The following is a 56,875-nucleotide window of genomic DNA, read 5'->3' as shown; positions in this document are numbered from 1 at the left end:
CTGCCGCGATGTGATATCGGCGAGGCGATCCTTGTCAGCCTGGGTGCATTGCTTGCCGTCTGACGGCCCGGCCTTGATACTGGATGGCGTTGATACTGGATGGCGGCGTTGCGCAGCCTGCGAAGGCCGCAAGCGCGACCAGTAGCAGCTTGTTCATGAAATCCCCCCGGATGTTCTTGTGTCTTGGTGCATGTAACATCCTCATTGCCAATCGAGCTTTGCGTCGCAGTGCACTGGTGCTGCGGCATCGGGAGAGGTGAGGGCCAGGCGGGTGCGGCGCAAGGCGCGGCGGGGATCAAACGTCTGCGCCGGTGCGGGCGCGTCGCAGCACTTGCCGGCGGCGAGTTCGTCACCGAGCGCCATCGCCGCGTTGGTGAGGTCCCTCGTCGCAGCTCATGGCCTTTCGGCCGGGCCAATGACGACGGCCGCATGGCCGAGGCGGACGCGGTCGCGTGCGTTGGGGATCAAGCCGGAACGCATCAGGCGGCCTTGCGCGCCAGAATCTCCGTGGCGAAGCGGCGGAAGAAGCGCAGGTGGAGGCGCCTGGCCTTGGCCCTGGCGATCGCCGCGGCATGGTTGTGGCGGCGCCAGGTCGGCATGTTGCGGGTGCGGATGATGAAGGCGGCGATGTCTTCGAGCGCTTCGGCGATCGACTGCGCCGGGTGGATCATCGCCTGAAACAGCTCCGGATCTGAGGTGATCGCGTCGGTGAGCTTCTTGCGGGCGAAATGCGCCTTGCGCGCCTCGGCGATGCCGCGGCGGCGGATGGTTTCCAACGTGTCGAGCATAACGGGGCTCTGGCCAGCATAACCGCAGTCTGTGGCAAAGGCCTTGCTGGCATTCATCGATCGCTCCATCCGAGGTGATGGGGAAAGTTTCCATTATGGAAACAACCTTGTCAATCCCAGTTTTTCCAAAATGGAAATCAACGCGGTGACCCTTACTTGCGGATGCTGCGAATCGGCTGGGGGCAGGGGCGAGCCTGGCTACTCGGCGGCTATGCCACAGGCAATCTCGGCGCGCCGCCGCCGCACCGACGGCCCTTCAACCGCCGGCAAGGCGCGGCAGAACCGTCTCGATGCCCGGCACAGTTTTCGTCCGTGGGGTCAAGCGCGGTAAGCGACCCGATCCATCGTTGCGCCCGCAGCGTTCATGGCCTTGAAAACGTCCTGCCAATCGGCGCCCGGAAGGGCGGGCGCCCAGTTATTTCAGGAGCTATTTGCCGCCGACAGCGCCAAAACCGCGCGACAGCATCCTGACCACAAGAAAGCGGCCGAGACCTGCGGCAACAATGATTGCGGTCTTCCACCTGAACATGAACAGCTTTGTCCCAAATCAGCCGGGTCGCTCCAATCACCTTTCCACGGCACTCTCAATTGGTGACAGGAGGAATATTTTCCTTCGATGTTCTTGACTCCACTTCAAGGAAAATGTTCCTATCGCCTGCAGTGAGAGGAGCCGGGATGGCGATCAGACATCAGATCAAGGCGCGGTACCGATCCCGCAATGACGAGATCGTGGCCGGGCTGCGCGATGCAGCGCACGCCGCAGCGCCGCTTGATCCGATGATGGTGGTGAAACGCAAGGCAGCCGAGATCTCTACCGCGATGGCTCTTTTGCACGGCGGCGACTGGCGGGTGCAGATCGATCACCAGGAAGGGCTGGTTCTGATCGTTCGCCGTCGTCATCGAGGAAACCCTTGACCACGGCGACCGCCTTGCCGAGGTCGTCCTTGTCGATGCCAAAGGCCAAAAGGGCGGCGCGCAGCTTGTTTTCAGGCGAGGTGACGGCAGCAGCCGTCGGATCGCGGTAAAGCTCGACCGGGTCGCTGAGGTCAAGCGCTGCCGCAAACTGCGCCAGCCAGACGCCGTCGATGTTGCCGGGCCTGGCGAGCTTCTTGGAGATCGTGCCGCCGGCGACCTTCATGCGCTGGGCGAGCCGCTTCCTGTCCAGGCCAGGAATGGTCGCCATCCATTCTTCGATATAGAGCCGCGGCGCTTCGATATCTGTCATGGCTAACTCTTTCACGGCGAAAATCTGGCATGGCAGAAAATCTGCATGGCGAAAATCTAGCTTTCCAGAACGGAAAGCGCAAAATTTCCAAATTGGAAATAACTGCTTGACGAATGATTTCCGTTATGGAAATCATTGCCGATGTTCAGATCCCTCAAAGACCAGTGCCGTGCGGTGCTGAAATCGACCGAAGACGGCCCGGGTGAATGGGCTGAAGACCGCCCGCGCTGCGTCGTGCTGATCCAGCCAGACGGGCAGGTGGCGGCATGAGCGAGATGCCCTGGGTCCGCTTCTTTGCCTCCGACTGGCTGGCCGGCACGCGCGGCATGAGTGCTGTCGAGACCGGCATCTACATCACGCTGGTCGCCTCGATGTATGAGCGTGGCGCACCGGTGCCGGAAGATCATGCCCGCCTTGCCAGGCTGTGCGGCGCCTCGAATGCGACCTTCAAGGCGACGCTTCAAACCCTGGTGGCAGAGGGCAAGATCAGCCGCGTGACAAGCGGGCTGTGGAACCGGCGTGTCGAAAAGGAAGGCGCCTGGCGCCAGGAAAAGTCGGCGGCAGGAAAACAGGCAGCCAGCGCCAGATGGCAGAAAAGCCAGCACGATCAAACATCCGTTGCTGCCGCTGCAATGCCGCCGGCATGCGCTGGCCCTGCCAGCCAGAAGCCAGAGGCCAGAGCGGAAAAACAACAAGCTGAAGCTTGTTTAAAAAAGCGCGGGCGCCGGCTTCCTCCCGACTTTTGTCCCGATGTCGCCGACGCCTGCAAGGCCGGGCTTTCGCCGGATCAAGCGGCGCGCGAGGCGGAAAAATTCCGCGACTACTGGATTTCGCAACCAGGCCACCGGGGCCTCAAGCTCGACTGGCCGGCGACCTGGCGCAACTGGTGCCGCCATGCCGCCGAGCGCCGGCCGCGCGCGCCACCCCAGCGCAAACGCAATTTCGTCGACGTCGCAATGGACCGACTAGGAGCTTCCCATGGACCAGAAAGCCTATTTGGCAATCACCGCAATGTTGAATTCCTTCCCCCAGACATCGGGCAATCCCGACCTGACGATGCAGACCTATGAGGCGGTGCTGGCCGGTATGACGCCGCAGGCGGTGGTCGAGGCAGCGCAGCGTTTCACCACAGGTGCGGTGGCGGGCCAAAACCAGAGCTTTGCGCCTTCGGTGGCGGCGTTCGTGCAGGAGGTGCGCCGCATCGCCGAGATCATGCCGCACCGCGGCCGCAAGGCTTTGGCTGTGCCGGTCCGGGGGCCGGCCCGCGCCCCGCGTCGCGAGCCAAGGCCGGATGAGCACGCCCGCATGTGCCTCAAGCTGCCCTTGCTGCAGGCCGCGATCCGCAACGGCCGCGCCGACCTGCTGGCCGCGGCCGATCGCAACGGCCTCGATGAACTGGTGGCGCTGGCCCAGAGCTGGCGCGTGCCGGTGTCCGAACAGATCCTGTCACAGTTGAAGAGGGCGTGATGAAACAGCAGCAAACCGACGCCATGGCCTGGGACCTGGCGCTTGCCGCCCGCATGCGCACAACCGGCATGAAGTTCAACCAGATCGCCGTGGTCTTTGGTCTTTCGCCCGACACGGTGCATTGCCGGCTCGACCCGGATTACCGGCGCAAGCGCGCCGAGGCCAAGCTTGCGCGCTGTCAACCGGTGGCTCACGGCTTTCGCCGCTATGACGACAGGGTGACACGAGCCGAGTTTGCCGCGCGCCTGGCCGAGCTGCCACATGACGACCGCGACCTGACCGCGCGTGTGCTGGGCGATCCGGTCTTTGCCCGTTCCGCCGCGGCCAAGGCAGCAGTGCCGACGGCGGCACGCAACATCACGCTGCCGCGTCTTTTGATCCTCGGAGACAGATGATGAACCACTTCCACGCCAAGGCGGAATGGATCGACGGGGCCTGGCGCGGCCTCGTCCGCTACAGCCACAAGGCCGACTACTGGCCGGTCATGTCAGGCGAGCGGCCGGCGGGTTATGCCTCGCGCGAAAAGGCGCTGATCGCCGCCTACCAGGCCCAGGAAAAACACGTCAACGGCACCATCCGCGGCTTTGGCGACAAGGTTTGCGCCGCCCGGGCCGAGGCAGAGCGGCTGTTTCGGCCCGGCCGCAAGCCTGTCGTCGTCGAGCGCGCCCGGGCAAGACCACTATGAGCAGGGCCAAGCTGAACAAGACCAGTATGAGCAAGACGGGCACGGCAGACATGGGCACGGCAGACATGGGCACGGTTGGCATGGGCACGGTTGGCGAGGCAGGCATGGGGAAGCTGGGCAAGGCAGGCCTGGGCAAGTCGGGCATCGGCACGTCGGGCCCGGGCAAGTCGGCCAAGAGCGAGGCGGGCCCGGGCAAGTCGGGTATGCGCAAGACGAGCAAGCGGCCGGCGAGCCCGCTGGTGACAGTCGAGGTCGAAAACCCCGACTGGCGGCCGGCGCGTGACGGCGAAAAGGCGTTTCCGCGCATCATCGCAGCCCAGAAAAACACCAGGGAAAGTGCCGTCGAGACCTTGTTTGCCCGCGGCTTCCTGGCGCGCGCGCAAAAGCAGGCAGCCGACCGCTTCCGCGCTTGTTGGGAAAAGGCCGGCGGCACGGTGCGCAGCCTCGACCATGCGCTCGACCGCGTCGACGGCGGCCGCGGCGACCCGCTCGCCGCCCGCATCGTCGCCGCCAACGAACTTACCCGCTGCCGCCAGCTCGTCGGCCACCGCGGCTACCAGGTGCTGCAGCTGGTCTGCGCCGAAGGCCGGGCACTGGCCGAGATCACCCCGCACAAACGCGAAAGGCTGACCATGGCGGATAATTTGCGCGCTGATCTGGATGATCTGGCGGTGATGTGGGGGATTCAGACGGCGCGGAGGCGGGTGGGTGGGTGAGGGGGCGGAAGGAGCTGGGGCGGCAGGTCTGCTTGCAGACTAGCTGCCCTAAACCTATGCCCGTCATCGGGCAGATCTTAGGAAGAAGGCTCAGGAAGGATAGAAGCGCCTTGCGCTGGCGGGGCGGCGAGTGGATAGGCATCAATCGGTTCAGGCTGCGCCTGAACCAGGTTCGTCACCGACGCGCTCACCTCGGCCAAGCCTTCATTGCAAGCGATGCGCCCAGCTTCAATCACTGCTTGTTCGGCAGTTCGCTTCGCCGCGCCCCGCGCGAGTGTGGCAAGCGTTCTCCCGAGTGCTCTTAGACGCGCATCTACCTGGAGTTCTTGAAGATTGTCAGTGAGGCGCGCAACGCGCTCCAGCACCTCTGCATCCAGAGGTGGCGGGTCGATCGCATTGTCGACCAACTCGAAAAACTCGGTTTTGACCGCGGCGGCAACCGTGTCGTAGTTCAGTCCACCTTCTTCCACCGCGATCTTATTGAGCTTGCACAGCTTGATGAGCGCAAGGCCTTTCTCGCTATCTGAACGATAGACTTGATAATTCACGTGTGAAAGAAACGCGTCCCAATCATCGATCCAAGGATGCGGGATCGAGTAGCGGTGAGATTCGATGGGTAGTTCCTCCAGGCGGGGATCCGGTCGCGGCTGAGGGAGTAGTACGTCTGCTTGGTTCTTGGCGATATTGCACTGCTTGCACGCGACCGCGAGATTGCCGGGGGTGGCGAAAAACTGCGGATACCATTGCTCGCATAGGACGTGCTCTAGATCCCATTCGTTGTTGTTGGTCGTGTCCTTGAACTTGCGACAATAGCAGCACCGCAATCGCTGCTGCTGCATGCACGCCTTCTTGAAACGGGCTTTGATGCCCGACTTGTCGAACCAGCTGTTAAAATTGGACTCGCTGACCGCTATGCGTACCGCGGCAATCTCGGCCAGCTCTGATTGCAAGAGCTCGATCATCGCGGCAACAGGAGCGCCTGGATCACATTGGCGGTGAGCTCGCGAAGCGGGTCCTCGTGGGGGATTTGCTCGACCTTGCTCGCCAAGAAATTAGCAATATCTAGCGCACGGGAGCTATGATGCTCCCCGGTTTCAACGAGCGTTAGCGCCTCCAAGACCAGCTGCTTCAGGAAATTGTTACCCTTAGTAACGGTATGAAAAGCGTTGAGTAGTGTCGCGTCGGGCGACGCATTTGCGAGAACTTCGCTGGGAACTTCTATCGGGTGCTGGTCGAGCCGAAGCACCTTCGCGTTGCGGTCGGCGACGCCGCTGACTATCAGCGGTGAATGTGTAGCGATGACATAATGGCAGCCCTGATGCTGGCGCAATACTGTTTCCAGCATCTCGACATAGCGGATTTGCCATTCGGGATGCAGGCTGTTCTCAGGCTCGTCGATGAGAATGAGGCAACCGTCTTCGAGAAAAGCGGCAAGCCCCAAGAAGCCCGACAAGAGGTTAAGCTCGCCAGAGGAGAGTTCGAGCAACTCTACCGGCTCGCCCTCGACGCGATCAAGGGTTACCGAGACAAGCCTGAATAGACCGGAGCGGGTAAGGTCGCGGATCTCCTCGAAGCTGATCGGCAAAGTCACGTCGCGCCGACCGTACCGGAAATCGAATCGATAGGATAGCTGCTTGCGCTTGATGCCGGAGGCGCGTGCGAACTCCTCAATTCTCTTCTCGAGAGCTACCATCTGCGCCTCGTCCATATAGCCGGAGCGGCGCACTCGGGCCGTGTCGAGCTCGTATGTGATCTTGATGACGGGATCGTAGCCAATCGCGGCGAACGCCTCGACTACGCGTTTATCTGCCTGCGGAGTAGATTCGGCAAAGGCAAGCTGGTCGATCGAGCGCAGCAGTCGCCCACGCGGCGAAAGGCTACGATAGTCATTCTTGAAACCGAGATAGACGTAGAACGGATCTTCGACCAATGGGCGGTCGCGACGATACGTATCGTCAGCAGGTGGAAATTTGTCGAACGGGGTGAAAGACAAAGCGATCAACCGCCGTGGCTTGAGGCCGCGGCCGGTAATCACTTCACGCTCCTCACGGAACTCCTTCGAACTGCTCCTTAGGCTCAGCACTGCATGTTGCTCGTTGACGCTGATAGCGATCAAATCGACACGATCGCGGCCCTGCCGGCTGCTCGGCTTCATGGTCGCAAAATACGCCCGAAACGCCATCGCCAACTCACGCAATATTGTCGATTTGCCGGTGCCGTTGCGCCCGACCAAAATCGTCGAGCGCGACATGGCGTCAGCATGATCAGTGAAGCGCAATCTTTGAGGGCCGAGCTTCGGCAAGTCAACATCGACTGCCGTGATAGCGAACTGGGTAGTCATGAATGTTTTCCACCTAAGGAGACGGGGCCAAGTCGCATGAATTTTCGATCAAAGGAACCGTTGTCAGTTTGCACGCTCTCAAAGAGCTGTGTTGCAGCGTAGGTGCACTGTCTAGGGCGGCTTGCGAGGGGGTGGGAGCGGACCGGCGGCGTTTGGCATTGCCAAACAAGATAGTCGCCACACCAACGGATACCGGGAACATCACCGCTTTCATACTTGTCGAACCGGGTTGCCACCCGGCGACCAGAGGCTCCGGCAAGTTTAGTCGCTATCCGCGGATGCGGTAGCCAGCGACGCAAGAAACTGCGTATAAATATCCGACGACATCACAGTGTACCGGCTCGATGTGTATGTGCTGAAAGGGAATTCACCCAAGCCAGAAAAAGCAATCCGAAGAGCCTCAAAACTCATCGGGACACCAGCCTCAACTGCCTGTCGCATGGCGCCGATTAACCCGTTGATGACTGTTGGCGTCAGGAGTCTATCCTTAACCTTCCGGTCAGTTGTCCACAGCGAAGAAGGCAATTGAGATTTCGCCGCCGCTATAAAAACGCCGATCTGAGTTGCGCAATGATCGATATACCGCTTACGAGCCACATCGTTCTCGGTGGCAACAAACGTATCTTTGTCGGGGTCTGTCCAACGACTAAAAATCGGCCCGGGTAGAGAGGGTCGAACAAGAGGTCGCAGACCATAACTGACCACCGAAGTAGTCTTGATGAACTGCGTCTCAAAGTAATGCCGGGCAAATTTGTCAGCAAGCGCGCCGGTCCCATCATTGAGTTTGTCAAGGACATCACGGGCAATAGAGTCGACTGTGAACGGGCGAATGATTTGATTTATTGCTTGCTTCAACTCCGATTTGGCATTTGCCTGATTTGAGTTGATTTCCAAGAAAAGAGCCGCCTCGAAGCGAGTCTTCTCGTCTGGACCTACGCCCGAGGGATAAATAATTCCGGTCACAAGCAAATTCTGCTGCGTTCGCAGAGGGGCGATTACCTTTTCGTTTGTTCCACCCTCGTAATACGAAAAAACGCGATGTTGGCCGTCTATCAAGCCAATGGAATTAAAGTCATAGGGGATCGATATCGTCCCAGCTTGCGTTTTGTTTATTTTGGCAGGATCGATCGTATCGTCGTTCTGATCGAGGACCTTGGTGCCATCAGGCAGGGTCACAATGATATTGTTCACGAAGACACGCTTGTGCTCGACGAGATACTTTCTCACCGATTCGATCTTCCCTCGTATGATCATACGCTGGTAGAGCCCGCTTCGTTCACGCCATCCGTCACGCCTCAGCACGTACGAGCGCGACAGCAGAGCTGCCGGATCGATGTAAAATGAGACGACCTTGAATCCTTGCGGAAAATTTGAATGGCTTTCGGGTAATACTGATCCAGGAAAGGGCTCACGCGATGGTGGGTTGCTCATAACAGCGCGATCACCGAATTCGCTGTAACCCACTCCCAGAAAGGCCAACATCTCGTTTCTGGCCGAGAGCTTAACGGTTCGCGTCAGCAATTTGAAATATCGAACTACGCTATAGTCCAGGAATGTTGCGTAGGGTATCTGCTCCTTTAGCTCCGCTTTCACCGTATTCAGCGAGCAATAGAGGATGACGACTCGGAAATGTTCATTTTTATACTTGCTATCGAGCGACCCTTCGAGATTTAGTGGTGCTCCTCTTGCGAAGGCGACGAAACTTGCCTGACCTTTGGCGATCTTCTCATAGAGAATATATTTCGGCTTTATGTGCGCCGATATCTCGGACTCTTTGGTGATTGTATACTCGGCGAAGACGATCACGTTCTCCATAATGAAAGCGTCGTCAAAATCGCTTGTCACACCATCGAATGTAAATTGCTTGTCCGCAGCGCCATCGACTCTAGAGAAACCTGCAGCCACAAAGGTGGCCCGGATCTCGTTCCTATGTCGACGCTGCAATGAGCGGGTGGCTTTCTCCTCTGGGCTAAGAATCTTCTTCTTTGCCTTCTTCTTTTTTTTCGAACTCGCCATCCTGTCCCCCCCCCCAAGGCCTCTCTTATTCCGCCGCCGCCGCCATTCTCCACTCGTCTGGAACCTTCGCCACCTTCTCGGTTGCCTTTGGTCTCCGGACGGGCTTTCCTAAGGGGCGCAATGGCAGAATACCCTCGGCGAGCTCGGCAAGCCTCTTGCGGGCAATCTCAAGATAGGAAAACTCCCGATCGACCCCGATCGCATTTCGTTGATGCTTCAACGCTGCGATGGCAGTCGCCCCCGTGCCTACAAATGGATCAAGGATGGTATCACCTGGTCGAGTCAGGGCGAGCACGCAACGCTCAACCAGTTCGACCGGAAACTGGCATGGATGATCAGTCCTCTCCGGATGCCGAGACTTCACGTTAGGAATGTCCCAAACCGGATTTTCCTTAAAGTCGTTCTCTGCAAGGAATTCCCAGTAATCCGAAGGATTTTTGCCGAGCGGGTTCCCGCTCGGAAGACCCGCCTTCGCGCCTTTACTGGCGCCGTGGCGCTTTCCTGGATACAACTGTGGAATTCTTACCGGATCCAGATTGAAATAGTAATCGTCAGACTTGGTGAACCATAGCAAAGTTTCATAGCGACCGGAAAATCGGCGGTCCGCGTTTAGTCCAAAATTGTACCGCCAGATGATCCGGTTACGAAGCTTCAGCCCTAAGCTCCGGAATATTTCCACGAATGGAATATCCAAGGGGAAAATCTCACCATCGGACACGTAGGTGCCAACCTGCCAACAAAGGCTGCCATCAGGGGTCAGTTTTGCGACCGTTTCCTTTGCCACCTCTCGTTGCCAAGAGATGTATTCGTCATACGTGCGTCGGTCGTTTCGCTCGTACAATTTCCTGATGTTGTATGGGGGCGAGGACACTACCAGTGAGCAGCTTCCAGACGGAACAACGTAGAGCTGTTCAATCGCGTCGCCATGAAGAAATTCGGCGGTAGCCTCGTTCTTCAATCTGCCGTCCATAAATCCCTCGCGAAGAATCAAAGCACCAGAATCTAAATTTAGCCAAAGCAATGGATCAGCACCAAGCCCTTATTGCTCAGCCCTCTAATCGTTGCCCCGAATTCGCACGGATACGCACTTGCGAAACCCTTGACGGACCTGCAAAGCAAAGGGGCGCGCCATGATTTCTTCTAACGCCTGGCGGCGCGTATCCGCGAGCAGGGCGTCGATGTCTTCGGCTTCGGGGAGCAGAAGACACCGGAGAGTTTCCGCCAGGCCTGTCGACGCTTTACCTACACCGAGAACCTGCTGCCCGATGCGCCGGCCAATGCGGAGGCGGCAGGAAGCAAATCCAAGCCGCTGCAGCCGCCGAGTGCGGCCGCGCCGATCATCCGCCGCGTTCTCGATCAGGTCGAGACGGAAGATGGCTGGGCATCGCTGTCAGCGGTCGGCAAGCAATTGTCGAACCTGTCCTCCGACTTCGATCCCCGCAATTTCGGCTTCCGCAAGCTCAGCGATGTCGTCCGCGGAACCAATGCCTTTGAGATCGAAAATCCGGAAGGGCGGGGCATGCGCATCCGCAAAAAGCCGGCATCAGCGAAGCCCAAGCAGAAGTCGTGACCAGCTTGCGCTTGAACCTAAGCGCCGCTTGCCGGCTTTCGGCGCACAGGATCTGCATGTCGCCGCCGTTTGGACCGGCAATGCCAGTGACACACGAGCCGTTCGGGAAACCTGCAGCGCATCCGCATCCGTTTCAGCGGGCAATCATTTGCCGGGAAGCGGCAGCGGGGTCTCGCTCAGGGTCCTGAGATAGGCGATGAGGTCGGCACGCTGGTTTTCGTCCGCCAGCCCGGGGAACGACATGTCCGTTCCAGGCAAGGTGAGGGCGGGATTGGCGATGAAAAAATTGAGCTCCTCGAAGCCCCAGACGCCTCCGGCCTGCTTCAGGCTTGACGAATACTGGACGTCGCTCTCAGAACCCTTCTGCCGTCCGACGATGCCCCACAGATTGGCGCGTTTCGGAACCTTGAGCCCAGGTGCCGCAAGATGGCAGGCCGCGCAGGTCGTGCCGAAAATGTCCTTGCCCGATTGCGCATCTGCCGAGGCAAGTCGTGGCGAAATCGGCTGGATTGTCGGTCCGTTGGCGCCGTGGCTGTTGAGATAGGCGACGACGTCGTCGTGACCGGCGAGCTTGGCCAGATGGATAGGCGGGCTGCCATTCGACGTCAGGGCGTTGACCTCGGCCCCGGCCTCGACAAGGGAGGTCACGCAGGCAAGGCAGCCGGTCTCGGCAGCCACATGCAGCGGGGTCTGCCCTTTCGCCAGCTGGTTTGGATCGGCGCCATGGCCGAGCAGCAGCTTGACGATGTCGGCGAAGCCGGCCTTGGTGGCGGCATAGAGTGGCGTTCGCTGCCAGCTGACGGGCAGGTTGACGTCCGCGCCACGGTTGACCAGAAGTTCCGCCAGCGCGGCATTTCCGGTTTCGCAGGCGATATAGAGCGCCGTAACACCGTCGATTTCGTCGATGGCCGCACCCTTGTCCAGGGCCGAGGTCACCGCCGCGACGTCGCCGTTCCTGACAAGATCACCCAGCTCATTCGCCTGGGCCGGCAGCGCAACAAGCCAAAGCAGCGAGCAAGCCCCGATCACCGACAAGGCCTTTGTTACCGGCCAGGCCCCGATTGCCAAAAAGCGTGTCTGCTTGATCATTGCATCCTCGCAGCTGAGGAGTGACGGGCTCATCTTAGGCCAAGGGCCTGACGGCGACAACGCCCGTGCCGGCTGACGAGGTTGCGGAGGGCTGGAATTCGGATGCCTGGAAAATGACCGTTCCGGGGCCGCAAGCAGAGCGGCCATGTGCCCGATGCCGTCAGCTACCAGTGTCGATACCAGACACGCCGCCGGTAGCAGCGGGTGATGCGCCGGCCGCGGTACCAGTGGCGGCGGCAGACGCGGCGGCGCCGGCTTGGGGCACCATGGCAGCAGCGGCGCGACCGGCTCATTGCAGGCCGTTGGGCGGTTCCGCCCAGACGAGTGGATCAGCACGACAGGCTGCGCTTGGCAGATTTCAATGGCGCCGCCGTCCGCGCCTGCTATCAATACGGCATAGTCGTTTGACGGAGCGATCTTGCAGCGATGACGAGCGCGCATGGCGACAGGTTCGGTTTTGCGTCTGCCGATGATGCGCCGATCCCTTACATGCAACGCATCCGCGATTATTATCTGGCGCTTGGTTATGGCGAGCCATACAGCTGGGCACACTATGCCACTGTGCCGTTTCAACCGCTGCAAAAGCCGCTGAAGCACTGTCGCGTGACCATCGTCACAACGGCAGCGCCCTATCAGCCCGGCAAGGGCGATCAGGGACCTGGCGCAGCCTACAACGCGGCGGCGAAGTTCTACACCGTCTATTCCGGCGACACCTCCCAGGACCACGATCTGCGCATTTCACACGTCGCCATTGACCGCAAGCACACGACGGCTGAGGATTCCGGCACTTACTTTCCGCTGCCGGAAATGCGCCGCGCGGCGGAGCGTGGCCGTAGCGGGCCAGTGGCGCGGCGTTTTCACGGGCTTCCAACCAATCGCAGCCAGCGCACGACACTTGAAGTCGACTGTGCCGAAATCGTAACCCGCTGCCGCAGCGATGCCGTCGACGCGGCCATCCTGGTTGCCAATTGCCCTGTTTGCCACCAGAGCGTCAGCCTTGCCGCCCGCGCGCTGGAAACCAACGGCATCGCCACCGTGGTGATGGGCTGCGCCAAGGACATTGTCGAGTTCGTCGGCGTGCCGCGGTTTTTGTTTTCGGATTTTCCCCTTGGCAATGCCGCGGGGCGGCCCAATGATTTGGCTTCCCAAGCCGCAACGCTGCAGCTTGCCCTTGACGTGCTCGAGCGAGCGCCAGCTGCCCGCACCACCGTGCAATCGCCGCTGGTGTGGGGCGCAAGCCCCGACTGGAAGCTCGACTATCAGAATGTGGACCGTATCTCCGCCGAAGACATTGCGCGCCGTCGCGCCGAGTTCGACAAAGCCAAGGCCCTGGCCAGGACGCTGCGCGAAAATGCCAAGCCGGACCAAGCTGCCGTGCCCAGGCATGATCCGCTTTGACCAAGCTGTCTGGAATGGCTGGCCCGCTACGCAGTTTTGCTGGACTTGCCCTGGTCCTGGAATGCTCGGGTCGTGGAATTGCCCGGGTCGTGGAATGCTCGGGTCGTGGAATGCTCGGGTCGTGGAATTGCTCGGGGCAACTACCGCTGGGCGAGCATTTTTTCACTGCTGAGCGACCGGCTTATTTCTCTCACCATCTTGCGCCTGAGCGCCAGTGCATAGTCGCGCGGGGTGGACAGGGGCATGACGAAGGCGTTCGGACCGCCAATCACATTGTCGGCGAAATACCGGGTGAGATCGCGCGGAATGCCGCGCAGCACTTCCGGCAAGGCGATCGCGTTGATCGTGCAGCCATTGGCGATCGCCCGCAGCCGGCTTTCTTCAACCGGCACGCCATCATTGTTGGTGCCATTGGCCGAGATGTCGATGATCTTGCGGGCGGCATGCCCAGGAAAGCTCTCGAGCAGCAGAACGCCCAGATCGATTGCGAACGAAATGGATGTCGCACAGTATGTATGACATCCATAACCCCTGTCGCCCTTATTGCGGATGCCGGATGCGACAGCTTGCGCGTCCGCGCCGCCGCAGACGCTTGTCCACGGCACCACCAGGCGCATTTGTCCCTGGCTTGACCATTCGACATAGGTGACGGCGATGCAGCCGCTGCGGCTGCGGGCAATGGTCGCGACAACCTCGGGTGAGGAGATCGCCGCGGCATGGCCGTCGCGTTGCAGGGCGGCCGTGCTCGGATCGATGGATGCCGAGACATCGACTGCGAACACGATCGCGGTGTCGACATCGGTGGCATGTGCCGGCGGAGCCCAAGGCAGCATCATGCCTGCGAGCATTGCCAGGGTCAGGGCCATTGGCAGGGCCAGTGGCAGGGCCAGGGCGTTCGCGGCCGCAACTGCAACCGCAACGACGCCCGCCGGTCGAAACCCGTCAACGCCCATCTTGCCCCCCAATCCCTCGGGCGACCAGGTCGGATGCTACGCCACATTGTCGACGTCTGACAGGCAACCGAAGGAGCTAGCTGCAAGCGGATAGCGGGCTGGCGGATAGTGGGCGGCGGATAGCGGGCGGCGCGTAACGAACACATGGGCGACGCAGGCAAGCAGAGTGTTCGTCCCTTGGCCGCAGCCTTGTTTTCGCTTTTCCAGGCCGGCGTCATGATTTGCCGATACGCGATGTGGGCCGCCGTTCGGAACGTGCCGCTTGGCTCAAGCCGGCAAGGCCCATTTCTCCAATCGGCTTGAGCCAAGCGCGGCCATCCTCGCGCTGGCACAGGCGTTGCAACCGCTGCGCCACCATGCAGGATCGAACCGAAGCGGTTATGGTCGTGGCGGGGAGCAGGGCGGTCGCAGCTTCGTGTGCCGAAAGGCCGTCATGACCAGCAGCGGGAGAAGTTCGAATTGACCCTGACCAATCACGACCTTGTCGAACTGACGGCCTGGCGCAGGCATTTGCATCAGCATCCCGAGATCTCCAACGAGGAACAAAACACCGCCGCAGCGGTGGTGGCGTTCCTCAGCGACAGCGCTCCCGACACGGTGTTGACGGGCATGGGCGGACATGGCGTCGCTTTGGTCTATGACGGTGCAGCACCAGGGCCGACAGTGCTGTTTCGCTGCGAGCTCGATGCGCTGCCGATCGAGGAGCTGTCGGGTGCCGCGCACGCGTCGCTGGTGCCTGGCAAGTCGCATATGTGCGGCCATGACGGGCATATGGCGATCCTTGCCGGGCTTGGCCGGCGGTTGGGGCGGAAGCGCCCGGCACGCGGCCGCGCCGTGTTGATGTTCCAGCCGGCCGAAGAAACCGGCGACGGGGCGGCCGGCGTCGTCGCCGACCCGCGTTATCAACAGATCGCGCCGGACTTTGCCTTTTCGCTGCACAATCTGCCCGGCGTGCCGCTCGGCGACGTCAGGCTCAAGGCCGGCACGGTCAACTGCGCCTCGCGCGGCATGCGGGTGCGGCTGAAGGGCAAGACCGCGCACTCCTCCATGCCCGAGACCGGCACCTCGCCGCGCCTGGCCCTGGCGGAGCTTGTGACAGCATTTCCCGGCCTCGGCGCAGCGACATTCGCCGACGACGGCTTTCGCATGGTCACCGTCACGCATGCGACGATGGGCGAGGCGGTGTTCGGCATTGCGCCGGGATATGCCGAGGTGTGGGCGTGCCTGAGAACCCGGCAGGACGACAACATGGCAAGCCTGTGCGCGGCTGCCGAACAGCTGGTGGCGACGACGGCAGCGGTACATGGCCTCGACCACGACATCAGCTACCACGAGATTTTCATTGCCAGCGTCAATGCAACCGAGGCGGTCGAACATCTCAGGCAGGCGCTGGACGATGAAGGCATCCGGCACTCAGAAGACGCCCTGCCGATGCGGGCATCGGAAGATTTCGGGCTGTTCGGCCGCGCGGCCAGATCAGCCATGTTCTTCCTCGGCGCCGGCACCACCCACCCGTCGCTGCACAATCCCGACTACGACTTTCCCGACGACCTGATCCCGATCGGCGCGCGTGTCTTTGCCCGCGTCGCCGACAATCTGCTCGGCTAGCCGCCACTTGCCGCACGGCAAATGTCGGTCCGCTGCAGGTGTTGTCTGCGCCGATGGCGGCGTCGGGAGCACAAACGCCGCGACCGCAAGGAGCAGGCAACCAGCGCCGATGCCTGGATAGGGCAGGGTGCCCGGCGCGGCGGCAGGGTCGGGCCGGGCGTGGGATCGGCGAGGCGGGCCGACATTTCTGGAGCCGCTTTTGGGACCGATTGCGGACTGTCCGATCTTGGGACGTCCAACAGAGATAGCGGACAGTCGGTCCGGCGTTTGCAGTAGCCCTCTGAGAGGGCCATATTAGCGTGGCTTACTCGGCAAGATTAACGCGATCGCGACCGTTGCCCTTTGCCCTATAGAGGGCATGATCGGCACGCTCGATCAAAGACGGGAGGCCTTCATCCTCCCGCGCAATCGCGACGCCAAAACTGGCCGTCGGGTGTGCCTCACCCGCTACGGTGTCAGATGCGATTTGTTTAAACGCTGTTCTTAACTCTTCCGCCAATTGGTAGGCAGAGGCGCTCGCATTTGAAGGCAACATGACTGCGAATTCTTCACCACCAAGACGCGCCATGATCGCATCGCCGGGCGCCTTCTGCTTGAGAACCTCGGAAAACCTCCGAATGATCAAGTCGCCACCGCTATGGCCGAATAGATCGTTGATCGATTTGAAGTGGTCGAGATCAGCGAGGATCACGGCAGGCGGGTTGCCGGCCGTCCGCTTCGCTAATGCTCTTAGTGCGCGCGGTTCGAAGCCGCGGCGATTGAACAATCCCGATAGGGTGTCGATCAGCGCATCAGTCTTGATTTCATCCATCACGTCGCTTGCAATAACCGCAAGCACACCAACAGCAGTCATCGCGCAGATAAGAGCATCAGAAATCGAAACGACAAGCCAGTAGGAACCTTCGAACCGCTCGCCGGAGGCCCCTGACGCGATCAGGAAGAGCGGGCGAAGAAGATAGCCTGCACAAGATACGAGTAACAACCCGAGCAGAACCTGCTCGACCGGCGAGCGGCGTGGCGCCTTCGCGACATCCCACAACATCAGGAGGCTGAGCAGGGCCAGCCCAGAATTGAGAATGATGACGCGGGCGAGCAGGTTCGGTTCGATGAACTGATAATAGTGGAGCGGTCCGAGCGTCATCGCAGCGATAGCAAGGAGAGCGCCGTAGCGAGGCTGTCGTAAGCGCCGATTGGACAAGCCGACAGAGAGCAGCATTATCGCGAACAGGAGGAAGATGTTCGCCGAATATCGCAAAACCGGATTTTCAAGGGAGAAGGCAAAGTAGAAAATGCCGAAGCACAGCGACCGAATCCCATAGGACAGGCCGAGAATCCCTATATATTTCAGGGCGCGATTGTTTCGCCATATCGTTAGCAGCGCGATACAGAATATCGCAGCCATGCTCGTGTTCAGCAAACCTATGACATTGTAATAGTTCATACATCCAATCAGTAGTGAAAATCCGGACCGGCCCGCATGATTGGAGAGGTTGCCATAATCCCGGTAAAGGCGAAGTGAACGTCATTCCATAGCGAACGACCGCTTGGGAGATGATCGAAGTGCAGCACCGAACGGCCGATATGAGGGCGCATTGCCGCCGAAGCTCGTCGGGCCGGGCCGCTTTGCGATGTGGTTGCAGGTTTCGCCGGCGCCCGGCAGCCCTTGGCCCAAATGGCAGAGTGGCTGGACAAGCCTAGCCTGGCTGTCCTTGTGCGCCGGCCTCGCAGCAGCGCCGGCGGGCGCGGGCTCAGGTGGTGCAGCGTGCCTGCACTGCCGATATCATCGGTTCAACGCCGATACGCTTAGGCGGCCCCATCGATCGCGTCCTATCGCATCAAAGTTTGAAAACCGATTGGAACCAAACCTGGAGCAATTCCAGGAAAACTGCGCCGCGGTTTTCCGTCCGGAGTTGCGCAAAAACAAGAAGATAGCGCGATTCCGCGATTCGAAGAAAAGCGGAAATGCTCTGGAGCGGCTACCGCCCCGCACTGCCAGTACTACGGACAACCGACGCCAACGAGGCGTTGACAGTTTTGTACCGATCGGTCTATCGTGTACCTATCGGTACAATGAGCGAGATAGCCGTTCGCCCTGTACCGTTCAACCCACGATGGATTAACCGGTACAGGACAAACGCGAATGAGCATGATCGCCCCACCTTTCACCCTCGATAGCGCAACGCAGAAGGTCCGCCTTGCGGAAGATGGATGGAACAGCCGCGACCCTGAAAAGGTGTCTAAGGCCTACACCCTAGACAGCCGCTGGCGGAACCGGGCCGAATTCACCGGCGGTCGCGCCGAGATCGTGGCCTTCCTCACCCGGAAATGGGCAAAGGAACTCGATTACCGCCTGATCAAGGAACTCTGGGCCTTTAATGACAATCGGATCGCCGTCCGCTACGCCTATGAATGGCACGACGACAGCGGCAACTGGTTCCGCTCTTACGGCAACGAAAACTGGGAATATGATGCCGCAGGCTTGATGCAGCGACGGTTCGCCTGCATCAATGACCTTCCGATCAAGGAAGCGGATCGCAAGTTCCACTGGCCTCTCGGCCGGCGGCCGGACGATCACCCCGGGCTCTCCGACCTGGGCCTCTAATGTAGCGAGGCTAATCGCATGCGGACGCTCAACGAGCGCCCAGACGTCATCCCCCTCGTGGCCGAAGTCTTCCGGGAGTTTGGCTACGAGGGGACTTCGTTGAGCCGGATCACCGAGAGGACCGGCATGGGCAAAGGCAGCCTCTATCACTTCTTCCCGGGCGGCAAGGAGGAGATGGCGAACGCGGTACTGGAGGATGTTGGCGCCTGGTTTGAGCGCCATGTCTTCGAGCCACTGCGAAGCGAGCCACCGGGCGCTGCCATTGCGCGGATGTGGGATGCCGTTGATTCCTACTTCCGCTCGGGTGGACGCATTTGCCTCGTGGGCGCCTTTGCCCTCGACGGTACGCGCGATCGGTTTGCCGATCGGATTTCAGGATATTTCATCCAGTGGATCGCGGCTTTGCGCGACGCTCTAATCCGGCAAGGATGGAGTCCCGCCGCCGCCGGGGAGAGCGCCGAGGATGTCGTTCTGGGAATTCAGGGCGCTCTCGTGCTCGCGCGCGCGACAGCGGACGACGGCCTATTTGCCCGAACAATCGTGCGGCTCAAATCCCGCTTGCGGCCCGACGAAGGTCATTGAACCTATCGGTGCGACGCTTATCGCCGTCTTTCTCAGTCATGCCGAGACTTGGCCGCCAAAGCGGGCATCCGTGCCGAGGCCACTTCGGTGTTTGATTGCCGTTTCAAGTGCGTCAACAAAATCTCTGAACGCAAGGTCGAGAAACGTCATCAACACACTCCGTGATCTCGAGCATCTGAAAGCTCAAACTCTTGCGGCAGTGTGTTGCAAGGTCGACATGTTGACGTCGTGATTGGGGCCGGAAGCCGTCTGTCCGCTCATTGTTTGCCAGGTGCCTTAACCGGCCGCGCCGCGCAAGTCCTCGACCGGTGCAGGCGGATCGCCGGGAAACTTGGCGTCGACGGCAACGTCCTGCATGCCGAGAATAAAGACCAGCCTAAGCTATGCTGTAATTGTCTCGGGCCGAAGCCTGCGATCTCGTCGTCATGGCTTTGCTGCGGCACCGGTGCCTCAGAAAGCTGCGGCTTGGGAGCCGGTCGAAGGAGGTTTTGTCCTCCAGCACGGTCTGAGCTGATCGTCGATAGGGACGGTGACCCGCGCAGCTGGCATTTCAGGAAACCCGTCGGATTTCTGACCTGGATCAACGCCGGGTTCCGGGACGGAGGCTAGAAACGCCAAAATGGCGCCTGCAAGGTGGGCGGCGAGGCAGGTGACACCATGTTCGAATATAGCGTTGAAGCCCGACGGACCGATGCACGAGGCAGCGTCGCCACGACCAAGAACGCCGCGCTTATTCTCGACACCTGTCTCGAGGGCCGGGCCGATGCATTCAATCCAGCCGAACTGCTTCTGGCGGCCATCGCCGCCTGCATGATCAAGGGCATCGAGCGCGTCACCCCGATGCTCGGTTTCAAGCTGCGCGGCGTCAAGGTCGCATTGCATGCCGTTCGGCGCGACAGCCCGCCGGGGATTGCCTCCATCGACTACGAGCTTGTCGTCGACACCGATGAAACCGACCAGCGGCTGGAGCTGCTGCACAAGAATGTCCGCAAGTACGGCACGGTTTCCAACACAGTCGCGGCCGCCACGAAACTCGAAGGCACGATCCGGAGAAAAGCATGAGCCGCCTGCATGTCGAAAACCACCTGGTGTCGCGCATCGGCTGGCTGCGCGCCGCCGTGCTGGGAGCCAATGACGGCATCGTCTCGACCGCCAGCCTGATCGTCGGCGTTGCGTCGGCCGCCGCGCCGACCTCGCAGGTTCTGGTCGCCGGCATAGCCGGGTTGGTGGCGGGCGCCATGTCGATGGCTGCCGGCGAGTATGTCTCGGTCAGCTCCCAGTCGGACACCGAGAATGCCGACCTCGACCGTGAACGCGAGGAGCTCAGGACCCAGCCCGAATTCGAGCGCGAGGAACTGGCGCAGATTTACGTCAAGCGCGGGCTGGAAGCGGGCCTGGCGCGCCAGCTCGCCGATCAGCTCATGGCCAAGGATGCACTGGCCGCGCACGCCCATGATGAACTCGGCATCTCCGAAATGACCACGGCGCGCCCGATCCAGGCGGCGCTGACCTCGGCGGCGACCTTCAGCGTGGGCGCGGCGATGCCGCTGCTCATGGTGCTGATTTCGCCGGCCTCCATGCTGGTGATGGGGGTCTCGGTGGCGTCTCTGCTTTTCCTCGCTCTGCTGGGCGCCATCGGCGCCAAGGCCGGTGGCGCCAACATCATTCGTGCAACGCTGCGCGTCACCTTCTGGGGTGCCTTTGCCATGGCGCTCACTGCCGGCATCGGCGTGCTGGTCGGTACCGCGGTGTAAGCGGCGGGCCGCCCGCCGGTCCGGATGCGACTGGTAGCTATCCGTGCGTTTGCCCCGCGCTGTCGAGCGCAGGACACGTCCGCACTGGTCATTCCTGTTGCTTGCGATTGTTGAGTTTGTCACGCGCAGCCCATAGCTCGACCAGGAGCATCGTCACTGTAACAGCCAGGGGTCCGAGTATGAATCCGGGAGCCCCGAACAGGGCGAGCCCACCTATCATCGATATGAAAGCGGGAATCGTATGGAGCCTCAGTTGGGTTCCCACAAACATCGGACGAAGGACATTGTCGATTCCGCCTACAACGATGCCACCCCAGGCCGCGAGGATCAGGGCCTTGCCCCAGTCACCATCAAGCAGCAGCAGGATTGCCGCTGGTATCCACACGATGAACGCACCCAGCACTGGCACGACGGAAAGGAGGCTCATCACCACGCCCCAAAGAAGGGGCGTCGGCAACCCGAGCATCCAGAACATCAGCCCGCCCAAAGAACCCTGAACCGCAGCGACCGCCAACGTCCCGTATACCGTCGCATGCACGGTATCGAACACCCGCTGGAACAGTCGCTCGGTATCGGCGCTCACCAACGGCATCCAATCGTGAAGCAGGCGCGCGACTGCGTTGCGATCACGCAGGAAATAGAAAAGCATGTAAAACGTCAGCAGAACTTCCGCCACCTGCAACACAGAGCCCCTCACGAACGTTGCACCGGCATTGCTCAGCCAAGTCGCAAGGCTCGCCAAAATCGACGGCAGATCGATCTGTTGATTTATCCACGTCCCAATAGGTGCGATGCCGGGATGGGCCTCCAGGAGGCGTTGGAGTTCTCCATCCGCTACCCGGGTTCGGATGGAGGCTGCCCCAGAAGCAGCCTCCTCGACCAGGCGTTCTACAAGAAAAGCTGTCGGGACAACGACAAGGAGTACTATCGTCAGAACCGAAGCCAATGCCGCGAGGTTGGGATGTTTCAGTTTTGTCTCGATCCTGGCATGGAGAGGGACAAAGAGGATTGCCAGTGCCATTGCCCATGTGATCGCGCCCAAAAATGGCTCAGCCAACAGCGCGCAGACGACAATCCCCACGATCGAAGCGGCTGCCAACACAAGCGTGCTGAAATGGCTTCCACGAGATCGCGGATTTTCGGCGTTCATTCTGTCGCCGCCGGGAGCTTCCTTCACGTTCCAACCTTTGCTGACGACCATCTCATCTCCAACCGACGACCGGTATCTGCTGATAGAATCTGCTTCTAGCCTTTCAGGTGCCTGCGCCAGAGTGGCTTCAGCAACTCCAGGCATGCCAACACGGCAAATCCCGCCGCAAACGTCACCGCCAGATCGTTGAGATGCAGCGGCCCGAAGCGAAAGAGACTGGTGGCGAACGGCCACAGAAGTGTGCCGCCCAGCGTTGAAGCGACGACCACGACAACAAAAATGAGCGATCGATTGGGCCTGATGATCGCGGTCAGAAGCGATGCGCTGAAGGAGCGGTTGACAAAAATCAGCCCGACGATTGTCAGCACCAGCGAGAAAAAAATCAGCGCCCGGATTTCGTTCTCGGCCATGCCCTGCTTCAGGGCGACAAGGTATATGCCCGCGAGAAATGCGAAGGCCAGCGTCCCCTGAACAAGTCCCCATCCGATCAAGGCGCCGGAGAACAATGGCGCGTCCGGGTTGCGAGGCGGACGGCGCATCACATCGTCTTCCTCGGTTTCGGCCTCGAAGACCAGCGCGCACACCGGATCGATCACCATCTCCAGAAAGGCGATATGTATCGGCCCGAACAGGATTGGCAGGCCAAACAGCAACGGCAGCAGCGAGAGACCGGCAATCGGCACGTGGACGGCGATGATGAACCCCATGGCCTTGCGCAGATTGTCGAATATACGGCGGCCAAGCCGAACGGCTTTGACGATCGAACCGAAATCGTCGTCGAGCAGGACGATCGCCGACGCTTCGCGGGCAACGTCGGTACCACGGCCACCCATGGCAATGCCGATATTGGCTGCCTTCAGCGACGGCGCGTCGTTGACCCCATCGCCAGTCATGGCGACGATATCACCATTCGACTTCAGCGCGGTGACGATACGAAGCTTCTGTTCGGGCATGATGCGCGCGAACACGGTTGCGGTTTTGACACGCAGCGCCAGCTCTTCGTCGTTGAGCGACTGCATCTCGCTGCCGGTCACCACGCTTTCGGCGTCGAGGCCGGCCTGGCGCGCGATCACCTTGGCGGTTGCCGGGTAGTCGCCGGTGATCATCATCACCCTGATGCCGGCCGAACGGCAGTCGTTTACGGCATCGGGGACACTCGCGCGCAGTGGATCAGTCAGGCCGACCAGCCCGAGAAACTCAAATTTGAAATCGTGTTGCGTCTCTGGCAAGGCGTCGCCGCGATGAAACACACGGGCCACGCCCAGCACACGTAACCCCTCGGCCGCCATGGCTTCGACCGAACCCTGCAAGGCCTTCAGTTCCTTTGCGTTCAGATGGCATAGCGCCCCGATCGTCTCCGGCGCTCCTTTTGCCGCAATCAGCGACTTGTCCTTGCCGCCTGTCGATTGCCAGACATTGGACATCGCCAGTAGACCGGGTCGAAGCGGATAGGCGCGGACCAGTTGCCAATCCAGATTGTCCAGAATCTTGCGTTTGGACAGTCGTTCCTTGCCGAGTTTGTGAAATGCGATCTCCATGGGGTCGAAAGGAATCTCGGTACTGGCAAGCACACCAGTTTCTGCCAGATCGGCGAATGCCGCCGGCAGATCGGCGGCCGGCTTGTCCGCAATCCGAATTGACTTTCCATCCGCCGTCCGAAGCTCGGCAATCGTCATCCGGTTCTCGGTGAGCGTGCCTGTCTTGTCGGTGCAAAGGATCGTCGCCGAACCAAGGGTTTCGATCGCGGCGGCCCTGCGGGTCAGGACGCGCGCCTGCGATATGCGCCACGCACCCATGGCCATGAAGATCGTCAGCACGACGGGAAACTCTTCCGGCAGCATCGACATGCCGAGCGCGATGCCTGCCAGCACGGCGTCAAGCCATCCGCCCCGCAGAAGCCCGTAAAGCAGGACCGCGACGACGCTGACCGCGCCGCCGACAATTGCGAAAATACGGACAACGCGCCGCATTTGTACCTGCAATCGCGGTGGTTCTGTCTCCATTGAACTCAGCGAGTGGCCGATCTTGCCGATTTCGCTTCGTGGCCCCGTCGCCGAGACTTCTCCTATACCCGAACCGCGAACGATCAGCGAACCCGAGAATATGAAAGGCAGGTCGTCGCCGCCTGGCCGACGTTCGGTCAATGGCGAGGCGCTGTCGGCGGCAATCTTTCGAACCGGCACGGACTCACCAGTCAAAAGCGATTCGTCGCTCTGAAGGTCCTGGCTCTGCAGGAGCGTGGCATCGGCAGGCACCCGGTCGCCCTCGCCAAGCACGACGACATCGCCCCGGACGACTTCTCGACCCGCGATGCGCTTGCGTTCACCAGCGCGTATGACCAGGGCGCGAGGACTGGTGAGATCACGCAGCGCCTCCAGGACACGCTCGGTGCGTGTCTCTTGTATGATGGTTATGCCGATCGACATCGTGGCGAAGGCCAGCAGGATCAGCGCTTCCTCCAGATTGCCCAGAAGCAGATAGACAACGCCGCCGCCAAACAGGAGCGCAAGCATCGGCTCGCGAATGACCTCGAATGCAATCCGCAACGGTGTGCGCTGGGTGGACCTCGGCAGTTCGTTGAACCCTTCGGCAACCAGCCGGGCTTGTGCCTCGGCCTCTGAAAGGCCGGGAAACGGATCGGCCGTCGCGATAGGCTGGGGCATGTCAACTCTTTCTGGCGGACTGTCAGCCAATGTCATGGCCAGCTCTCACAGGACGCTATTTCAGTGCGACAGGAGGAGCCGCAGATCGGTGAGAACACCCTCGGCTGCGTAGTCAGCGAGAGACGTGTCATGAGTTTCATCGGATTTCGCTTCGGTCCAAACAGCGGCCAGATGGCCGCACGCGTTTTTAACCCAACCGACAGGCCGGGCTTTGATTTACCGCAATCCGTCAGATACAGGCTCCGATCATTGCCTTTTGCCCATCGCGCGAGCGTCAGACCAACGAAGCCGTCAAAGTCAGCTTGGGCCGCCGCAACGCCATGGATCCGCGTTACCGATGGTCATAACCCGCAAAGCAGGTGAATTTCAGATATCGTGGCGTAGTCGGCTTCTGCTTCGCAACGTTAACGAATGACTGCTTGCGGGAAGCCTTAAACCTCTTCGGAACCTCTGGCGTGGGGCGCATTGCCGCCCAAGTTCGTCGGGCCAGGCCGCTTTGCGATGTGGTTGCAGGTTTCGCCGGCGCCCGGCAGCCGTTGGCCTGAATGGCAGAGTGGCTGGACAAGCCTAGCGTGGCTGCCCTTGTGCGCCGGCCTTGCCGCTGAGGTCGAACATCCACAAGCCGCCGTCGTCGATGTGAGGCGGATGATAAAGGCGGTCGGCCGGGATGGGCTCGAGCTGCACGCCGGTTTCATCGGCCAGGTAATCATAACCGATGGCCTGGTCGCGGCGGTCGGGATCGAGAAAGCTGTAGAGATCGCGCCGCGCGCCGCGCCGTGCCGGGTCGATCATCTTCAGATGATAGAGATTGAGCCCGCTGCGCAACTCCCTGAAGCCGGCGTTTTTTGGATACCACTGGTCATGCAGGCCGGTGTCGGTTCGTTCTGCCGGGTCGAAGGCGCGAAACAGGCAATGGCGGATCTTGGACCCCCAGATCCCGTCGCTGCGGTAGCTCAGCGGTGCATAAAGCTCGCGGAAATGAAAACCCCAGGCGATGCGCCCCCGTTTCCTGGTCAGGCCGGATATCTCGGTTGCAACGGCGGTTTCAAAACGTTCGTCGGGATCGACGGCCAGGATCCAGTCGGCGCCGGCCTGCCGCGCCGCCGCAAGCAGGCAGCGCCTGCGCCCGACTTCGCTGCTGAACACGCCGGTCGAGGCACGGTCGTCGAAGGCCACCCAGCCGTCGATGAAGGGATCGATATTGGCGAGAAGATCAGGCACCAGATGTGCGTCGAAGCGGTAGCTGAAGACGGCGATCACCTTCTGCCTGCGTCGCAACAGCGTCTTCCACCGCGGCCATTTCGGCTTGATTTCGCATGAGATCATCAGGGGCAGCCTATCGCGCAGGGATGCCTGAGGTGGCTGGATGTGGCCTGTCGGCGGACCATTGCGACACCAGCACGCCACAGGCCTTGGCGGCCAAGGTGAGCCAGAAGATCGGCATAGACGCCATGACATAGGTCAGGTCGCTGCCACTCAGCCCGGCGCGCGCAAGAGCTCGTGCCGGACGCCACTGGCGCAACACGTCGCGGGCAATCCGTGCATGGGACTTGCCCAGGATCCGGTGCATGTCGCGGCCATGGCCGATGCCGCGCCGGAACTGGTCGATCATCAGCCGCGCAAGCCGCGTTTCGTTGAGGTGGATGGTCTGAACATCAGGCTCCCAGACGGGCTGCAACTCAGGCGGCAGCCGTTTCAGGAACTCGGTGTCCTCGCTTGCCGGAACGGCTTCATCGAAGCGGCCGTAACAGTCGAACAGCGCGCGGTCGAACGAAGCGCCGAAGCGGATCGCCATGGTTTCAGGCAAGCCGGGCAGGCGCCGCATGAACATGCCGATATAGGCGGCACAGGCGACCAGGTTGCGCGGGTGGCTGTTGGCGATGGCGCTCGCCACCGCGCGCGCGCCGGAGCGGTGGCGGAGCAGGCGGTGTTCCACCCAGCCGGGACAGGCGCGACAATCACTGGCAAGGAAGGCAACGAACGGCGCCTTGGTATTGTCTATGCCGCGATTGCGCGCCGCCCCGACATAGAGCCGTTCGCAAAACTCGATGCACGGCACGGTGATGCCTGCGTTGCCGAGCACGGCGCCGACATTGCCGCCGCCGGAATTGACCACGACGATCTCCGTCGGCAGGTCCTGGTCAAGCAACGAGCGCACGGCACCGACGACGTCTTGCGACGCCTTGTAGCAAAGCACAATTGTTGCAAGTTCAATCCGTTCCGCACGCACGCGCCTTAAGCTCCAGGAAAAAGCCTTGATGGGTCGGCCGCCCTTTTAGCTAAAACAGCACAATCTGCAATAGGTATTGTCTGCAACCTGAAATCAATCATTGGTTGTAGTTCGGGTGACGCGTCCTGTCGCGCAGGGCGCCGCGCAACAGCAGCTGGCCCAGGACGAAACCATCCGGGCGCCTGATGTGTCGGGGGCGACCGTCGGCTTGTGGAGGCCAGCTCACCACGAGGCCGATCCGGCGGCTTTGGGGCGGGAAAGTCAGGTTATGGGATGATTGCCGGCGACAAGCGGCCGTTGCGCTCGACCTCGAGCAGGCCATGACCGAGCTTGTTGACCCAACGGACGAGGCCGTCGTCGCGTTCGTTGGTGATGTCGTTGTTAGGGGCGCTGGGGGCTGTATTTGGCAATGTCACCGAAGGTTTGGCGATGCCCGGCGCAGTATCATAACCGCCTCGCGGATGGCCCCGATCGGCAGCACATACGCCGCCTCGGGTGGCCTCAAGGTGTACATGTTCGCGCGGCTCATGATATCGGCTTGTTGATTGATCCTGGATTCCGACAGAATGGTGGCGCCCAAGCGCATCTCTGCAGGTGAAGCTGATGCACGCATGGCGCAGGTCAGGCGCGTCCGGACGCTGCGGCTGCTCGATGATGCCGGCGACCGACGGCTGACGCTGGTTATAGCGCCTGCCGGGTTTGGCAAGTCCTCGTTGATGAACCAGCGTTACGAGGATTTGCGCAAGCAAGGCCACCAGGCGGCCTGGGCCGCGCTCGATGGCGACGATCGCGACGGCACCCACTTCCTCCTCGGACTGCTCGGAGTTCTCACCGCAGCACACGTCTTCCCCGCTGGGGCGCAGGACTATTCCAGTCTGTCGCAGCAGCATGCTCTGGGCGTCATCCTGACCCAGTTACAACGGCTGCGCCGCCCGCTCTACCTGTTCCTCGACGATTATCATTTCGCCCAGAGCGACGAAAACGACGCGACGCTGGCGCGGCTCCTGTTTTCGCCGCAGGCACGAAACCTCCGGCTGCTGATCATCTCCAGATCGGAGCCGAGGTTGGCGATCTCGGCGATGCAGCTGAACGGCCAGCTCACCTATCTGAAGGCCAGCGATCTGCGTTTTTCGGCCGGAGAGGCTCAGAACCTGCTCGCCATGGCCGGGGTCAAGCTCGACAAATCGCAGATAGAGGCGCTGGTCAAAAAGACCCAGGGCTGGGCCGTGGCACTGCAACTGGCTCGTGTGCTGCTGCGCGACGGGGCCGTGACCGACAGGGACCTGCTGGAATTCAGCGGCACCCAGCTCGATATGGCGCGCTACCTGTCCGAACAGGTGTTTTCGTCGCTTTCGGTCCCCATGCAATCGGCGCTGGTCGGCGTTGCGGCCCTGCCTTATTTCAGCGCCGAGCTGGCGAGCGCGGTCGTCAGTCCTTCTGCGGCCGCCGAACTGACTTCCGACATCGCCGCCGGCGGCCTGCCCATCGAAGCGTTCGACGACGGGCACAGGCAGTTCAAGCTGCATCAGGTATTCCAGGAATACCTGATGCAGGAAGCCCTCGCGCGCGGGCTGGACATCAATCAGATCAGGCGCAATGCGGCGCACTGGTATGCGGCGCGCCGTGACTGGGCGGGCGCCATCCGCCACGCCTTGCATGCCGAGGACTTCCGCCTTGCCGGGGAATTTTCCGAAAGTGCGGGCGGATGGCGGCAGGTCTATGCCGGCGCCCGCGGGCTGCTGCAGCAGTTTCATGCACTGGCGGCGGTGCTGCCCGAGCCGGAAGCCGCAAGGTTTCCACGCAGCTTTCTCGGGCTGGCCGTCGCCGCCGCCAAAGGTGGCAACCTGACGTTGGCGACTCATTATTTCGAACTGGTCAATCGGACCATGGACCGCTGCGACACCATTCTGGTCAGCGAGGTCCGCCTGATCGGCGCCCTCATGGCACTGTATCGGGACGACCGCATCGAAGCTCTCGACCTGTCGCTGCTCGAGCGCGATCTGACGCTGCTTGAACTGGTGGAACCCGTGCAGCGCGCGCTGACCTACAACCTGCTGTGCTTCCAGTATCTGGAGCGCAGCGAGTTCGAGCGCGCCGAGCGCCACGGCAACCTGGCAATCCAGTCCTTTACCCAGGCAGGAGCCCTTTTCGGGGCAATGCACCTCCATGTCCATGTCGGACAGGCACAGTTCTTTCGCGGCGACATGGAAGGCGCAAGTGCGGCCTACGAGCGTCTGGCCAGCGACGCACAGAACGCCATCGGCAAGGGTTGCGACCTCGACGCTATCGCCCAGGTCCTGCTGGCCGAGACACTGTCGGAGCGTGGCCTTCACGATGGCGCCGAGCGCATCCTCGAATGGTCGCTGCCGCATCTGGAGAAGAACGACTGTTGGTTCGACCTGTTGGCCGCAGCCTATCTGTCCCGCATCCGCGCAAGAATGGTCAGGAACGATTTCGACGGTGTGGACGCGGTGCTCGAACAGGCAAGGCGCACCGCCCAGCGCCGTGGCTTTCCCCGCCTGCAAAGGCTGGTGGCACGCGAACAGATGCGCTCGATCATCCATTTCGGCGACATCCAGGGCGCCAAGCGTTTCGCCGACCGTTTCGATCTGGGGCCGGAAACGGCATTCGACATCGAGCGCAACCGGCTTTCATTCCGGCTGCGCGGCGAGGTCCCCGCGACGCTGTGGGTACGGGTCTGGATACAGGAAGGTCAAACGGAGCGCGCACTCGACATGCTGCAGCGCCTGGAGGTGGCCCAGGAGCGCCCCTTCAGCGTGCCGCGAATGCTCCGCATGCGCCTGCTGGCGGTGCTGGCCGACATGAAGACCGGCAAGGCCGAACGCACAGCTTCGGTGCTCGATGAAATCCTGCTGACCCTGCCCAGCGCAACCTACCGCGCGGCCTTTTTCGAGGAGGGTCCCGACATGCTCGCCTTGCTGCGCCGGCGTGCGCAGGAGGCCGGCCCCGACAGCCTGATCGCCCGGCGCGTCGGCCAGATCTTTGCGTCGGCAGATGCGTCCGCATCATTGCAAGGTTCGGTCGAAACGGCGGCGGGTTCCTCGAGCGCACCGCATACGCTGACCCAGCAGGAACTGAAGGTCATATCATTGATCTGCGGCGGCTTTTCGAACAAGGAGATAGCCAGGCACATGGACGTCAGCGAAAACACCGTGAAGTTCCATGTTCGAAATGTCTTTTCAAAGCTCAATGTCCACTCGCGCACCTCGGCCATCTCGGTCGCGCGAGAGCTAGGACTATTAGCCTAACCGTCATTTTGGGTGGGCACCCAATCAGCCTGCCCACCCGATCGGTCGGGTATGCAAGTCCGCTTCACGATGCAACCTTTTGGCATGGGCAGCAGATACACGCGCTGCAGTCATAAAGGTGCGGAATGGAGCAGCAGGTGCGAACCGTCGATCCCGTGACCCAGGAGATCATCCAGGGCAAGCTACTGTCGATGGTCGACGAGATGGGCATCGTGATGGCGCGGACCAGCATGAGCCCCGTCATCTACGAGGTTCTGGATTTCGCCTGCGGCATCTGTACCCGCGACTGCGACCTGATCGCCCAGACCAACGGCATCACGCTGTTCACCGGCACCTTCGCCACCCAGGTTCGCAGCCTGGTCGAGAGGTTCGCCGACGACATGGCTCCGGGCGACGTGCTGGTCACCAACGATCCCTATGCCGGGGGTACGCATTCCTGCGATCTGGCGATCATGCGACCGATCTTTGCCGAAGGCCGCATCATCGCATTTGCCATTAATGTCGCCCACTGGCTGGACGTCGGCGGCGCGGTGCCCGGCAGCCTGCCTCCAGACGCCAATTCGGTGTTCCAGGAGGGCCTTCGCCTGCCCTGCGTCCGCATTGCCCGCGACGACAAGCTGCTGCCCGACATGGTTCGCATCATCAGCGAGAATGTCCGTCTTCCGGAAGTCGCGCTGGGCGACCTCAATGCGCAGCTTGCCACTGTGCGCATCGCCGAGCGCCGCATGCTGGAGATGGTCGAAAAGTACGGTGCGGCCACGATCCAAGACGCATTCGACCACCTCCTCGACGTCAGCGAGCGGCGTAGCCAGGACGTCATAGCGGCACTGCCGGACGGCATCTACGAGGCAACCGACATCATCGATGGCGATGGCATCACCACCAACCCCATCGAAGTGAGGGTCGCCATCCGGATCGAGGGTGGCCGCATGGAAGTGGATTTCACCGGCTGCCCACCGGCCGCGGCAGGCCCGATCAACTGCGCGCGCGGGGCATTGAGTTCGGCAGTGAAGACCATCTTCAAGGCGCTGGTCGCGCCACAGGAGCCGTCCAACGAAGGATGGTTCCGGCCGCTTTCGGTGATCGCTCCCGACGGAACGGTGTTCACGGCGCAGAAACCCTCGCCGACAGGCTGGTACTACGAAGGTTCCGTCCATGCCTCGGAACTGGTGTGGAAGGCGCTCGCTCCGTTAATGCCGGAACGCTTCTCGGCCGGCTCCTATTCCAGCCTGTGCGTGACCTACATCAATGGCCGGACCGCCGACGGCGAAGAGTTCATCCACATCGAGCCGCAGCATGGCGGTTGGGGTGGCGCGCCCGGTCGCGACGGCGCCAGCGCGGTGATCGCCCTGACCGACGGCGATACCTACAATTATTCGGTGGAGCTGATCGAAGCGAAGTTTCCCCTCCACGTCCGGCGCTACGCGCTCAATGTCGAAAGCGGAGCCGGCGCTGGCCAGTGGCGCGGCGGCTTCGGGGTCGTGCGCGAATACGAGATCCTGTCTGGAGAGGCCGACATCCACAGCGGCTTCGGCCGCTCGCGGACACCGCCCTGGGGCATGGACGGCGGCGGTGCCGGCAGTCTCAACCGGCTCGATGTCGTCGACAAGGATACGGCGAACACCACCTCTTATGGCCGCTTGTCTCACCGCCGCGTCGTCAAAGGCGATTTGCTGCGCATCGCCACCGGCGGCGGCGGCGGCTGGGGCGACCCAATCAAGAGAAGCAAGGACGCGATCGCCGAAGACATCCGCGACGGCTACATCAGCGCAGAACGCGCGGCATCGGAATACAACCACCGGGGCATGACGACGAAATGATCAGACTTGCAACCGATGTCGGCGGCACCTTCACCGATCTCGTTGGGTATGACGAGAAAACGGGCATGGTGTTCACCTCAAAAAGCCTTACCACCCCCCAGGACCAGTCGATCGGCGTGCTCGACGTGATCGACCGCGCACAAAGTGCCAGCGGCCTGGACCCCGACAAGGTCCGGTTCTTTGCCCATGGCGGAACGACGGTGATCAACGCGATCACCGAACGCAAGGGCGTCAGGACCGCCCTGGTGACCACTGCAGGGTTCCGCGACGTGCTCGAGATCGGCCGCGGCAACCGCCCCGACCTCTACAATCTCCAGTTCCACAGTCCCGAACCGTTCATCCCCAGGAAGCTGAGGACAGAGGTCCGCGAACGGGTCGGCGCGGATGGAAGGGTCTTCGAGCCGCTCAACGAAGACGATGTTCGCCAGGCCGCGCGCCTGTTCCTTGAGGAGGGAGTTGAGGCCGTTGCGGTCATCTTCCTGCACAGCTACGCCTATCCGGATCACGAGAAGCAGTGCGCAGCACTGCTGCGGGACCTGCTGCCGGATGTCACCGTCTGCGCCAGCTACGAGATTTCGCGTCAATGGCGCGAATATGAGCGCACCAACACGGTTGCCCTCAACGCCTACGTACAGCCAATAATCCAACGATATTTCGCCAATCTCGAAAAGGCGCTTGCCGCCAAGGGCGTGTATTCAGCCTATTACGCGATGCTGTCCAATGGCGGAGTCGCGACGTTCTCGCAAGCCGTCGCCAGTCCGCTGACACTTGTCGAATCCGGCCCTTCGGGCGGCGCCGCCGGCGCCGCAAGGATCGGCGCGATCCTCGGCGAAAAGGATGTCCTTTATCTCGACGTTGGCGGTACCACGGCAAAGTGCACGCTCATCCGCGACGGCAAGCCCAGTCTCGACGCCGAATACAAGCTGGAATGGGCCCGCACTTTCCCCGGTTATCCGGTGCAGGTGCCGGTGGTCGACATCGTCGAGATAGGCTCGGGCGGGGGTTCGATCGCATGGATCGACGCCGCCGGCGGCCTGCGGGTGGGACCGAAAAGTGCCGGGTCGGTGCCCGGACCAGCCTGCTACGGGCTTGGCGGAACCGAACCCACGCTCACCGACGCCAAGGTAGCAATCGGGCTGCTCGATCCTGTCGCTTTCGCCGAAGGCGCCATGACCCTCGACGTCGAACTCGCGCGCCAGGCCATCACCAGGCTGGCCGGACCGCTCGGCCTGTCGGTCGACGACGCAGCCCAGGCGATGATCGACGTCGCCGAATCCAACATGATCAACGCCCTGAAACTGGTCACCGTCCAGCGCGGCCACGACCCACGCGACCTTGCGCTGATCGTCAGTGGCGGCGCCGGGCCAATGCTGGGCGCCCGCCTCGGCCGCGAGCTCAACGCCAAGTCGATCATCATCCCACCGCATTCGGGCATCTTCTCGGCCTGGGGCATGCTGGCAGCGCATCCGCGCGCCGACATTCGCAAGACGTGGTTCTCGCCACTCGTTGCGTCGTCGCTTGGCGAACTGGCCAAGCTCTTCGCCGACATGGAAGACGAGGCACTGTCGTATTTCGACCTCGACGCCAAGGACGGCATCGCCTTCAGCTACACCGTCGAAATGCGCTATCACGGTCAGGAGCACAGCGTGTCGACGCGGTTCACGCCGTTGGTGCAACTCGCCGATTTCGCCGAGGCCTTCCATCTTGCGCACGAGACCGCTTACTCGTTCCGCCAGCCCGACGCACGCATCGAGGTGACAAACCTGCATCTTCAGGCCGAGATTGCCGGCAACGTCATTGACTGCCCGCTGATCGACAATGACGGCCGCACCGTCGCCAAGGCGCGCAAGGGCGAACGCAAGGTCTATTTCGGCAACGATGGCGGCTGGAAATTGTGTGCTGTCTATGATCGTAACGGTCTGCCATGCGGCGAGCGGCTGAGTGGCCCGCTGCTTGTCGAGGAGCCAACCACGACAACGCTTGTTCATGCGGGGCAGGCCCTGGAAATCACCGACCGGGGCATCATGGTAATCACCGAAGAGGTCCGCTAGCCCATGGCCATCTCGATTGCAATTGACAACGTCACCCGGACCTTTGGCACCGTCAAAGCCCTGGAGGGTGTGGGTCTCAAGATCGAGGCCGGCGAATTCTTCACATTGCTCGGCTCGTCAGGCTCGGGAAAAAGCACTCTGCTGAAGCTGATAGGCGGTTTTGATCGCCCCACCACCGGGCGTGTCCTGTTCGACGAGCAGGACGTCACCGACATGCCGGCAAACCGCCGTCCGTCGAACACCGTCTTCCAGGATCTCGCGCTGTTTCCTCATATGAGCGTGGGAGACAACGTGGCCTACGGACTGAAGGTGAAGGGCATCGCCGCCTCCGAACGCAACAAGCGCGTAGACAGCACGCTTGCCTTGGTCGATCTGGCAGGATTTGCCGAGCGTAATGTCAATCTTTTGTCCGGCGGGCAGCGGCAGCGGGTCGCCTTGGCGCGCGCACTCGTCATGGAGCCGGGCATCCTTCTGCTCGACGAACCCCTGACCGGGCTCGACGAAAGGCTGCGCCAGCAGATGCGCGACGAGTTCGGCAGGTTGCACCAGCGGACCGGGTCGACCTTCGTGCTGGTTACCCACAATCAGGACGAAGCGCTGAGCCTCAGCGATCGCATGGCCATCATGCACAAGGGCACGATCGAGCAGGTGGGCCGGCCGGCCGACTTCTTTGCCAATCCCGCCAATGATTTCGTCGCACGCTTCGTTGGTATGGAACGCATACTCAAACCCGAAAGGCTGGAACGCAGCGGCGGCGACACGGTCGCCGTCATAGCCGGCGAGCGGCTGGTTCTGCCAGGCGCTCGCGACGTCGGCGAAATGGGACTCCTGGCGGTTCGTCCCGACCGAATTTCGCTCGTCAACGGACATGCAGCGCCCGGGAGCTCACTGGCAGCGACCGTGGCCGGGCGCCAGTTTCGCGGCCGGTTCTTCGACTTCCATCTCGAACTTGGCGATGGCCAGAAGCTCGACGCCGAAATTGCGGTCGAGTTCGCCAGTGCCTGGCCCGAACCGGGCAATCCAGTGCGGCTCGAATTCGCCGGCGGCGCCCTGGTGCCCGTGCCCCCGTCGAGAACTGCGGCGAACCGCGACACCTGATCGTCCTGAAGAATCTCATAAAAAGAAGGGGTAACACGATGACAAATCACATGAATCCTCTGAATAGAGCGATGGCGAGCAACATGAGCCGGCGCCACCTGCTCAAGACCCTCGGGGCCGGTGGTGCGGCACTGGCGGGTGGAACCATGTTTCGGCCAATGGCGGCACTAGCTGCAAGCGATGTGGCATTCTGGGCGACCGGCACGCTCGACGTCGGCGACGCCTGGTCTCGGGCAGCCGACGACGCGGGTCTGAACGTCGCCTTCACCGACAATGGCAACGACCCGGGTCCGGCTGTCGCCCGCCTGGTCGCCGGCAACGCCAACGACCTCTTCGATATCGGTGGCCTTCAGGGCGGGGCCGAAAAGGAGCTGGCGGTCCAGGGCGCAATCGTTCCCTGGGATATGTCGAAGATCCCCAACTACGAAAACGTCTGGCAGTGGGCGAAGGATATTCCCTATCTGCACCACGACGGAAAGCAGTATGGCCTGCCGGCTGTCATCAACGCAGACTCGATCATTTATCGCCCCGACAAGCTGGGCAAAGTCGACAGCTACGGCGTCATCTTCGACCCCAAGCTGAAGGGCCAGGTGGCGATGGAAGACGCCTGGATCAACAGCGCGGTCTTTGCCGCGATGTATCTGAAGGAGTCGGAAAACCACAAGATCGGCAATCCAGGCAACCTGACCGAGGATGAGCTTGGCCTGGTGATGGAGTTTCTCATCAAGCACAAGCGAGACGGCCAGTTCCGCACTTTCTGGAGCGGCTGGGAACAGGGCGTGCAACTGGTTGGCGACGGCGAAGTGCTCGCGATGACCGGGTGGGAGCCCATCGTCTATGAAGGTCGCAAGCGCGGCCTGCAGGTCGAATATGCGGCGCCCGTAGAAGGTTACGAAGGCTGGGGCAACAACCTGGTGCTACTCAAAGGTACGCTCGACCGCGGCCTTGGCGACGACGCCCACAAGTTCGCCAACTGGCTCTTCGACGGGTTCTATGGCTGTACGCTTGGCGAACAGCGCGGCTACGTCGTGCCGAGCGATCGCAATGTCGCCTACGCCGAGGCGCATGCAAGCGAATTCGACCCGGCGAAGGTCAAGGCGCTGGCCGAACACGTCAAGGCCAAGTTCAGCGGCAAGATCGCCTGGCAGAACACCCGGCCGGACAATTTCCAGCTCTACGAAGAATGGTGGCAGAAACTGCGTAACGCCTGAACGCGACCAACAGCGGCGGGAGTGGTTCGAGCTCCCCCCGCGCTTTTTCTGGAAACCAGATGAAATCGCCCGGCTTTTTGCTTGCACTTCCCACCGCACTCATCGTGCTGCTGCTCGGATTCGTGCCCCTGATCGTCATCCTGGTCTGGAGTTTCTGGACCTGGGACCCTGCCACCTACTGGATCAGGCCGGAATTCAGCCTGGCCGGTTATGAGGCGATCCTTGAGGCGGGGCGCTGGAGCGTCATCTTGGGATCGCTGGGCAAGGCATTCCTGACCGCCACAATCTGCGTGGCGATTGGCTACCCCGCGGCAATGGCGGTGCATTTTCTGGCCAGTAGGCGAACGGCACTCCTGCTCATGGCGCTGTTCACCATCCCGTTCTTCACCTCGTACATGATCCGCGCTTTTTCCTGGCGGCTGGTGCTGGGCCGCAACGGACTGATCAATGGCTGGCTGATGGATGTCGGGATCGTCGACCAGCCGCTCGACTGGCTCTTGTTTTCGAACTTTGCCGTCAATGTCGGCCTCGTCGCATCCTACCTGCCTTTCGTCATCTTTCCGCTGATCCTGTCAATGCAACGTGTCGAGCCGTCGCTGCTCGCCGCCAGCCAGGACCTTGGCGCGGGTTTTTGGCGCACCTTCCGCTCGGTTCTGCTGCCGCTCACGCAAGCCGGCATATTCGCCGGGTTCCTCTTCGTGTTCGTGATGGCGGCAGGGTCGGCCACCGAAGTGCAGATGCTGGGCGGCGCCGCAGCATCGATGATCTCGGTGATGATCAACGACGTCATGCGGGTCGTGAACTTCCCGCTGGCCTTCGCAATCTCGACCGTGGTGATGATCATCCTGTTCGGGCTGATATACATCGGCAACCGTCTGTTCAAGCTGACCAGACTGTTCGAGGGTTTTACATGGTAGCCAGTTTCGAGAGCCGTCCGCTAAAGGTCGCTATATGGCTGATGACAGCCATAGGGCTGGCAATCATCTACGTGCCGCCGCTTTATCTGGTGGCCGTGTCATTCAACCCGGCGCTGCAGCCGGCACTGCCGAGGCTGTCCGACATCAGCCTGACCTGGTATGTCGCTCTCGCAAAGGAGCGTACCCTCATCAGCGCATTGCAGGAATCCCTGCTGATCGCGACCATTACCGCGCTGGTGGCAACCGGCCTCGCGCTGTTGTCGGCGCTCGCCTACATGGATCTGGGCAAATGGCGCTCGCGCTGGTTCATGTTCGTGTTGCTGCCAATGTTCGTTCCCGGCATCATCCAGGGCCTGTCACTTTCGGTGATCTTCGGACGCATCGGCTTGAAGCCGTTTTGGGGGACCGTGGCGGCGAGCCATCTGTTGTGGGCGCTGCCATTCGCGTTCACCGTCATCCTGACCAGCATGGCAGCTGTCAGGCGTTCCTACCTGCTTGCGGCGTCCGATCTCGGCGCGTCCTGGTGGCGCCAGCTGGTTGATGTGACACTGCCGCTGATCAAGCCAGGCCTGGTGGCCGCCTTCATCTTCTCATTCTTGCTGTCGCTGAATGAATTCGGCCGGGCATTCTATCTGGTCGGGCGGCAAAACACGCTGCCATTGGCGATGTTCGGCAAGATGAACTCGGGCGCGTCGCCAACGATCTATGCCCTGTCAGGCTCGATTTTCCTGGCTTCAATATTGGCGGTAGCGTTCGTGCTTCTGGCGGCACGGTCCAACGACCGAAAACTTCGCCGCTAGGTGCTTGCTCGTCTCATTCTTGTCTGGTCGGGACAGCACTCTTTGAGGCGCCCGGAATTCGCTGCCGCATCGAGGATGGCCCCGACGTCAGACAAGATCAGTCGATGCCACTCGAGGGCGCATAGGCCACGTGACGCCTGTGGCCAGACAATGTCTGTTTTCAGCTGGGCGCGTGATGGCCTCCATGACCGACGTGAGAGCGCATCGCCGCCATCGCCAGCAACGGCAACTGCACGCTGACAATCGTCAAAAGCCGACACGCAGCTTGACTTCAGAAATGTTTTCATCTGCCACTTGGGACCTACAGTTTGCGGCTCGTATGAGGCGCCCTTGGCATATTGGTTGTGGTAGCAAAGATCATGCGCATTCGCTCGGCTGTCATCGATGACTACGAGGCGCTTTGCGCCATCGATTCCGTTGCCGAGATGAGCCTGGAGCGCCGTGATCAAATCCGCAGCTGGCTCGGATCGGCGTGCTGTCATGTTGCGGAGAGAAATGGCCGGGTGGTCGCTTACGGGGTGCTGACACAGCACTTCTTTGGCCAGCCGTTTGTCGAGATGGTGATGGTGGGCCGAGAATTCCGTCGCCAGGGATTGGCCGCGTCGATCATCCGGCATTTTTTGTCGATCATCGCTGAGCGGAAACTGTTCAGCTCCACCAACATGTCCAACAGACCGATGCAGATGCTGTTTGCTCAGTTGGGCTTCAGGCCGAGCGGATACATCGACAACCTCGATGAAAATGATCCGGAGATCATTTTCTACCACGAAGCTCCATAGGCGGGAGGTGCACGGGCTTGCGCCCCCGCAGACAGCAATAGCTGCCATTCATTCGGCACCTGTACCGTAGCCGCAATTACGTACCGCAGAATGTCTTGAGCACGCGCTCTTCGTCTGTTGGTGGCTGCGCGTATGCCTCCATCTCGGGCTGCTCGTCGAACGGGCGCGCCAGCACAGTGAGCAGGCTGTGGAAAGGGCCAAAGTCGCCTTCATCGGTGGCGGCGGCGATGGCCGCTTCGACACGGTGATTGCGTGCTATGTATTTCGGGTTCACCGTCAGCATCCGAGCTGCGCGGTCGGCTGCATGCTCCGGCTCGCGAGCCAGCCTTTCCCGCCAGCGCCAAGCCCAGCTGTCGAAAGCAGTGGGGTCGATGAAGTGGTTGCGGACTTGGCCGGCGCCGTCGACCTCATGCGCCAGATCGCGAAATGTAAGGGTGAAATCCGCCCCGTTGCGCGCCATCAGGTCAAGCAGTTCGGCAGCAAGACCTAAGTCTTCAGGCTGCTCTGTAAACAGCCCGATCTTGTGGCGCATGCCGTCATGAAACGCAGCCTCGTAGCGTGCCTGGAACGATCCGATCGCCGCTTTCGCCTGCTCAAAGCCTTCATCGTCTGCCCCTGCCTGGCTTGCCACAATGGGCAGCAGCGCTTCGGCCAGTCGCGCCAGGTTCCAGACAGTGATGCGGGGCTGGTTTGCAAAGGCGTAGCGGCCTTGACGGTCGATGGAACTGAACACGGTCGCCGGATGATAGGCGTCGATGAACGCACATGGTCCATAATCGATCGTCTCGCCGGAAATTGCGACGTTGTCGGTATTGAGGACGCCATGGATAAAGCCGACCAGCATCCATTGCGCCACCAGCTTCGCCTGCGCTGCCACGACAGCATTGAGGAACCCAAGGTAGCGACCGGGGACTTCGGCGAGATGCGGATAGTGCCGCGCAATTGCGTAGTCCGCCAACGCCCTCAGGCCGTCGATGTCTTCCCGTGCGGCAAGGTACTGGAACGTGCCGACGCGGATGTGGCTTTTGGCAACGCGCGCAATCAGCGCTCCGGGAAGCCTGGTTTCGCGGTAGACGTGCTCGCCGGTGGCAACCAGCGACAGGGTTCGGGTGGTTGGGATGGCGAGTGCGTGCATCGCCTCGCTGACGATATACTCGCGCATCATCGGCCCGAGCGCTGCGCGCCCATCGCCATTGCGGGAAAACCGGGTCGGACCGGAGCCCTTCAATTGAACGTCGCGCAATTGGCCGCCGGTATCGCGCAGCTCTCCGACGAGGAGGGCACGACCGTCGCCAAGCTGCGGCACGAAGTTGCCGAACTGGTGACCCGCATAGGCCTGGGCGATGGGGCGCGCGTCAGCGGGGAAGCGGTTTCCAGCCAGCATGTCGACACCGTCAGGACCACGCAACCAGCCGATGTCGAGGCCCAGTTCCCGCGCCAGTGCTTCATTCAGTTCAAGCAGACGCGGTGTCGAAACCGAAGATGGTTCCGGACTGCTGTAAAGCCGTTCGGGGAGGTCGGCGGCATAAGTGTGCTGGAACCGGGGACTGCGCATGACATCTCGGGGCTTGTTCAGGTTACCAGCTAAATAGGCATGTCGCGGGTCGCGGGCCAGCAATTTGCGAGGGTTTTTGGCTCGCAACCCAATCGCGGTTTCTGATGTTGGACGCCCGGCAACAGGGCAGGGGCGCCCGTCATGCGGCGTGCCGTCCGCCTGAACCGGCGGGACGGCCGTCTGGCCGGTCATGTCGGCCTGAGCCTCGGCACCGGCGCTGCCGGGAGCGGCCCGTATGCGGCGCGGGGCGCGGCAAGCCGCGTCACCGGCCTTGCCGTTCGGCAGGGCCGCCATGCCCCTGCCCGGACCGTCATGCCCCTGAATGTCAGGCTGCACGTGTCTCCGCGACCGAACAGAGAGGGCTTTGGCGCTGAGATCGCTGACCTAACGTTATGTTAAGTCGGTGCTGATATAGGCAGGCGGATCAATAGCCTGCGGACGCCATGGTCGTACAGAGCCACCCCCGACCGCTGACCTTTCAAGTGACGCTAACGGTGTTGGCGCTTGCCGTTCTGGGCCTGGGGCTGGCGGCAGGTTTTGGCTTGCTTGCCACTTTGCAGGTCGATCGCACAGCCTTCGACACCCAGCGCACCTTCCTCGTCAACGGCCTGAAGGAAGAAGCCCAGGCGCTCCAACGCGAACAGGAAAGTGTTGCCGTCTGGGACGATGCCGTCACTTACGCCAAATCAGGCAACCAGCAATGGATGACCGAAAACCTCGGCGCCTGGATGTATGCCTATTATGGGCATGACCGCGTCTATGTCCTGGACGATCACGACCAGCCGGTTCATGCCATGCGCGATGGTCAGACATTGCAGCCGCAGGTCTTTTCCGAGGACCAAAATGCGATCCTGCCCGTCGTCGGCCGTATCAGGCAATTGCTGGCCGGCAGTGCCGGATCAGAAGACACAGCCAGTAAAGCTGCTGCCGAAGACCTCGTCACCATCGGCGACAGGCCGGCGATGCTCAGCGTCATGCCGCTGGTTCCGAGTTCGGATCGGGTCGCCCAGTCGCCCGGCAGCGAATTCGTCCACGTCACCGTGCAGTTCATCGACGATGCTCTGACAGACAGGATTGCCAGGCGATACCAGCTGAAAAACCTCCACGTCCTGCCCCGCCTGACCCAGACAATTACCGACGCGACCGTGCCGCTGATCGGCACCAATGGCGTGATCCTGGGCTATGTCGGATGGGAGCAGGCGCGCCCGGGCGCCAGTCTTGTCCGCGAAGCCGCGCCGGCCCTGTTTGGCGCCATCGCGATTTCGGCCGCGATCCTGATCTATCTGTTGCGCCGCCTGCGCCGCGCCTCCGGCCAGCTTCAGATCAGCCAGGACAAGGCGCGCTATCTTGCCTTCCACGATACGTTGACGGGGCTGCCCAACCGCGCGCTGTTTGAGGATCGGCTGCGACGTGCCCTGGTCAATGCTGACAGGGACAAAGGCCGCGTGGCACTGCTCTATGTCGATCTCGATCGCTTCAAGCATATCAACGACACACTCGGCCATCCCGCCGGCGACGAGCTCGTGCGCCAGACCGCGGTGCGGCTGGTGCAATCGGTGCGCGAGATCGATACCGTGGCACGCTTGGGCGGCGACGAATTTGCCATCATCCTGAGCGGCGTCAAGGACGCGCGCAATGCCGAAGATTTCTGCGACATCGTGCTGGCGCAGTTTTCGATCCCGTTCCAGCTGGCCGACGATCAGGTCTTTGTCAGCACCAGCATCGGCATTGCCCTTTCCCCCGATGTCGGAGCGGATCCTGACGACCTGTTGCGCAAGGCCGACATTGCCCTTTACGAGGCCAAGAAGAATGGCCGCGGCCGCTACCAGGTGTTTGCCGGCGACATGGACGAAATCCTGCTGCGCAAGCGCCGCATCGAAAGCGAATTGCGCGAGGCGCTGACCTCAGGTGACCAGATCAGGTTGACCTACCAGCCGATCTATGCCGGCGACTGCCAGACCATCGTTGGCGCCGAGGCGTTGCTGCGCTGGGCGCACCCCATCCACGCAGCACTTCCGCCGGGCAATCTGGTCGCACTCGCCGAAGAGCGCGGCATGATCGGGCTGCTTGGCGATTATGTGCTGCGGCAAGCTGCACGGTTTGCCGCCACGAGCACCTTGCCCTGGGTGGCGGTCAATGTGTCGCCGCTTCAGCTGCGCGACAAAAGCTTTCCCGAACGCCTGGCGCGGCTTCTTGAAGAATGCGGACTGACGCCATCGCGCTTGCAGCTCGAGATCACCGAAAGCGTGCTTCTGGCAAACAACGACACGACCCGCAGCGTGCTCGGCGCGCTGCGCGCGGCTGGCATAGTGGTCGCACTGGATGATTTCGGAACAGGATATTCGGCGATCAGCTACCTCCGGCATCATCGCATCGACAAGCTGAAGATCGACCGCTCCTTCATCCAGACCATCGGCAACGACGCCAGTGCCGCTGCTATCGTCAAGGCCCTTGTCGACCTGGCGCTTGCGCTGGACATCCGCGTCACCGCCGAGGGTGTCGAGACGGAGGCGCAGAAGGACCGCCTGATGGCCATGCACTGCGATGAATTCCAGGGCTACCTGCTGTCACCACCGCTGGAGGCGGCAGAGCTCTCCGCAGTGTTGGCGGGTGGTGCACAGCCCTTGCAGATGGTGAGATCCAGAGACTAGCGCCGCTGTGACCCGGCATCGACCGGGCAGAGGGTCGTCGGCGCCTCCTTCGCCAGACCGCTTCACGGCACCCACGGTGGAAGACCAATCGTGCTGCGCGCCGCCGAACGATGCCGACGGCCAGGTCGCCAGCATCTTTTATGCCGACGGCGCCTTCATCTCGGGCGGGCCTTCGATCGCGGCGTGCTGACTGTCGATTTCTGCAAGGGCGTGACGCGCGGCCGCGACCTCAAATGGCAGCCGGTCGAAAACTCGAGCGAGGTCGCCGGCCGCGGCCTTGTCCGCCAATGGCAGGCCTTCGTCCAGGCCATCCACGACGGCACCAAGCCGCCCGTTACAGCCGAAGACGGCTTGCACGTCGTCGCCTGCATCGAAGCCGCGTTCAGAGCCTCGCGGGAACGCCGGGAAGTGGCGGTGGGGTAGGCGGCGTCGAAGCGGTCGGCGATCCCCATGAGCTGCCGTTCTGGTTGTTCGCGCTCAACATGCTCGCCAGTGCAATCTTGTACACGTGGGTTTTCAACCGCACCTGTGGCAGCCTTGTGATGGTGCTGCTGCTTCATGCTGCCGTCTACACCGGGATCGTCATGCGGCCCATAGCTCTGCACCCGCTCCAGCGGTCACCCCCAGGGCAACCGTTCGACGAACAACCGGCTTCGAATCTCACCGCGCGCAGCCTCAGGCTGCGGCCTTCGGCGCGAAGCGCTTCCGGCCGTGGATTGCGACGATCGCCAGCGCGACAAGCGCCCACAGTGCGACGGCGATCCACTGCTGCTGCACCTGGTCGGCACCCTCGTAGACCCGACCAAGGTAGCGCACGCTATTTTGGTGCGAGGCGTGCATCAGGATCGCCAACAGCGCGCTGCCGGTGTTCTGCCAGAGCCAGGTGAATACCACTGCGGCGAGTACCGCGTGGATCGAACCGTAGACTGTCAGGTCACCCACCAGCCCGAGCGGCAGGTGCCACGCCGCCCAGAGCACGCCCAGCATGAGGCTCGCCGCTAGTGCCCCCTGCCGCTCGAGCATTTTTGGGAGCGCATAACCGCGCCAGCCCGGCTCCTCACCGAGCGGGCCGCTGAACACCAGGAAAATCGCTACCCAGGCGAAGATCTCGCCGAACGGTGGGACCAAGCTCCAATTGGGCGGCGCCGCACCGAACATGGGGGTTACGAGCACTGCCGCAAGCTGCAATGCCAGCGGCAGCCCGATCGCCACCAAGTACCAGACGGGTGCCACCCGCCAACGCCCGATCGCGGCCAGGATCCGCCTCACCCCCACCCAGCCTTCAGTCAGCGCCGCGATGGCGAAGCCGGCGAGCGCTGGGCCGAAAGTGAACCAAGGTATGCCCTCGCCACCGCTCGCCATCCACGGCAGGAACAACAGCCATGTCAGCGCGAAGGCGAGCGCGAAAAAGCTGACGAGCGGGTGCCTCGAAATCTGTGTCACCATACCGTTGACCCCTGTTGCGCATGACCAAGAGAGCTAAGCGCCTCCGGCGGCGCGCCACCCCTCGGCGAAATAGACTATCACTTTGCCCGGCGCGAACCACGTAGTCAGCCTGCCTTCCGCTTGGCCCCACAACAGGTGAATTGCAGGCTCTCTGGCTGATCCTGCCACATGCTGTCTGTCCGAGCGCGCCGGGGGGTGTTCCGCTCGACGACCGCTTCTGGCTCGACAGTGACTTCCAGCGGTCGCGGCAATGTCCGCCTTATGGAAGTGGCAAAGCAGGCCTTTATGGGCTGCGATGGAGGCGCATTTGCTGCCGATCACGTGAGGCGATGCGTAAGTCGGCCTCAGCTCAGCAGCAGCTTCTGCCTGCAAGGTTTGGCCGTTCGTGTCGATGACGAGGTCCGCTGGCGTCGCACCCCAGTCCGTTGGCAACGTGCCATAGCGTGATTGCAGTCGGATTGCGCTAGCTGATTATTGGGCGCTGATATGATCTGATCAACACCCATGGGTTCCGCAACCTTGCAACCGCGGCCGCCAACAGGTTGTATCTGAAACGTCCCGTATAGATGCTCACCATCGCCGCCATAACGAGGTTGGTGGTCCGTTTAGGATGCTGCCCAGTCGCTGGGCTTGCCATGGGCAGCTCCCCGGCGCTGCTTTTGTGTGGCGCCTCAGGACGCCCGTGATAAATGAACGCGCTGGAGCCGTCGCGATACACACGCCAGGGTGACTGCATTGGTGACGGCGTATCGCATCTCTGCCGGAGATTGCCGCGTTCAAGCCGCGGCTTTGAACGATCGAACGCGCGCCGCGTCGGCGGTGTCGTCGATACGCGCGGCAGAGACAGCCGCCGGTGGCAGTTGGGCCGAAGCGGCACGGCTCAGGCCCGACAGGTTCATCTGAATGCGCCACCTGGCAATCGGGTTGAGGTTCACAAGCGACAGCATCATATTGCGAAAAAAGCGCCTTATTGGACCGCGCGTGGTCGCCATGCCCGTCATTGTTCCAGCGATGCTCAGCACCTTTTCCGCTGCAGGCCGGCGCAGTCTTTCGTACAGGTCGAGGGCTGCCTCTTCCCGGATGCCGTTTATCACATCGCCGAGCAGTTCTCCGAGTACCACCGCATCCACCAAGCCAGTGTTCATGCCTTGGCCACCGGCGGGGCTGTGAACATGGGCAGCGTCGCCCATGAGGAATAAGCGATCCTTTCGATAGGAGCTGGCGAGACGATGGTGCAGCCGGAAACGCGAACTCCAGTTCAGCGCGGTGACCTTGGCGCGCTCACGTTCTGGGCCGCGGCTGTCCAGTAGGCGCTGGATGTCAGCGATCTGCGGCTGCTCCGGCGCATCATCCATGGTAGCCACGACGCGGAACGTCCCGTCCGGCAAGGGGGCGACAACCACCATTCCCGCTGGCGAAAAGAAAAGGGAGACCTCCTTGCCGGTCAGCGGCCACTCCAGACTTACATCGGCCAGCACAAAGGAACCCTCATAGGTCGCGCCTTCGAAATCGAAGCCGGTCGCCTGTCGCACAACGCTGTGTGCGCCGTCGCCGCCAACCACGTAGCGGGCTGATACCCTGTGCTCGACCCCATTCTTGCTGAGCGTTACAATTGCCTGGTCGCCATCCTGGAGCACGCCGGTGGCGGTGAAGCCTCGATGCACAAATCCGCCGAGCGCCGCGATGCGCTCTGCGAGCACCTGCTCGGTTAAGTTCTGAGGCAGCATTAAGAGGTAGGGATGATTGGTCGGCAGCTTGCCGAAGCGTAGGTTCAATAGTGCGCGGTCACGATCCCTGACCGTGAACCGGTCAACTTTCATCCCAAGCTCAACCATCCGGTCGGTCACGCCCAAGCGGGTTAGCGCCTCAAGAGTGTGTGCATGGATGACACCAGCGCGCGATGTGTTTTGACCCTGATCGAGCTTGTCGACCAGCAGATGATCGATGCCAGCCTGGTGCAGGGCGATCGAGAGTGCCATGCCAGTGGGGCCGGCACCAACGATGATGATGTCCGTATGATCGGGGAGCATTTCAATTCCTCCTTGGATATGAGTTTTATCAACGACTGTTGACTTATGAGGTATGCCATTGAATTTGTCAACAGCTGTTGGCATATAGACGACATGAGCAACAAACCGACCGCCAAACCAACCAAATCCGAACGAACGCGCGCCGCGATCCTCGAGGCAGCCCGCGAGCTTTTTACGGAGTTCGGCTATCAGGCTGCGACGGTGCGCGATGTGGCGCACCGGGCTTCGATCGATCCGGCAATGGTGATCCGCTACTTTGGCAGCAAGGAGGAGCTCTTTGCCCGTGCTGCCTCGATCAGGCTGAATGTTCCCCAGTTAAAGGTGGTTGACAGTCAAGCTATCGGTGAGACGCTGGTCCGCCATTTCCTGAATCTATGGGAGGGGCCGGAGAGCAGTTGCGGCATGGCGGTGTTGTTGCGATCGGCGGCCTCGAACGAGTTTGCCGCCGAAAAAATGCGGGACGTATTCGCCGCGCAAGTTCGCCCGGTTGTGGCATCCGTTGGGGATCCCGCGACAGCAGCCAGGCGTGCCGGTCTGGTCTCCAGCCAATTGCTCGGATTGGCAATGTGCCGCTATATCCTTAGGCTGCCTCCTGTGGTTGATCTGTCCCAGGTGGAAATCGTGCGCGCGATTGGTCCGACGCTACAAAGCTATGTGATGGCGACCGATGAAGATGCGATGTGCAAGATTTGACGCGGCCCATCATGGGGTTCTGGGCAGAATGGGGATGTCTGGTTCCGACCCAATCGCTCCCCTTGCGTCGCGGCCGGCAATGACTGCTTTCAGGCGCCGGCGAAGCCCCGACAGCCTAGATGAAGGCGCATTGTTGGCAGGCAGTCTTGGGGCCGTAGAACGAACCCGCTGCGCGGGATAGGCGCGCGCTGTGAGGTAAGGTGCACGAGCGGTTCGTTGCGCTTGCATTGAGCGTCGTTCGGCAGCGGCAGAGCATGACGGGCTTCTTCAACAAGGAGCCTGACCATGCCCCACCCTGTTCTCGATCAAGCCATCAGTCCGCTGCGCCAGACGACGCTGAGCATCATCACGATGCCGGACAGTCAGCTCTGGAACGCAGATTTCGGCAAGCTGCCGAGGGTCCCCGATGCGAGGTTTCGCTGACGGACGGGTTCCTCGGCGGTCCCTGCCATCACGACATGATGACGAAATCCTTGCCCGACCTGCTGTCGGGAGACAGCGGCGCGTCGGTCACGATCAGGACCGCTCCAGGGTGCAACGCAGGACGCATACGCCCGAGGAAGCGATCGTCTGCCTTCAGGCGGGAAATTGCGCGCTCTTCGGGCTGGAAGAACCCGTCGGCATCGCTGTTGTGCGAGATCGCCACCCAGCGCAGCCCCCTGGCGCCGTCATGGGCGTTGTCCAGGACGAAGACGTGGCTGCCGAGCTTGCCGCCGCCGGCGATCGTCAGCGTGCCCTCGGCCTGGACCTCAGAGTTCTCGACCAGCATGATCCTGCGGTCGGTGGACGAGGCGATGATCGACGTGACCGGCTGCTTCTCCGCCTCCGTCCAGTCCGAGGGGTGCGACTTTCCCTTCAGCGCAGCGACGGCCGAACCGAACTCGTGCTCGGCATATGCGCCGAGCACCATGCCGGGATGGACAAGTTCCTTCGGATCGGCATGCGCGCCGGAGATGATGACCGGCGTGCCGAGATGGGTGACGCCGAACAAACGTTCGGAGAACTCCATCGGAAGCCGTACGCAGCCATGGGAGGCCGGATAACCGGGCAGCTTGCCGGCGTGAAGCGCGATACCCGACCAGGTCAAGCGGTTCATGTTCGGCATCGGTGCGTCGTTGTAGGTACTGGACTTGTGATGCTTGTCCTTTTGCAGGACGACGAACACGCCGGTCGGCGTCTCGTGGCCCTGCTTGCCGGTGGAACAGGTCGAAACGGCGATGCGGATTCCGTTCCGGTAGACATGCGCGCGCTGTTCCGGGATCGAGACCACCACGGCGACGGCGCCTGTCTGCTGGCGCTCGGGATGCCAGGTGAATTCGCCGGGCTTCAGCGCCGCGATCTCCTTCATCACCTCGCGGGCGAGACCCTCGCCGGCTGCCGCCAGTCCAACCAGCGATGCCGCGCCTAAAATCAGCTTTCGCCTGTCCATCTTCCCACCCGCATATCTCATCGTCGCGTTCACCGGTTGACCTCGAGGCAGAAAGACCTGGAAGTCTATCGACACCACCGCATGCGTCCAATGAGATTGATGACATACGGGCCAGTAAAATTCATGGGTACTGGCCATATTTTTTCTTTCTTCCGGATGCGATTGCGGGCGGGTACACCTAGGATCGCAGGCACGATCCACGGACGCTCAGACATGGAATACCGGCAGAATTTCCGCGCGCTCGAAGCGTTCGAGGCGGTCTCGCGCCACCTGTCCGTCTCGGCGGCGGCAGTGGAACTGGGTGTCACGCAGAGCGCCATCAGCCACCAGTTGCGGCTGCTGTCCGATCTCGTCGGCGAGCGCCTGTTGCAGAAGCAAGGGCGAGGCATAGCCCTGACCGAGGCCGGGGATCGCCTCGCCCGCAAGCTGCAGCCGGCCTTTGCCGAGATCGTCCGTTCGGTCGGCGACGCCATCGGAGGCACGCGCCACGTCGTCAGGCTGGCGATCTGCAGCAGCTTCGGACCCGCCTGGCTCGTCCCGCGCCTCGCCGGATTCTATGCGACCAAGCCCGCGTTCGATCTGCAGGTCTGCATGTATGCGCGCGACCCCGAACTGACCGATGCGGTCGCGGACGCTTTCGTCACCACCTTGCCGACCGAGAAGGGTTTCGAAGCCGTCCTGCTATGGGCCGAGAAGCTGGTCCCGGTCGTCGCGCAGACCGCCGATGGCGCCACCGAGCCCGCGCTTATCACCACCGACCTCCAGCCCGGTCGTCACGGCGCCGACTGGAAGGCCTATGCCGCCTTGTCGGGGCGCGATATGGCGAGGGACGGACGGTGGCTCTTTGCCTCGCACTATCTGATCGCACTGGAAATGGTGAAAGCCGGTCTGGGCGCCGCCCTGGTGCCGGATTTTCTCGCTGCGCGGGAGCTTGAGGCGGGCACCATCAGACAACTCCATGATGCGGCCCTCCCAACGCATGAAGACTATCATCTTTGCGTAAAGGAGAGCCGACGCGGCGAACCGGCAATCGACGCTCTGATCCGCTGGTTCAAGTCTCAGCTGCCCAGGCAGGCGAGAAGCCATGGAAACGGAGGGCCGCCCGCAAAGTAACCCGGCTCTTCGATACATGAATTCTATTTGTCACATGACATCGAGAATTCATTAGTGTGCAGGCGCCGCTCAAGTCCACAATGTCGACCGCAAAGGCTGCTTTTCGGTGAGGTTGCGTCGGTGCGTTTGTTTATCCTTTTCGCCTGCGCGACACTTCTCTTCTTGTCCGGAGGCCTGGCGCCCGGTTTGTGGCCCGCCCAGGCCAGCGCGCAGGATCGCAGTGAACGGATCAGTTTCGCGCCCGGTCGCAGTTCGCGCACGGTGCGCGATACGATCTCGGGCTACGAGGCGGTCGACTACATCGTGCGCGTCATGGCTGGTCAGAGATTGGCGGCGACGCTCCGCGCAAGCAATCCGAGCAGCTACCTGAACATCAAGGCGCGCGGCTCGTCGGAGGCGCTTTTCAACGGCTCCATCGAAGGCAATGTCGGCGACGTCATCGTGCCGTCCGGCGGCGACTATGTCGTCGAGGTCTACCTGATGCGCAATGCGGCCAGGCGCGGCGAGAGCGCGAACTTTTCGCTGACCGTCGAGGTCACGGGAGGCGACCCCGGAAACCGCCAGCCCGACTTTGCCGATGGATTGTCGGGTGGTCCGGATTTCTGGGAGGTCGCCAACGTGCAGCCGGGCGACCGGCTAAACGTCCGCGCGCGACCGTCTTCGCAGGCAACGACGGTCGCAAGGCTGCGCAACGGGACGGTGCTGCGCAACCTCGGCTGCCGCATGAACGGACAGACCCGCTGGTGCCGCGTCGAGCGCCGCGACGGCAGCGCCGGCGGCTGGGCTGCTGGTCGGTTTCTGGTCGAGTCCGGCGGCTAGGGGCGAACGGCAACCGGATTGAACGGGAAGAATGGGAAAGGCAAATAGGCGATGATGAAATACGGTATTCCGGTTCTTGTCGCGGCGGCCCTTGCGGGTGGCTGCACGACCGATTCCCAGAGCCCGCAAAAGACCACGGCGGCGCCCGCCCTGATGGACGAGAGCGTCCCCCAGGTCGCCCGCGATGCATGCCTTCGCGAAGTCAGGCGCACAACGAACAATCCGGACCTCTCCATCGTGGAGATGCTCTATTCCGAAGCCAATTCGCAACTGAAGATCGGTGTCGGGCCGGACCGCGCTCCGTGGCAGTGCACCGTCTCGAACAGGGGCGAGGTGGCAAACGTCATGTCGCTCACCAACGAGGGGGCGCTCTGACGCCCGTGCCTTGCCGAAGCCTTCCGTGTCACGGTCACCCAATCAGGAAAAGCAAGATGTCGCGCATCCTTCGAACCATCGCTTTTGTTGCGGCCGCCACGGCAGCCGGTCCCGCGTTTTCGGCAGTGCCGTTTTTCAATGCCACATGTCCGATGGGCATCGAAGTGCACGCAGACCAGGGTGGACCGATCTACATCAACGGCAAGGAGGCAAAGCTGAAGGTCTTCAACGCCAACTACTACGAAGCGAGCCACGATCACGTGACGATATCGTTGTCCATCAATCCTGACGGGACGCCTGACGTGTCGTACACCGCACGCGGCGGAGCCAATGGCATCTGCACGATCAAGAAGTAGCGGTGACGTGCTCATGCCTCCGTCGTCGGAATGTGATGACCAGGTTGCAACAGGGGTTCGTGGTGCAATCAGCCGAAGCTGGAGTTGGCAATGCAGCGCCTGATGGCCGTACTGATCTCGTGCTTGGCGACGGCGACTCATGCCGCGGACCAGACGGCCATTCCTGAAATCGGCCCGGACCAGCTGGCGTTCTCGGTGACCAACATGGATCGGCGTGTCGATCCGGGCGTCGATTTCTATCGATATGCCTCCGGCGGGTGGCTGGACCGCGTCGAGCGGCCAGAAAGACTGGCAGCCATAGGCGCCTTCCAATTCATGGCCGAGCGATTGAAGGCGCAGATGGTCAGGACGATCAACGAGGCGGCGGAGAAGGCGGCAACGTCGCCGCAAGGCAGCCCCGTGCAGCAGGTCGGTGACTTCTACAACTCCTACATGGATGTGGCCGCGATCGATGCGGCCGGCATGGAGCCGCTACGGCCCGAACTCGAGCGGATCGGGGCAATCGCCTCGCTTGGCGATCTTTCCGAGTATCTCGGGCGCTACACGCTGGTCACGTCGGACTTCGCTCTGCTGTCGATCGTGCCTTCGACGGATCGCGCCGACACGACAAGAACCGTGTTTTATGTCGTCAGTGGAAAACTGGGGCTGTTGCAGGGGTCACTGTACGAAGAAAAGGACGACTCCCGCCAAATCCAGGCGTATCTCGTCTTTCTCAGGGATATTTTGAAGATTGCGGGACATAGGCCCGCCGAGGCGGCCCGTCTGGCCGACCTCACATTGGATCTGGAAAGGGCCTTCCATGCGGCGAAGATAACGCCGGTGGAGGCGGTCGACCCGCGCAACAGCTACAATCCGCAACCGTTCGCCACGCTCCAGGCCGAGATCCCGGAACTGGACCTTGCCCGCCTGCTCAAGGGCCTCGGCGCCGAAGTCCCCGAAACGCTGGCGCTGACCGAACCCCGCTACCTTCCAGCGTTGTCGCAAATGCTGCGCAATCGCCCGCTGGTTGATTTCAAGGACTATTTGAAGGTCAAGCTGATCCTGAAATTCCAGCCCTATCTGACCACGGCGTTCGACGAACCCGTCCGCGCGGTCAACGCCACGCTGGCCGGCGTTTCCGTACTGCCGCCGCGCGAGGAGCGCGCGCAGGATCTGATGCGCGAAAATCTTGGCCAGCCCGTCTCGCGGCTTTATGTCGAGAACTACTTCAAGGAGGAAACGCGCGCCAAGGCCACCGACATGGTGCAGCGGATCCACGCCGCGTTCCTGGAAAGGATCAAGACGCGGTCATGGCTGAGTGAGCCGACACGCCAGGCTGCAATCGACAAGCTGGAGAAGCTGTCGTTCAACATCGCATATCCTGACCCCTGGATCGACTACAGCGGCGTTGCGATCGGCCCTCGCAACGTCGTGGCCAACATCATGAATTTGATCGCTTTCGACACGAAGCGCGAGATCGACAAAGCAGGAAAGCCGGTCGTCCACGATGCGTTCAGCGACACTCACTCGACGCTGCCGATCATCATCAACGCCGCGTACGACAGTTCGATAAACGGGTTCGAGGTGCCCGCCGCAATGCTCCAGCCCGCGGCGTTCGAGGCCGACCGAGACGCTGCGGTCTATTTCTGTCGACTCGGAGCGGTCCTCGGACACGAGATGACACATGGCTTCGACAGCGGTGGACGGCTTTTCGACGCAACCGGCAATCTGCGCGACTGGTGGGCGCCACAAGACGCTGCCGCATTCGAGAAGGAAGCCCACAAGCTCATCGACCAGGCCAACGGCTTCGAGGTTCTTCCCGGGCTGAAGGCCAACGGACCCCTTAACGTCAAGGAGAACATGGCCGACGTTGGCGGCATCAACTTTGCCTACCAAGCCTTGCAGACATACCTGTCCGAGCATCCCGCAGACAATGTCGAGATCGACGGAATGACTCCGGCGCAACGCTGCTTCGTGGCGTGGGCGCAGATGTGGACGCTCAAGGCGAACGAACAGACGCTACGCTATCTTGTGGCCGCCGACACGCACGCCCCAGGCAATTACAGGGCGTTCGCCGCACTTCAACATGTCGAGGCGTTTTACGAGGCTTTCGATATTGAAGAAGGCGACCCGATGTGGCTGGCACCCGAAAAGCGTGTCAACGCCTGGTGACGAAGCATCCGACATCATTCGCGTCGGCATGACCAGGTGGTGAAAGTCCGAGCCAGATGGTGGTCGGCCGGGCGTGCATGAATGCCGCCAAGATTTTTCGGTAGATTAGTGAGGCTGCGACATCTCTGCCTTGTTTGGGCAAGCGGTCGGCGATCCCCTCATTTTCGCGCTGCCATCCGGTCGTCGTGCCACGTCCCTTTGCGGCGGTTAGGCGTAGCGATCGTGGCGGCGTACCCAGTCCATTCCCTCTGCTTCGTTGCGCCCCTTTGGAGCAAGATCGAGCATGTTGTAGGTGCCCATCATCACCTCGACGCCGCGCCCGTAAGTGGAGTAGGTGCGGAAGATCTCGCCCGCCTCGTCCTTGTAGAAGGCGCTGACGCCGGGCCATTCCTCGCCGGTTTCCTGCCATTCGCCAAAATTGTAGTCTATATGTCCGCTGGCGACCTCTTCGGCTGTGAAGCTGACGCGGAAGTCGAAGTTGAAGTCGTTGCCGAAGGACGACACCCATCTGAACTGCCAGCCCATGCGTTTGCGGTAGCGCTCGATCTCGGCAAGCGGCGCGCGCGAGACGGCGATCATGGTGACGTCGTGGTGCGCCAGATGCCTGTTCATGCCATCTGTGTGATCGGCCATGTAGGAGCAGCTCGGGCAACCTTCCTTCCATCCCGGCGCGAACATGAAATGCTGCACCAGAAGCTGCGACCGGCCGTCGAAGAGATCGGCCAGCCTGCGCGGACCCTCCGGCGTGTCGAACACATATTCCTTGTCGATGCGCACCCAGGGCAAAGAGAGCCGCTCACCGGCGACCTTGTCGCGAAGACGCGTGAGCTCCTTCTCCGCTTTCAGCAGGTCTCGGCGGGCAGTCAGCCAGTGATCGTGCGAAACAACAGCGTGTTGCACAGAGTGTTGCATTGTCAGTCTCCTTCGGTTTGGGTGACGGATGTATCGGGGCGCCGCGAACGGGCAGAAAGGAGCTTCATCCACGGCGACAGGTGAAACAGGCTCATCAGCACGTACATGAGGGCCATGTCGTTGATCGGCGCGAAAGCCGAGGCTGCCGAGCACATCGTCATGGCGGGCGAGCCGACAGCGGAAATCGAGGCCATCAGCGCGCAGGTCGGAGCGACCGCGAGCCCAAGCCAGTCGGCCGCATCGATCGTTGCCCTGGGCGACAAAGCTGCCTTTTGTGGTGCTGCGCGCATCGTCATGACAGGTCCTCTCATCTCATTCGCCGTTTCAGCGGTTGCGATACGAACAGGCTAGCTCGGGCGCGAGGGTCGGTGAGAGTTACAAAGGTGACGGGATTTTTATGGACGCGCTGATCACTGCCGCCGCACAGGCTCTTGCGGCTGGCGACCCCCTCGCTGCGCTGAAACGGGTCGCCTTGCGCGATGACCCACCGGCGCTGGCGTTGCGTGGCATCGCGATGGCGCAACTCGGCGACCTCGCGCGCGCCAGAAAGCTTCTGCGCAGCGCGGCGCGTGCCTTCGGCCCGAAAGAGCCTTTGGCCCGTGCGCGTTGTGCCGTAGCCGAAGCCGAAATCGCGCTTGTGTCGCGTGATCTCGGCCGATCCTTGCAAACGCTTGATGCAGCACGGACGGTGCTCGAAGCATCAGGTGACCGCAGGAACGCAGCACATGCCGGCTATCTCCAGGCACGGCACCTTCTCCTGATCGGCCGTCTGGATGATGCCGAAAGGGTGCTCGCTGCGTTCGACGCCGATGCCCTGCCGCCGGCGTCGCGGGTCGGGCGCGAATTGGTGGTGGCGGGCATAGCCATCCGACGCATCGAGACCAAGCCGGCGAGAATCGCTCTGCAACGGGCAGGACGGGCGGCAAAAGACGCGCGCATTTCAGCACTCGCGGCCGAGGTCGACCAGGCCGTGCGGGCATTCGCTGCGTCGGCGGCGCGCCTGGTCAGCCGCGGCGTCGGGCGGCTCCTCGATCTCGAAGAGGTCGAAAATTTACTGGCCTCCGAAACGCTTGTCGTGGACGCCTGCCGCAGCGTGGTGCGGAGAGGGACAAAGATGGTTCCGCTCGCCAGCCGTCCCGTCTTGTTCGCACTCATGCGTGCGCTCGCCGAGGCATGGCCGGACGATGTGGCGCGCGAAACGCTGCTCAGACGCGCTTTTGGGGCACGGCATGCCGACGAGGCGCACCGGGCGCGGCTGCGCGTCGAAATCGCCCGGCTGCGCGAGGCGATCAGGCCGCTGGCGGCGCTGAGCGCGACCCGGGAGGGTTTCGTTCTGCGGCCTCGCGCCAGGACTGATGTCGCCGTGCTGGCGCCGCCCGTCGAAAGCGAGCACGGCGAAGTGCTCGCTCTGCTCGGCGACGGCGAGGCCTGGTCGAGTTCGGCCTTGGCGCTGGCGTTGGGCGTGAGCCCGCGCACGGTGCAGCGGGCGCTCGAAGAGCTTGCCCGTGACGGCAAGGTCGAGGCCTTCGGACGCGGGCGGGCCTGCCGTTGGATCGCGTCGAGCCTGCCCGGATTCCCGACAAGCTTGTTGCTCCCCGCCACGGGCATTTCCGGCTAGAGCATTTCCGCTTTTCTTCGAATCGCGGAATTGCTCTATCTTCTTGTTTTTGCGCAATTCCTAGGGAAAACCGCTACGCACTTTTCCTGGAATTGCTCTAGTATGAGGCCATGAAACATTCGACCGCCGAAATCATCCGGGAATATGGTCCCTTTCCCGATATGGACGACGTCGCCGGGGTCAGCTTCGACGGCAATCAGGTCTGGTTCGCAAGCGGCGAAAAGCTGAATGCCCTCGATCCCGAAAGCGGAGAGATCTTGCGATCGCTTGACGTCGAAGCCCATGCCGGAACCGCATTCGACGGCGAGCACCTTTATCAGATCGGCGATGCCGTGATCCGCAAGATCGATCCCAGGACCGGCGCGGTGATCGCCGCAATCCCGGCGCCCGGGGAGGGCAGCGACTCAGGCCTGGCCTGGGCGGAGGGGTCGCTCTGGGTCGGGCAGCATCGTGGCCGCAAGATCCATCAGGTCGACCCCGTAACAGGAAAAGTGCTGCGCACGATCGAATCCGATCGCTTCGTCACCGGCGTCACCTGGGTCGATGGCGAGCTCTGGCATGGCTCCTGGCAAGACAGCGGCAGCGATCTCCGCCGCATCGACCCCGAAACGGGCGAAGTGCTCGAGCAACTCGACATGCCGGCCGGGGTCGGCGTTTCCGGGCTTGAATCCGATGGCGGGGACCGCTTTTTCTGCGGCGGCGGCAACAGCGGAAAAGTCAGAGCCGTTCGCCGGCCCAGGCAGTCTTGAGTGAGCGTCGGCCAAAGCTGGCAATCCAGAGAATGGCCAAAAGCTGACGGACAGGAAACCACCCGCGACGGAGAGGGCACCAACCTACCGGTCACCGCCGAATACGGCCTGCACGTCGTCGCCTGCACCGAAGCCCCTTCAAGACCTCGCGCGAACGCTGGGAAGTGGCGGTGGAGTAGGGGGTGGGGGGCGGAGC

At 61.8% G+C, this 56,875-nt stretch carries 50 protein-coding genes and 2 pseudogenes; 32 read left to right on the top strand and 20 right to left on the bottom strand.

Going from position 1 to position 56,875, the window contains the following annotated elements; translation table 11 throughout:
* Window positions 1-479: 479 nt before the first annotated feature.
* Window positions 480-845: a hypothetical protein gene (locus IHE39_RS29265; RefSeq protein WP_192568993.1), complete on the bottom strand. Its 366-nt coding sequence runs from the start codon at window positions 843-845 to the stop codon at window positions 480-482.
* A 754-nt stretch (window positions 846-1,599) separates the two neighbouring features.
* Complete coding sequence (locus IHE39_RS29260; RefSeq protein WP_192568992.1) at window positions 1,600-2,013, bottom strand: hypothetical protein; 414 nt, start codon at window positions 2,011-2,013, stop codon at window positions 1,600-1,602.
* A gap of 141 nt (window positions 2,014-2,154) precedes the next feature.
* Between IHE39_RS29260 and IHE39_RS31020 the strand changes: the two genes are divergently transcribed.
* From IHE39_RS31020 to IHE39_RS29235, 6 genes are read left to right on the top strand one after another with little or no spacing between them, the layout of a single operon-like run.
* Window positions 2,155-2,283, top strand: coding sequence for a hypothetical protein (locus tag IHE39_RS31020; RefSeq protein ID WP_281399422.1), 129 nt, complete (start codon window positions 2,155-2,157; stop codon window positions 2,281-2,283).
* On the top strand, window positions 2,280-3,083 hold the full coding sequence (locus IHE39_RS29255; RefSeq protein WP_192568991.1) for a YdaU family protein: 804 nt from the start codon (window positions 2,280-2,282) through the stop codon (window positions 3,081-3,083). Before IHE39_RS31020 ends, IHE39_RS29255 begins: the two co-directional genes overlap by 4 nt.
* Window positions 3,070-3,480 (top strand): hypothetical protein, encoded by a 411-nt coding sequence (locus IHE39_RS29250; protein WP_192568990.1) that lies wholly within the window; start codon window positions 3,070-3,072, stop codon window positions 3,478-3,480. Before IHE39_RS29255 ends, IHE39_RS29250 begins: the two co-directional genes overlap by 14 nt.
* Complete coding sequence (locus IHE39_RS29245) at window positions 3,480-3,875, top strand: hypothetical protein (RefSeq protein ID WP_192568989.1); 396 nt, start codon at window positions 3,480-3,482, stop codon at window positions 3,873-3,875. The genes IHE39_RS29250 and IHE39_RS29245 overlap by 1 nt, the downstream gene beginning before the upstream one ends.
* Window positions 3,875-4,165 carry a hypothetical protein gene (locus tag IHE39_RS29240; protein ID WP_192568988.1) on the top strand — a complete coding sequence of 97 codons (291 nt, stop codon included), beginning with the start codon at window positions 3,875-3,877 and terminating at the stop codon, window positions 4,163-4,165. Before IHE39_RS29245 ends, IHE39_RS29240 begins: the two co-directional genes overlap by 1 nt.
* On the top strand, window positions 4,162-4,881 hold the full coding sequence (locus IHE39_RS29235; RefSeq protein WP_192568987.1) for a hypothetical protein: 720 nt from the start codon (window positions 4,162-4,164) through the stop codon (window positions 4,879-4,881). The genes IHE39_RS29240 and IHE39_RS29235 overlap by 4 nt, the downstream gene beginning before the upstream one ends.
* Window positions 4,882-4,958: 77 nt before the next feature.
* On the opposite strand, the gene IHE39_RS29230 is transcribed toward IHE39_RS29235, so the two are convergent.
* From IHE39_RS29230 to IHE39_RS29215, 4 genes are all read right to left on the bottom strand, one after another.
* Window positions 4,959-5,843: a hypothetical protein gene (locus IHE39_RS29230; protein WP_192568986.1), complete on the bottom strand. Its 885-nt coding sequence runs from the start codon at window positions 5,841-5,843 to the stop codon at window positions 4,959-4,961.
* On the bottom strand, window positions 5,840-7,222 hold the full coding sequence (locus tag IHE39_RS29225) for an AAA family ATPase (RefSeq protein ID WP_192568985.1): 1,383 nt from the start codon (window positions 7,220-7,222) through the stop codon (window positions 5,840-5,842). Before IHE39_RS29225 ends, IHE39_RS29230 begins: the two co-directional genes overlap by 4 nt.
* Window positions 7,223-7,483: 261 nt before the next feature.
* Window positions 7,484-9,238, bottom strand: a complete 1,755-nt coding sequence (locus tag IHE39_RS29220) for a DGQHR domain-containing protein (protein ID WP_192568984.1) — start codon at window positions 9,236-9,238, stop codon at window positions 7,484-7,486.
* Window positions 9,239-9,263: 25 nt separating this feature from the next.
* Window positions 9,264-10,208, bottom strand: a complete 945-nt coding sequence (locus IHE39_RS29215) for a DNA-methyltransferase (protein WP_192568983.1) — start codon at window positions 10,206-10,208, stop codon at window positions 9,264-9,266.
* Window positions 10,209-10,382: 174 nt separating this feature from the next.
* Between IHE39_RS29215 and IHE39_RS29210 the strand changes: the two are divergent.
* Window positions 10,383-10,808, top strand: a pseudogene (locus IHE39_RS29210) (OST-HTH/LOTUS domain-containing protein); the annotation flags it as partial.
* A gap of 144 nt (window positions 10,809-10,952) precedes the next feature.
* On the opposite strand, the gene IHE39_RS29205 reads toward IHE39_RS29210, so the two are convergent.
* Window positions 10,953-11,897 (bottom strand): ankyrin repeat domain-containing protein, encoded by a 945-nt coding sequence (locus IHE39_RS29205; RefSeq protein WP_192568982.1) that lies wholly within the window; start codon window positions 11,895-11,897, stop codon window positions 10,953-10,955.
* Window positions 11,898-12,323: 426 nt separating this feature from the next.
* Here IHE39_RS29205 and IHE39_RS29200 point away from each other — a divergent pair, with 426 nt between their 5' ends.
* Window positions 12,324-13,295: a glycine reductase gene (locus IHE39_RS29200; protein ID WP_192568981.1), complete on the top strand. Its 972-nt coding sequence runs from the start codon at window positions 12,324-12,326 to the stop codon at window positions 13,293-13,295.
* A gap of 140 nt (window positions 13,296-13,435) precedes the next feature.
* Here the strand turns inward: IHE39_RS29200 and IHE39_RS29195 are convergent, their stop codons facing one another.
* Window positions 13,436-14,248, bottom strand: coding sequence for a DUF1194 domain-containing protein (locus tag IHE39_RS29195; RefSeq protein ID WP_246485681.1), 813 nt, complete (start codon window positions 14,246-14,248; stop codon window positions 13,436-13,438).
* A 459-nt stretch (window positions 14,249-14,707) separates the two neighbouring features.
* Between IHE39_RS29195 and IHE39_RS29190 the strand changes: the two genes are divergently transcribed.
* On the top strand, window positions 14,708-15,856 hold the full coding sequence (locus IHE39_RS29190) for an amidohydrolase (RefSeq protein ID WP_192568980.1): 1,149 nt from the start codon (window positions 14,708-14,710) through the stop codon (window positions 15,854-15,856).
* Between the two features lie 304 nt (window positions 15,857-16,160).
* Here IHE39_RS29190 and IHE39_RS29185 read toward each other — a convergent pair whose 3' ends face one another.
* On the bottom strand, window positions 16,161-17,297 hold the full coding sequence (locus IHE39_RS29185) for a GGDEF domain-containing protein (RefSeq protein WP_192568979.1): 1,137 nt from the start codon (window positions 17,295-17,297) through the stop codon (window positions 16,161-16,163).
* 699 nt (window positions 17,298-17,996) lie between these two features.
* Here IHE39_RS29185 and IHE39_RS29180 point away from each other — a divergent pair.
* From IHE39_RS29180 to IHE39_RS29165, 4 genes are all read left to right on the top strand, one after another.
* Entirely contained in the window at window positions 17,997-18,458 is a 462-nt protein-coding gene (locus IHE39_RS29180) for a nuclear transport factor 2 family protein (RefSeq protein ID WP_192568978.1), read from the top strand.
* Between the two features lie 18 nt (window positions 18,459-18,476).
* A complete protein-coding gene (locus IHE39_RS29175) occupies window positions 18,477-19,040 on the top strand; it encodes a TetR/AcrR family transcriptional regulator (RefSeq protein ID WP_192568977.1) in 564 nt (187 codons plus the stop codon).
* 657 nt (window positions 19,041-19,697) lie between these two features.
* The gene (locus IHE39_RS29170; RefSeq protein ID WP_184772998.1) at window positions 19,698-20,102 is read left to right on the top strand and encodes an OsmC family protein; all 405 of its coding nucleotides are present in this window, start codon (window positions 19,698-19,700) and stop codon (window positions 20,100-20,102) included.
* Window positions 20,099-20,794, top strand: a complete 696-nt coding sequence (locus IHE39_RS29165; protein WP_192568976.1) for a VIT1/CCC1 transporter family protein — start codon at window positions 20,099-20,101, stop codon at window positions 20,792-20,794. Before IHE39_RS29170 ends, IHE39_RS29165 begins: the two co-directional genes overlap by 4 nt.
* Window positions 20,795-20,882: 88 nt before the next feature.
* Here IHE39_RS29165 and IHE39_RS29160 read toward each other — a convergent pair whose 3' ends face one another.
* The 5 genes from IHE39_RS29160 to IHE39_RS29140 form a co-directional block, all read right to left on the bottom strand.
* Window positions 20,883-21,995, bottom strand: a complete 1,113-nt coding sequence (locus IHE39_RS29160; RefSeq protein WP_246485680.1) for an AI-2E family transporter — start codon at window positions 21,993-21,995, stop codon at window positions 20,883-20,885.
* 44 nt (window positions 21,996-22,039) lie between these two features.
* Entirely contained in the window at window positions 22,040-24,607 is a 2,568-nt protein-coding gene (locus tag IHE39_RS29155) for a cation-translocating P-type ATPase (RefSeq protein WP_192569013.1), read from the bottom strand.
* Window positions 24,608-25,174: 567 nt separating this feature from the next.
* Window positions 25,175-25,933, bottom strand: a complete 759-nt coding sequence (locus IHE39_RS29150) for a glycosyltransferase family protein (protein ID WP_192568975.1) — start codon at window positions 25,931-25,933, stop codon at window positions 25,175-25,177.
* A gap of 10 nt (window positions 25,934-25,943) precedes the next feature.
* A complete protein-coding gene (locus IHE39_RS29145; protein WP_192568974.1) occupies window positions 25,944-26,837 on the bottom strand; it encodes a glycosyltransferase in 894 nt (297 codons plus the stop codon).
* A gap of 266 nt (window positions 26,838-27,103) precedes the next feature.
* A complete protein-coding gene (locus tag IHE39_RS29140; protein WP_192568973.1) occupies window positions 27,104-27,253 on the bottom strand; it encodes a hypothetical protein in 150 nt (49 codons plus the stop codon).
* Window positions 27,254-27,403: 150 nt separating this feature from the next.
* Between IHE39_RS29140 and IHE39_RS29135 the strand changes: the two genes are divergently transcribed.
* From IHE39_RS29135 to IHE39_RS29100, 8 genes are all read left to right on the top strand, one after another.
* The gene (locus IHE39_RS29135; protein WP_192568972.1) at window positions 27,404-30,106 is read left to right on the top strand and encodes a LuxR C-terminal-related transcriptional regulator; all 2,703 of its coding nucleotides are present in this window, start codon (window positions 27,404-27,406) and stop codon (window positions 30,104-30,106) included.
* Between the two features lie 137 nt (window positions 30,107-30,243).
* Window positions 30,244-31,926 carry a hydantoinase B/oxoprolinase family protein gene (locus IHE39_RS29130; protein ID WP_343070142.1) on the top strand — a complete coding sequence of 561 codons (1,683 nt, stop codon included), beginning with the start codon at window positions 30,244-30,246 and terminating at the stop codon, window positions 31,924-31,926.
* Window positions 31,923-33,977: a hydantoinase/oxoprolinase family protein gene (locus IHE39_RS29125; protein ID WP_192568970.1), complete on the top strand. Its 2,055-nt coding sequence runs from the start codon at window positions 31,923-31,925 to the stop codon at window positions 33,975-33,977. Before IHE39_RS29130 ends, IHE39_RS29125 begins: the two co-directional genes overlap by 4 nt.
* Window positions 33,978-33,980: 3 nt before the next feature.
* Window positions 33,981-35,075, top strand: a complete 1,095-nt coding sequence (locus tag IHE39_RS29120; protein WP_192568969.1) for an ABC transporter ATP-binding protein — start codon at window positions 33,981-33,983, stop codon at window positions 35,073-35,075.
* Between the two features lie 83 nt (window positions 35,076-35,158).
* Window positions 35,159-36,286, top strand: coding sequence for an ABC transporter substrate-binding protein (locus IHE39_RS29115; protein WP_246485679.1), 1,128 nt, complete (start codon window positions 35,159-35,161; stop codon window positions 36,284-36,286).
* 59 nt (window positions 36,287-36,345) lie between these two features.
* A complete protein-coding gene (locus tag IHE39_RS29110; protein WP_192568967.1) occupies window positions 36,346-37,203 on the top strand; it encodes an ABC transporter permease in 858 nt (285 codons plus the stop codon).
* Window positions 37,197-38,003, top strand: coding sequence for an ABC transporter permease (locus IHE39_RS29105; protein ID WP_192568966.1), 807 nt, complete (start codon window positions 37,197-37,199; stop codon window positions 38,001-38,003). The genes IHE39_RS29110 and IHE39_RS29105 overlap by 7 nt, the downstream gene beginning before the upstream one ends.
* Before the next feature lie 359 nt (window positions 38,004-38,362).
* On the top strand, window positions 38,363-38,782 hold the full coding sequence (locus tag IHE39_RS29100) for a GNAT family N-acetyltransferase (RefSeq protein WP_192568965.1): 420 nt from the start codon (window positions 38,363-38,365) through the stop codon (window positions 38,780-38,782).
* A gap of 76 nt (window positions 38,783-38,858) precedes the next feature.
* Here IHE39_RS29100 and IHE39_RS29095 read toward each other — a convergent pair whose 3' ends face one another.
* The gene (locus tag IHE39_RS29095; protein ID WP_192569012.1) at window positions 38,859-40,337 is read right to left on the bottom strand and encodes a protein adenylyltransferase SelO; all 1,479 of its coding nucleotides are present in this window, start codon (window positions 40,335-40,337) and stop codon (window positions 38,859-38,861) included.
* 443 nt (window positions 40,338-40,780) lie between these two features.
* Between IHE39_RS29095 and IHE39_RS29090 the strand changes: the two genes are divergently transcribed.
* Both IHE39_RS29090 and IHE39_RS29085 read left to right on the top strand, forming a co-directional pair.
* Window positions 40,781-42,988: a putative bifunctional diguanylate cyclase/phosphodiesterase gene (locus IHE39_RS29090; protein WP_192568964.1), complete on the top strand. Its 2,208-nt coding sequence runs from the start codon at window positions 40,781-40,783 to the stop codon at window positions 42,986-42,988.
* Between the two features lie 106 nt (window positions 42,989-43,094).
* Window positions 43,095-43,411: pseudogene (locus IHE39_RS29085) on the top strand (Gfo/Idh/MocA family oxidoreductase); the annotation flags it as partial.
* Between the two features lie 252 nt (window positions 43,412-43,663).
* Here the strand turns inward: IHE39_RS29085 and IHE39_RS29080 are convergent.
* Entirely contained in the window at window positions 43,664-44,434 is a 771-nt protein-coding gene (locus tag IHE39_RS29080) for a CPBP family intramembrane glutamic endopeptidase (protein ID WP_192568963.1), read from the bottom strand.
* Between the two features lie 776 nt (window positions 44,435-45,210).
* Window positions 45,211-46,464, bottom strand: a complete 1,254-nt coding sequence (locus IHE39_RS29075; RefSeq protein ID WP_192568962.1) for an FAD-dependent oxidoreductase — start codon at window positions 46,462-46,464, stop codon at window positions 45,211-45,213.
* Window positions 46,465-46,557: 93 nt separating this feature from the next.
* Between IHE39_RS29075 and IHE39_RS29070 the strand changes: the two genes are divergently transcribed.
* A complete protein-coding gene (locus IHE39_RS29070; protein WP_184773020.1) occupies window positions 46,558-47,157 on the top strand; it encodes a TetR/AcrR family transcriptional regulator in 600 nt (199 codons plus the stop codon).
* Between the two features lie 285 nt (window positions 47,158-47,442).
* Window positions 47,443-47,580, top strand: coding sequence for a hypothetical protein (locus IHE39_RS29065; protein WP_192568961.1), 138 nt, complete (start codon window positions 47,443-47,445; stop codon window positions 47,578-47,580).
* Window positions 47,581-47,608: 28 nt separating this feature from the next.
* On the opposite strand, the gene IHE39_RS29060 is transcribed toward IHE39_RS29065, so the two are convergent.
* Window positions 47,609-48,586 (bottom strand): L,D-transpeptidase, encoded by a 978-nt coding sequence (locus IHE39_RS29060; protein ID WP_192568960.1) that lies wholly within the window; start codon window positions 48,584-48,586, stop codon window positions 47,609-47,611.
* A 123-nt stretch (window positions 48,587-48,709) separates the two neighbouring features.
* Between IHE39_RS29060 and IHE39_RS29055 the strand changes: the two genes are divergently transcribed.
* The 5 genes from IHE39_RS29055 (at window position 48,710) to IHE39_RS29035 (ending at window position 53,400) form a co-directional block, all read left to right on the top strand.
* Complete coding sequence (locus IHE39_RS29055) at window positions 48,710-49,699, top strand: LysR family transcriptional regulator (RefSeq protein ID WP_246485678.1); 990 nt, start codon at window positions 48,710-48,712, stop codon at window positions 49,697-49,699.
* Window positions 49,700-49,960: 261 nt separating this feature from the next.
* The gene (locus IHE39_RS29050; protein ID WP_343070141.1) at window positions 49,961-50,518 is read left to right on the top strand and encodes an SH3 domain-containing protein; all 558 of its coding nucleotides are present in this window, start codon (window positions 49,961-49,963) and stop codon (window positions 50,516-50,518) included.
* Between the two features lie 51 nt (window positions 50,519-50,569).
* The gene (locus IHE39_RS29045; RefSeq protein WP_192568958.1) at window positions 50,570-50,893 is read left to right on the top strand and encodes a hypothetical protein; all 324 of its coding nucleotides are present in this window, start codon (window positions 50,570-50,572) and stop codon (window positions 50,891-50,893) included.
* Between the two features lie 56 nt (window positions 50,894-50,949).
* Window positions 50,950-51,249: a hypothetical protein gene (locus tag IHE39_RS29040; RefSeq protein WP_192568957.1), complete on the top strand. Its 300-nt coding sequence runs from the start codon at window positions 50,950-50,952 to the stop codon at window positions 51,247-51,249.
* 90 nt (window positions 51,250-51,339) lie between these two features.
* Window positions 51,340-53,400 carry a M13 family metallopeptidase gene (locus IHE39_RS29035; protein WP_246485677.1) on the top strand — a complete coding sequence of 687 codons (2,061 nt, stop codon included), beginning with the start codon at window positions 51,340-51,342 and terminating at the stop codon, window positions 53,398-53,400.
* A gap of 207 nt (window positions 53,401-53,607) precedes the next feature.
* Here IHE39_RS29035 and IHE39_RS29030 read toward each other — a convergent pair whose 3' ends face one another.
* Both IHE39_RS29030 and IHE39_RS29025 read right to left on the bottom strand, forming a co-directional pair.
* Window positions 53,608-54,300: a DUF899 family protein gene (locus tag IHE39_RS29030; RefSeq protein WP_192569009.1), complete on the bottom strand. Its 693-nt coding sequence runs from the start codon at window positions 54,298-54,300 to the stop codon at window positions 53,608-53,610.
* A 14-nt stretch (window positions 54,301-54,314) separates the two neighbouring features.
* Window positions 54,315-54,608 carry a hypothetical protein gene (locus tag IHE39_RS29025; RefSeq protein WP_192568956.1) on the bottom strand — a complete coding sequence of 98 codons (294 nt, stop codon included), beginning with the start codon at window positions 54,606-54,608 and terminating at the stop codon, window positions 54,315-54,317.
* A gap of 101 nt (window positions 54,609-54,709) precedes the next feature.
* Here IHE39_RS29025 and IHE39_RS29020 point away from each other — a divergent pair, with 101 nt between their 5' ends.
* Entirely contained in the window at window positions 54,710-55,930 is a 1,221-nt protein-coding gene (locus tag IHE39_RS29020) for a GntR family transcriptional regulator (RefSeq protein WP_192568955.1), read from the top strand.
* Window positions 55,931-56,040: 110 nt separating this feature from the next.
* Window positions 56,041-56,679 carry a Vgb family protein gene (locus IHE39_RS29015; protein ID WP_192568954.1) on the top strand — a complete coding sequence of 213 codons (639 nt, stop codon included), beginning with the start codon at window positions 56,041-56,043 and terminating at the stop codon, window positions 56,677-56,679.
* Window positions 56,680-56,875: the final 196 nt, after the last annotated feature.

The organism is Aminobacter carboxidus (assembly GCF_014863355.1).
In the GTDB taxonomy this organism is placed as follows: domain Bacteria; phylum Pseudomonadota; class Alphaproteobacteria; order Rhizobiales; family Rhizobiaceae; genus Aminobacter; species Aminobacter carboxidus.
This window is presented reverse-complemented; position numbering and strand designations above follow the sequence as displayed.

Excerpts from the sequence above, each read along its gene's own strand:
- IHE39_RS29235 (WP_192568987.1), top strand. The coding sequence starts at position 4,162 with ATGAGCAGGGCCAAGCTGAACAAGACCAGTATGAGCAAGACGGGCACG.
- IHE39_RS29055 (WP_246485678.1), top strand. The coding sequence starts at position 48,710 with ATGGGTACTGGCCATATTTTTTCTTTCTTCCGGATGCGATTGCGGGCG.
- IHE39_RS29215 (WP_192568983.1), bottom strand. The coding sequence starts at position 10,208 with ATGGACGGCAGATTGAAGAACGAGGCTACCGCCGAATTTCTTCATGGC.
- IHE39_RS29045 (WP_192568958.1), top strand. The coding sequence starts at position 50,570 with ATGATGAAATACGGTATTCCGGTTCTTGTCGCGGCGGCCCTTGCGGGT.
- IHE39_RS29200 (WP_192568981.1), top strand. The coding sequence starts at position 12,324 with ATGACGAGCGCGCATGGCGACAGGTTCGGTTTTGCGTCTGCCGATGAT.
- IHE39_RS29225 (WP_192568985.1), bottom strand. The coding sequence starts at position 7,222 with ATGACTACCCAGTTCGCTATCACGGCAGTCGATGTTGACTTGCCGAAG.
- IHE39_RS29060 (WP_192568960.1), bottom strand. The coding sequence starts at position 48,586 with ATGGACAGGCGAAAGCTGATTTTAGGCGCGGCATCGCTGGTTGGACTG.
- IHE39_RS29265 (WP_192568993.1), bottom strand. The coding sequence starts at position 845 with ATGAATGCCAGCAAGGCCTTTGCCACAGACTGCGGTTATGCTGGCCAG.
- IHE39_RS29240 (WP_192568988.1), top strand. The coding sequence starts at position 3,875 with ATGAACCACTTCCACGCCAAGGCGGAATGGATCGACGGGGCCTGGCGC.
- IHE39_RS29175 (WP_192568977.1), top strand. The coding sequence starts at position 18,477 with ATGCGGACGCTCAACGAGCGCCCAGACGTCATCCCCCTCGTGGCCGAA.
- IHE39_RS29150 (WP_192568975.1), bottom strand. The coding sequence starts at position 25,933 with ATGATCTCATGCGAAATCAAGCCGAAATGGCCGCGGTGGAAGACGCTG.
- IHE39_RS29110 (WP_192568967.1), top strand. The coding sequence starts at position 36,346 with ATGAAATCGCCCGGCTTTTTGCTTGCACTTCCCACCGCACTCATCGTG.
- IHE39_RS29080 (WP_192568963.1), bottom strand. The coding sequence starts at position 44,434 with ATGGTGACACAGATTTCGAGGCACCCGCTCGTCAGCTTTTTCGCGCTC.
- IHE39_RS29170 (WP_184772998.1), top strand. The coding sequence starts at position 19,698 with ATGTTCGAATATAGCGTTGAAGCCCGACGGACCGATGCACGAGGCAGC.
- IHE39_RS29105 (WP_192568966.1), top strand. The coding sequence starts at position 37,197 with ATGGTAGCCAGTTTCGAGAGCCGTCCGCTAAAGGTCGCTATATGGCTG.
- IHE39_RS29090 (WP_192568964.1), top strand. The coding sequence starts at position 40,781 with ATGGTCGTACAGAGCCACCCCCGACCGCTGACCTTTCAAGTGACGCTA.
- IHE39_RS29125 (WP_192568970.1), top strand. The coding sequence starts at position 31,923 with ATGATCAGACTTGCAACCGATGTCGGCGGCACCTTCACCGATCTCGTT.
- IHE39_RS29260 (WP_192568992.1), bottom strand. The coding sequence starts at position 2,013 with ATGACAGATATCGAAGCGCCGCGGCTCTATATCGAAGAATGGATGGCG.
- IHE39_RS29035 (WP_246485677.1), top strand. The coding sequence starts at position 51,340 with ATGCAGCGCCTGATGGCCGTACTGATCTCGTGCTTGGCGACGGCGACT.
- IHE39_RS29165 (WP_192568976.1), top strand. The coding sequence starts at position 20,099 with ATGAGCCGCCTGCATGTCGAAAACCACCTGGTGTCGCGCATCGGCTGG.
- IHE39_RS29250 (WP_192568990.1), top strand. The coding sequence starts at position 3,070 with ATGCAGACCTATGAGGCGGTGCTGGCCGGTATGACGCCGCAGGCGGTG.
- IHE39_RS29120 (WP_192568969.1), top strand. The coding sequence starts at position 33,981 with ATGGCCATCTCGATTGCAATTGACAACGTCACCCGGACCTTTGGCACC.
- IHE39_RS29070 (WP_184773020.1), top strand. The coding sequence starts at position 46,558 with ATGAGCAACAAACCGACCGCCAAACCAACCAAATCCGAACGAACGCGC.
- IHE39_RS29095 (WP_192569012.1), bottom strand. The coding sequence starts at position 40,337 with ATGCGCAGTCCCCGGTTCCAGCACACTTATGCCGCCGACCTCCCCGAA.
- IHE39_RS29135 (WP_192568972.1), top strand. The coding sequence starts at position 27,404 with ATGGTGGCGCCCAAGCGCATCTCTGCAGGTGAAGCTGATGCACGCATG.
- IHE39_RS29075 (WP_192568962.1), bottom strand. The coding sequence starts at position 46,464 with ATGCTCCCCGATCATACGGACATCATCATCGTTGGTGCCGGCCCCACT.
- IHE39_RS29205 (WP_192568982.1), bottom strand. The coding sequence starts at position 11,897 with ATGATCAAGCAGACACGCTTTTTGGCAATCGGGGCCTGGCCGGTAACA.
- IHE39_RS29185 (WP_192568979.1), bottom strand. The coding sequence starts at position 17,297 with ATGAACTATTACAATGTCATAGGTTTGCTGAACACGAGCATGGCTGCG.
- IHE39_RS29115 (WP_246485679.1), top strand. The coding sequence starts at position 35,159 with ATGAGCCGGCGCCACCTGCTCAAGACCCTCGGGGCCGGTGGTGCGGCA.
- IHE39_RS29180 (WP_192568978.1), top strand. The coding sequence starts at position 17,997 with ATGAGCATGATCGCCCCACCTTTCACCCTCGATAGCGCAACGCAGAAG.
- IHE39_RS29220 (WP_192568984.1), bottom strand. The coding sequence starts at position 9,238 with ATGGCGAGTTCGAAAAAAAAGAAGAAGGCAAAGAAGAAGATTCTTAGC.
- IHE39_RS29195 (WP_246485681.1), bottom strand. The coding sequence starts at position 14,248 with ATGGGCGTTGACGGGTTTCGACCGGCGGGCGTCGTTGCGGTTGCAGTT.
- IHE39_RS29100 (WP_192568965.1), top strand. The coding sequence starts at position 38,363 with ATGCGCATTCGCTCGGCTGTCATCGATGACTACGAGGCGCTTTGCGCC.
- IHE39_RS29245 (WP_192568989.1), top strand. The coding sequence starts at position 3,480 with ATGAAACAGCAGCAAACCGACGCCATGGCCTGGGACCTGGCGCTTGCC.
- IHE39_RS29015 (WP_192568954.1), top strand. The coding sequence starts at position 56,041 with ATGAAACATTCGACCGCCGAAATCATCCGGGAATATGGTCCCTTTCCC.
- IHE39_RS29040 (WP_192568957.1), top strand. The coding sequence starts at position 50,950 with ATGTCGCGCATCCTTCGAACCATCGCTTTTGTTGCGGCCGCCACGGCA.
- IHE39_RS29160 (WP_246485680.1), bottom strand. The coding sequence starts at position 21,995 with ATGGTCGTCAGCAAAGGTTGGAACGTGAAGGAAGCTCCCGGCGGCGAC.
- IHE39_RS29230 (WP_192568986.1), bottom strand. The coding sequence starts at position 5,843 with ATGATCGAGCTCTTGCAATCAGAGCTGGCCGAGATTGCCGCGGTACGC.
- IHE39_RS31020 (WP_281399422.1), top strand. The coding sequence starts at position 2,155 with ATGTTCAGATCCCTCAAAGACCAGTGCCGTGCGGTGCTGAAATCGACC.
- IHE39_RS29065 (WP_192568961.1), top strand. The coding sequence starts at position 47,443 with ATGCCCCACCCTGTTCTCGATCAAGCCATCAGTCCGCTGCGCCAGACG.
- IHE39_RS29020 (WP_192568955.1), top strand. The coding sequence starts at position 54,710 with ATGGACGCGCTGATCACTGCCGCCGCACAGGCTCTTGCGGCTGGCGAC.
- IHE39_RS29025 (WP_192568956.1), bottom strand. The coding sequence starts at position 54,608 with ATGACGATGCGCGCAGCACCACAAAAGGCAGCTTTGTCGCCCAGGGCA.
- IHE39_RS29155 (WP_192569013.1), bottom strand. The coding sequence starts at position 24,607 with ATGCCCCAGCCTATCGCGACGGCCGATCCGTTTCCCGGCCTTTCAGAG.
- IHE39_RS29255 (WP_192568991.1), top strand. The coding sequence starts at position 2,280 with ATGAGCGAGATGCCCTGGGTCCGCTTCTTTGCCTCCGACTGGCTGGCC.